Here is a 57,671-nt window from a genome sequence, read left to right on the forward strand (position 1 = left end):
TGCCCACCACCGTGGCCGCCGTCGCAATATTGCGCACCCCCTGCGCACTAGCCAACACCCCAGCATTGCGATCCCCCACCACCGTGGCCGCCGTCGCGACATTGGTATCACCGTCGGCGCTGGCTGCGACTCCGCTGTTGGCATCACCCACGGCGGTGCCGAGGGTGGCGATATTCGTGCTGCCGACAGCGTCAGCTGCCACCGCGTTGTTGTCACCGACGACCGTGGCTAGCGTGGCGATATTGATGTCGCCATTGGAGGTGGCGGCGGCGCCGGTGTTGGCGTTGCCGACGACAGTGGCGAGCGTGGCGTAATTGGCAGTGTCGTTGGAGCTGGCCAGAACTCCGCTGTTGTGGTCGCCGACCACGGTCGCAAGAGTCGCGATATTGGCAGCGCCATTGGCCTCGGCTGTAAGCGCGTTACTGTTGCCAACCGCGGTGCCGAAAGTGGCGATATTGCCAGCGCCGTCGGTCTTGGCCTCGACTGCGGTGTTGTCATTGCCGACTGCGGTGGCGGCCGTGGCGTAATTGGCAGTGCCGTTCGCACTGGCCAGGACGCCGCTGTTGTGGTCGCCTACCACTGTCGCAAGAGTCGATATGTTGCCATCACCGACAGCCTCGGCGGTCAGCGCGTTGTCGTCGCCGACCACGGTCGCGAAGGTGGCGATATTGCCCCGGTCGCTGGCGCTGGCCAGGACCGCACCGTTGTCATTACCGATAGCGGTAGCGAAAGTGACGATGTTGTTGTCTCCCAGGGCTTTAGCGGTTACCCCATTGCTGTCGCCGAAAGCGCTGGCAAATGTGGCGATATTGCCCCCGCCGTTGGCACTGGCTTCGACACCGTTGCTGGCGGTACCGAAGAGGGTGGCGGCGGTGCCGACGGTGGCGATATTGCCCCGGCCGTTGGCGTTGGCTGCGACTGAATTGTCGCCGTTGCCAAAGATAGTGAGAGAGTTGGCCATCGTGGCGATATTGGCATCGCCACTCGCCGTGGCTTGCACCCCATCGTTGCCGTTGCCGAAAACTCCTGCGAGAGTGGCGATGTTGTTGTTCCCAGCGGCGCCGGCTTCCACCTGTTGGTTGGCGCTGCCGACGACGGTGGCGAAGGTGGCGATGTTACCTCCGCCGCTGGCATTGGCTTCCACGCCGTTGTTGGCGTTGCCGACGAAGCTGGCGTTGGTGGCGAACGTGGCGATGTTGCCGGTGCCGACTGCGCTCGCTTGGATCGCGTTGTTGGCGTTGCCGACGAAGCTGGCGTTGGTGGCAAAAGTCGCGATATTGCCGGTGCCGGTGGCGCTGGACGCCACTCCCGTGTTGGCGTTGCCGAAGACGGTGCCAAAGGTTGCGATGTTGCCCTGTCCGTCGGTGCTCGCGGTGATCCCGTCGTTCGCGTTACCGAAAGCCGTTGCAAATGTTGCGATATTACCGGTACCACTGGCGCTGGCTTCCAGGTTTTGGTTGCCGTTGCCGATAATGTTGATGTCGGTGGCAAAGGTTGCGATGTTGAGGTCGCCAGCAGCCTTTGCCTTGACGCCGTCGTTTCCGAGGCTTATCAGGCCGGTCGTGGTGGCGAAGGTAGCGATGTTGGTGTTGCCGACGGCTTCTGCGGTGATGCCGCTGTTGGCGTTGCCCGCGACGGTGGCAAAGGTGGCGATATTGGTATCACCGCTCGCGCTGGCCGTCACCTCATGATTGCCGTTGAATATGGCAGTGCTCAAGGTGGCGATATTGAGATGGCCTGCGGTGTCGGCGGTGACGTCATGGTTGCCGTTGCCGACGGCGCTGGCGAAGGTAGCGATGTTGGTGTCGCCGTTGGCGCTCGCGGCGACCTCGTTCCCGCCGCCGACTGCAGTGCCGAAGGTGGCGATGTTGAGGCGGCCGACGGCATCGGCGCCAGCCCCATAGTTGCCGCTGCCGACCACGGTCGCGAAGGTGGCGATGTTGGTATCGCCATCGGTGCTGGCTGCGACGCCGCTGTTGGCGTTGCCGATTACGTTGCTGAACGTGGCGATGTTGGTGTTGCCGACGGCGTCGGCTGCCACCACGTTGTTGTCGGCGCCGATAGCGTTGGCCATCGTTGCGATGTTGAGGTTGCCATCAGCACCGGCCAACACCCCGCCGTTGTTGTCGCCGAGCACGGTAGCGACGGTGGCGATATTGGTCTGGCCGGCGACACTGGCTTGAACGCCGTTGTTGTTATTTCCCAACACGGTAGCAATGGTTCCGACGTTGGCGTTCGCGACTGCACCACTTCCGTTGGCACCGGCGGTAACCATGCCGTTGTTGCTACCGAGCACAGTGGCGAAGGTGCCGATGTTGGTGTTCGCGACTGCGTCATTTCCATTGGCACCCACGGTAACTGTGCTGTTGTGGTTCCCGACGACGGTGGCAAAGTTGGCGATGTTCGTTCGGGCTACAGAGCCCGTGCCGTTGGCGCCGACTCCAACCGGGCTGTTGTAGTTGCCGAGCACTGTTGCAGCGTTGAAGTACCCGCCGCCGGCGCGGGCTGCGTTGTTGTCCCCGAAAACCCAAGCGCCGTTGCCTATACCGTCAACCGCACCGGCCTGGTTGTTGTTACCCAGAATCCCGGCGAAGTTCACAGTGCCACCGGCGCCGGTGCTATTGCCGCTACCGAGCGTAAGAGCCCCTGTGACCACGCCGACGACATCGGCTACGTTGTCGTTACCGAAAACCCAAGCCCGGTTACCGCCACCGTCAACCACACCAACCTGATTGCCATTACCGACAAGCCCAGCGAAATTCACATAACCACCGGTGCTGGCACTGTTGCCGCTACCCAAAGCCGAAGCCCCAGTAAGCAAACCACCCACCTGCGCCACATTGTCGTTACCGAAAACCCAAGCCCGGTTACCGCCACCGTCAACCACACCAACCTGATTGCCATTACCGACAAGCCCAGCGAAATTCACATAACCACCGGTGCTGGCACTGTTGCCGCTACCCAAAGCCGAAGCCCCAGTAAGCAAACCACCCACCTGCGCCACATTGTCGTTACCGAAAACCCAAGCCCGGTTACCGCCATCAACCACACCAACCTGATTGCCATTACCGACAAGCCCAGCGAAATTCACATAACCACCGGTGCTGGCACTGTTGCCGCTACCAAAGGCCGAAGCCACGGTAAGCAAGCCGCCGGCCTGTGTGGTGCTAGTGTCGCCCACGGCCAACGCTGTGTTGAGAATGCCGCTGCTGCTGGCGCCAGTGGCGCTGCCCAGGGCCCAGGCCCCGTCGAGCAACCCGGCAGCACTGGCAGAACTATTCGGGCCGAGTGCCACCGCCAGCCCACCGAAAGTTGAGTTCGCGTGCGCTGTGCCCAACTGCACAAGTTGCAGACCGCTGAACGACACACTGACATCCAAAGCATTGAGGGATTCAGCCTGGGCGGCCACGTTGACGGCCGCGATCGAACTGCTCGCATTCGCCTGAAGCGTTTGCAGCACTCCTTGCCACGGCACCAGCTGAGCGGCCACTATCGAAACCCCGGCGTGGTAGCCCGACAGAGCTGCCACATCCTGGGCCCACATCTGTTCGTAGTGCGCTTCGGTGGCGGCGATCGCCGGAGCATTCAGACCCAACAGGTTCGACATCGCGAGCATGACGAGCTGATTCCGGTTTGTCGCCACCACCGCCGGATGCACCATCCCCGCTAGCGCATCCTCGAACACCGTCGCCGCTGCACCGGCCTGGACGGACGCACCCTGGGCCCCGGCGGCGGCGGCGTTCAGCCAGCTCGCGTATGGGGCGGCGGCACTCGCCATCGCCGCCGCCGCCCAGCCCTGCCAGGAGTCGCCGACCAACGCCGAGGTCACCGACTCGAATGACGCTGCCGCCGAGGTTAATTCATCGGCCAGCCGCTGCCATGACGCCGCCGCCTGCAGCATCGGCGCTGACCCGGGACCGGCATAAATCTGCGCCGAGTTGATCTCCGGGGGCAAAACCGAAAAGTTCATCGCACTCTTTCCTCTCCGAGCTGGCCCAGTCGACTTCAGAAGTTGCTACCAAAGAAGCCGGCCCAACCGGTACCGATATTGAAGCCCCCGGAGTTGCTGCTGCCGAAATTACCAATACCCGAATTGAATCCGCTGGCAACTTCGTTGATGTTTCCGAAGCCGGAATTATTGTCTCCAGTGTTGAAGAACCCGACATTATAAAAACCCGTGTTCCCGAAGCCGGAGTCGTTGTTGGAACCCGTGTTTCCAATTCCGGAGTGCTGCGTCCCTTGATTCCCGATGCCGGCATTGTTTTGGCCGGGGCCGCCTGCGACACCCGCGTTGCCGTAGCCCGAGTTGTTATCACCGAAGTTGTTGAAGCCAGAGTTGCCGGTGCCGGTATTGCCAAACCCCGAGTTGGCAACTGTCTGAATGATCGAACTGCCGAAACCGGTATTCAGCGTTCCGGAGTTCAAAGCGCCGGTATTGGTATGGCCCGAATTCCACAATCCGGTATTGACGGAGCCTGCGTTGAAGCTCCCGGTGTTCACGTCGCCTGCGTTGAAGCTCCCGAAGTTGCCGTCGCCCGAGTTGTAGTCGCCCGTGCCGCCGGAGCCCGCGTTGAACCATCCGGTGTTATGGCTGCCCGCGTTGAAAGCGCCGGCATTGCCGGTACCAGCGTTAGCGAAGCCGGTGTCGTAGGATCCGGAATTCCAGAAGCCGGTGCTCGTCGCACCCGAGTTACCAAATCCGGTGCTACCCACCCCGGAGTTCCAACCGCCCCAGTTTCCCAACCCCGAGTTCAACCAACCCAGGTTATTGCTGCCAGAGTTGAAAATGCCGGTGTTACCGTTACCCGAATTGAACAAGCCGACGTTCCCGGAGCCGGAGTTCAGGCCGCCGAAGCCAATTTGATTGTCACCGGTGAGACCGATACCGATATTGTTGTTACCCGTATTAGCAAAGCCGATGTTGAAGTTACCGGTGTTTCCGAGGCCGACGTTGAGATTGCCACTGTTCCCGCTGCCCAAATTCCCGCCGCCGTTGTTTCCACTGCCGAAGTTATCGCTGCCGGCATTGCCGAAGCCAAGGTTACCGCTGCCAATATTGCCACTGCCCAAGTTATTGCTGCCGACGTTCCCGTGCCCGAAGTTCGCGTTCCCGTTGTTGCCGCTGCCCAGGTTGTTGTTGCCGGCGTTGCCGCTGCCGAAGTTGAGGCTGCCGGCATTGCCGCTGCCAAGGTTGATGTTGCCGGTGTTGCCGCTGCCAAAATTGACGTTGCCGTTGTTGCCGCTACCCAGGTTGACGTTACCGTTGTTGCCGCTGCCCAGATTCAAATCGCCGGTATTGCCGGAACCGAAGTTTCCATTGCCGGTATTGCCGAAACCGAGGTTGGGCAGCGAGATATTGGTGCCGGCGGCCGCACTCGACGCGGCCGAGATGGCGCGCGCCACCGGCCCTCCTCCGGAGGCCGACATGTCCGGCGCACCCGGCTGGCCCGATGCGGCGGAAATGCCTTGCAGCCCAGCACCCCACGGCGACAGCGCGGCCGCCGCGGCCGACGTGTCAGCGTGATAACTGAGCATCGCGGCCACGTCCTGCGCCCACATCTGCTCGTATTGGGCCTCGGCTGAGGCAATCGCCGGCGCGTTCAAGCCAAACACATTCGATGCCACCAGCTGCACGAACCGATTACGGTTGATCGCCACCATCAGTGGATGCACTGTGGCCGCGCGCGCCGCGTCAAACGCACTGGCCACCGCTCGAGCCTGAGCTGCCGCCCCTGAAGCGTGACCCGCCGCGGCACTCAACCATCGGGCGTAAGGCGCCGCGGCGGCCGCCATCGCCGCTGACGCCGGCCCCCGCCAAGAGCCTTCGACCAACCCCGACGTCACCGACGAAAACGACGACGCCGCACCGGCGAGCTCGCCGGCCAGTCCATCCCAGGCCGAAGCCGCAGCCAGCATCGGTTGCGGACCGGCGCCGGCGAAAATCCGCAACGAATTGATCTCCGGCGGCAACACCGAAAAATTCATCACCCTAGCCCTTCCGCAGCCGACCTGCCCCGACCGACGGGCCCGCGATTACGGGCCAGAGCAACCGTTACACCGGCCCACCCAGTCTGTCAGCGGTTCGGGCGAATTGCTCTAGGCTAGGAGGTCCTCGACCGCATCCCGGTTACGGCTGCCACGCCCGGGTTCCGCCGTCGCGGCAGCGCCCTGGTTGCCGACGGGTTGGCAGCGCGATTCGGCGAATCAGGCGGCCTCGACGACCCGGCGACTTCACACCGGGCCACCCACCGAGCCCGTGCGTATCGTCGAACCCGACCCTGACGAACAACGGGCACCTGACAGCCGCAGCGATGCCTCGGTCGGCGCCGGCGCGCCGGGCGGCGCTGACATGCGTATCGCCGCCCGGCTCACACTGGTACGACACCGATTGGCCGACGCACACGCGGATACGACGACGAATAGGAATTATGCTCATGCCCTCTTCCACCACCGAGGCCATTGCCGAAGTGGCCGACCGGTTGTTCACTGCCATCGAAAACAGCGACCGGGCGGCGGTTGCCCGCATGTGGAGCGACGACATCGCAGTGTGGCGCGCGGGCGCCCATCGCGACGACGACAAGGCCCGCGCACTGCGGGTGATCGATTGGTTCGTCTCGGCAACCACGAAGCGTCGCTATGAGGTTCTGGACCGCCAGATTTTCGAGCACGGGTCGGGTAGGGGCTTCGTCCAACAGCACGTGCTGCATGCGGCCGGCCAGACCGGACAGTCGATCGCGCTGCGGGTTTGTATCGTGATCAAGCTGGACGCCGAAGGTTTGATAAACCGGATCGACGAGTACTTCGACCCGGCCGAACAATTCGCAACCCTTGCTCGGCTGAGGCCCGTTGCGTCGCCGCCGGCTAGAGACTTGCGACCGGCTCCTCCGCTTGCGGGTACACCACAAAGATCCGACAACAACCGGATGGGCTCCACGCCCGATAGACAGTGAGGCAGGACGATGACGACGCTCGAAACGCTACTCAGCGATCCCGATGCCGCCGGGGCATGGAATCTTGTTCCGGATCACTCGGCGGTCACCTTCAAAATCAAGAACATGTGGGGCCTGCTCGCGGTCAAGGGCGAATTCACCAAGTTCACCGGCCGCGGCAACTTGACCGACCAGGGCGCGGTTTCCGGTTATCTCGAGGTCGACGTCGCCTCGCTGCGCACCGGTATCCGCCTGCGCGACAAGCATTTACTCTCGGCCGACTTCTTCGACGTCGAACGCTTCCCAGAAATCCGGGTTGTGGTTACCGCGCTGCACCCGACCAAGGGCAAACACGCCGAACTGCAGGCCAGCTTCACCATCAAAGGCATCACGGACCCGGTAACCCTGCCGGTCACGGTCACCGAGTTCAGCGACGGCTCGGTGCGCATAGCCGGCGAAACCGAGATCGACCGAACTCAGTTCGGCTTGGGCTGGAACAAGTTCGGCATCGTGGCTAAGTCAGCGACCGCAGCGGGCGAGGTCTGTTTCGTGAAAGCGCCGTAGCAGAACGAAGTCCGTTCAGCCACCGCGCATTTGAATTCCCGGCTCTTGCTTGACCCGAGGTCGCAGCTTCCCCTTTTCGGCCTCCGGCCGTAGCGAAGCCGCCTTTTCCTCCGCCTCCGAAGCCTGGTCCTGCTTGTTGGCTGACAGGTGCGACACATCGGCGGTCCGTGACGGCCGTAGCGCCGACTCGGGAATTCCCGAACCCGTCGACTGCGTCACCCGCGCTACCGGTACCGGGGCCGCTTTCGCCGCAATCTCCGGATCCGCGTTCGGCAATACCCCCAGCTGAGGAGCCGCAGCTTCGACTTCGGCCGCCGGAGGAGCCGCTGCTTCCGGTACCCGAGTTGGTGCGCCATTTCCAGCGCTTCCCGCACCAACGCCAATGCCGGCGGACCCGGTCTGATTGCTGCCGGTGACCGGGACCGGGATCGGAACGCCCATCATCCCGGGAGCGGCGACGCCGCCGTTTGCGCTGGTAGCACCGCCACTCAGGAGACTTGCAGTGCCGACATTGCCGCTGCCGGCAATCCCCTGACCTACGTTGCTATACATCGGGCCGGCCTGCGATAACCCGGCGCTGGGGCCGCCGTTGACGACGTTGTTCGTCTCCCCACCGACCGGGCCGCCGCTCGCGTCGCCGGCGTTACCGCCGCCGGCGACGTTCGCAGCCTCCCCGTTGCCGCCGACATTGGTAGTACCCGCGGCTCCACTGCCTGCGCTTGTGCCCGCGGCGCCGGCGCTGCCCATACCCGGAAGGCCCTTCAGGATGCTCTGCCACGGCAGCAACCGTGAGGCGAGCGCCGCGGCGCCGGAGTAGTAGCCCGACATCGCAGACACATCCGCAGCCCACATCTCCTCGTAAATGCTCTCCGCGAACGCTATCGCCGGCGCATTCTGGCCGAACAAATTCGACATCACCAACTGCACGAATGCGTCGCGATTGGCAGCCACGGCCGCCGGAAGCACCGTCGCTGCCTGGGCTGCCTCGAACATGCTGGCCATGGCACTGGCTTGCCCCGCGGCTCCGGCGGACTGCGCCGCGGCCGCACTCAGCCAGGCCGCGTACGGAGCTGCGGCAGCCGCCATCGCCGCCGCCGCCGGACCCTGCCAAGCCTGACCCGCCAAGGACGACGTCACCGAGGCGAAGGATTGGGCCGCGGCCCCTAACTCGTCGGCAAGTCCCGCCCACGCGGTCGCTGCCTGCAACATGGGCGCTGAACCCGCGCCAATGAACATTCGTAAAGAGTTGATCTCCGGCGGCAGCACCCAAAAGCTCACTGCACCAGTCCTCCAGAATCGCCTGCCGGGTTCCCACCCGATCTGCACACAGCGTAACGACAAATAGCCGCCGATTCGCCGCTTAGCCCCGCATTCATCATTTTCGCTCCCACGCCCGACTTCACGGGCGCTCCCCCACTGCGCCAGACGCTACCCCGAACCGGGACCAGTTGGTATCAACCAGCGCGCACCAGGCCGACGGCCGCTCGTCAGGAGCAATGCCGGCGGGTTCACCACAGCGGACAGGACGGTGAAACCGCCCGTCTTGCGGCGCCGTGACACCCGGTATTGACAACTATGGTTGACAGAAGCTCTAATTTACGTGCGATACGGCATTTGTGCGATTCGTGCCGGGGATGCGCACTCCCGCTGTATCTGACAATCGGTGCGCTAACTTAAGGATGGACTTCCGCCGGTTTCTGGTGTGCGATATGGTATGCGCGACATTGGCCGTCGGCATTTTCTTCTACTCAGCTATCTCGGCGCCGGAGGGATCAGCGGGTTGATTCGTCAGTCGGAGTTGGGCGGGGACTGTGATTTTGCCGGTGGCGGCGACCGGAGCCGGATCGTATTACCGCTTCTGGAAGCGCCGGCGCCGGCAATCGAGCCCGCACCGGCCTGGATTACAAGGAAGTCGCAATGAGTCGGCGGCCCGGTGAGACCACCCTGTTTCTGCGCGAATTCTGGAAAAAGTTCGAGACGACCGGATCAATCGCACCGAGTACCCGCTACCTGGCCCGGGGCATCACCCGCCACCTCCGCCGCCGGGGGCCGGCACCCATTCGCGTTTTGGACTGCGGACCAGGCACAGGCGTGTTCACCGAGCAAATCGTCGACCACCTGCGGCCAGGTGACACATTGGACGTGGTGGAGATCAATGGTTGCTTTGTCCGCGTGTTGCAGAAACGTTTTGCCACTGAACCACGCTGGCAGGCGATCAGCGATTTCGTGAATATCTACGAGCTGCCGTTCCAGAATTTCGTTGCGCCGGCGCCATACGATTTCATCGTTTCAAGCCTGCCGCACAGCAACTTTCTCCCAGCCGTCGTAGCGGAGATCCTCCACTCCTACACCCGGCTGCTCAGGCCGGGAGGCGTACTCAGCTACTTCGAATACCTGTACCTGAGGCAAATCCGCAGCAGCCTGGCACGCGGGTCCCGGCGCGATCGCATCCGAAGTGTCGAGCAGCTCATGCTGTCGCACATGAGCAAGCACCAGGTCACACACGAAAGCATTCTCATGAACGTTCCGCCGGCCCGGGTACACCATCTGACCGCGCCGGCCGACGACGCCCGCAAAATCGGGTATTTGCTGGATCGCGCCCGGTCGGCGTAGGACCTCGGTGTCCGGGCACCGCCGCGCCGGCGACCACGACGGTGCACCGATCACCCGAGCCTGCCGCGTCAGGATCGTCGCGACGCCCGCCGTGAGAAAGACGGCGGACTGGCACCAGTACCATTTTCACCGTGCCCGACTCCAGCGACGCCCTGCGGATCCTCGTCTATAGCAACAATGTCCAGACCCGCCAACAGGTGATGCGTGCGCTGGGCAAACGGCTGCATCCTGATCTGCCGGAATTGACTTATGTCGAAACAGCGACGGCTCCGATGGTGATACAGCGCATGGACGAAGGCGGCATCGACTTGGCCATCCTCGACGGCGAAGCGACACCCGCCGGCGGCATGGGAATCGCCAAGCAGCTCAAAGACGAACTCTCGACGTGCCCGCCGATTCTGGTGCTCACTGGGCGGCCGGATGACTCCTGGCTGGCCAGCTGGTCACGGGCCGAGGCCGCGGTACCGCATCCGATCGACCCGATCGTGCTCGGCCGCACGGCGCTCGGCCTGTTGCGTGCACCCGCGCTCTGACCGCCGCGCGCACCAACCCAATCGCCCACAAGGCTTCCCGGCCACCCCGACTTCGACCCGACGCGCGAGGCACCCCAACGCCTCTGTAGCCGCGGATCTGCAGGTGCCCGCGAGGTTGACCCCGGGCATGGGCCCTCGCCGTAGCGCGACTATGTTGAAGGTCACTGCGACGGTCCACAAGCCCGGCCCGTCACAGCAGCCCGGTCACCGCCCGGCCGCCATGTTGGCGGCCCGTACGACGGATCAGGGAGCGACGTGAACGTCTACATACCCATCCTGGTGCTGGCGGCGCTTGCCGCCGCCTTCGCCGTGTTCTCGGTTGTGATCGCGAGCCTGGCCGGCCCGTCGCGCTTCAACCGGTCGAAGCTCGCCGCCTACGAATGCGGGATTGAACCGACAGACAGCTCGGTGAGCGGCCCGCGCGCGACGGCCGGGCAGCGGTTCCCGATCAAGTACTACCTGACCGCAATGTTGTTCATCGTCTTCGACATCGAGATCGTGTTCCTGTATCCGTGGGCGGTCAGTTTCGACGCGCTGGGCACCTTCGCGCTGGTCGAGATGCTGATATTCATGCTCACGGTGTTCGTTGCCTACGCCTACGTGTGGCGCCGCGGGGGCCTGACGTGGGATTGAGGGCTGAGATGGGTTTGAGATGGGTTTGAGATGGGATTGAGGTAGGGCGTGGGACTGGAAGAACAGCTACCAGGCGGGATCCTGCTGTCGACAGTCGAGAAGGTGGCGGGCTACGTCCGCAAAAACTCGCTGTGGCCGGCGACGTTCGGCTTGGCGTGCTGCGCGATAGAAATGATGGCGACCGCCGGACCGAGGTTCGATCTGGCCCGCTTCGGGATGGAGCGATTCTCGGCGACGCCGCGGCAAGCGGATCTGATGATCGTGGCGGGGCGGGTCAGCCAGAAGATGGCGCCGGTGCTGCGCCAGATCTACGACCAGATGGCCGAGCCGAAATGGGTTCTAGCCATGGGGGTCTGCGCGTCGTCCGGCGGGATGTTCAACAACTACGCGATCGTCCAGGGTGTGGACCACGTTGTTCCCGTCGACATCTACCTGCCGGGGTGTCCGCCGCGTCCCGAGATGCTCCTGCACGCAATCCTCAAGCTGCACGAGAAGATTCAGGAAATGCCGTTGGGTGTCAACCGGGAACGTGCCATCGCCGAGGCCGAGGAGGCGGCGCTGCTGGCCAGGCCCACCATCGAGATGCGTGGACTGCTGCGATGAGCTCCCCAGACCAAGACCCGCGGGAAGCTGCCGCTACCGCAGACGACGAGGTGATCGACGTTCGCCGCGGGATGTTCGGCGTCAGCGGCACCGGTGACACGTCCGGATACGGGCGGCTGGTGCGTCAGGTCACGTTGCCGGGCAGCAGCCCTCGGCCGTATGGCGGCTATTTCGACGACATCGCCGACCGCCTGGCCGAAGCACTGCAGCGCGAGGGTGTCGAATTCGAGGACGCCATAGAGAAAGTCGTGGTGTACCCGCCGGGCAAGGGGGCCGAACTGACCCTGCACGTCCGCCGCGAACGGCTGCCACAAGTCGCCCAACGCCTGCGCGACGAGCCGGAATTGCGGTTCGAAATGTGCCTGGGCGTCAATGGAGTGCACTACCCGCACGAGACCGGCCGGGAACTGCACGCCGTCTACCCCCTGCAGTCGATCACCCACAACCGTCGTCTCCGGCTGGAAGTGTCTGTGCCCGATAGTGATCCGCATATCCCGTCGCTGTATTCGGTCTATCCGACCAACGACTGGCATGAGCGCGAGACGTATGACTTCTTCGGGATCATCTTCGCCGGGCATCCGTCACTGACCCGCATCGAGATGCCCGACGACTGGCACGGACATCCGCAGCGCAAGGACTACCCACTCGGTGGCATCCCGGTCGAATACAAGGGCGCGCAGATACCCCCGCCCGACGAACGTAGGGGCTACAACTAAATGATCGAAAAAGACCAAAAATGAGCGAAACCGAAACAATCCTGGTCGCCGGCGGCCAGGACTGGCAGGACATCGTCGACGCCGCCCGCAATGCGGACCCCGGCGAACGCATCGTCGTCAACATGGGACCCCAGCACCCGTCCACCCACGGGGTGTTGCGGCTGATCCTCGAGATCGAGGGCGAAACGATCATCGAGACCCGCTGCGGAATCGGCTATCTGCACACCGGTATCGAGAAAAACCTCGAATACCGGTACTGGACGCAGGGCGTCACCTTCGTGACCCGAATGGATTACCTGTCACCGTTTTTCAACGAAACGGCGTACTGCCTGGGTGTGGAGAAGCTGCTCGGTATCACCGAGCAGATACCGGAGCGGGTCAACGTCATCCGGGTGCTGCTGATGGAGCTCAACCGCATCTCGTCGCACCTGGTCGCATTGGCGACCGGCGGCATGGAACTGGGCGCGATGACCGCCATGTTCATCGGCTTTCGCGCGCGCGAAATCATCCTCAACGTGTTCGAGTCAATCACCGGATTGCGGATGAACCACGCCTACATCCGCCCCGGCGGCCTGGCGCAGGATCTGCCGCCCAACGCGGCCAGCGACATCGCGGAAGCCCTCAAGCAGTTGCGGCAGCCACTGCGTGAGTTGGGTGATCTGCTCAACGAAAACGCCATCTGGAAAGCCCGCACCCAGGGCATCGGATATCTCGACCTCGCCGGATGCATGGCGCTGGGCATCACCGGCCCGATCCTGCGTTCCACCGGATTACCGCACGACCTACGCAAGAGCGAACCTTACTGTGGGTACGAAAACTACGAATTCGACGTGATCACCGATGACGCGTGTGATGCCTACGGGCGCTACATGATTCGGGTCAAAGAGATGTGGGAGTCGGTGAAGATCGTCGAGCAGTGCCTGGACAAGCTGCGGCCGGGCCCCACCATGATCGCGGACCGCAAGATCGCCTGGCCCGCCGACCTGAAGGTCGGCCCGGACGGGATGGGCAACTCGGAAGAGCACATCGCCAAGATCATGGGCAGCTCGATGGAGGCGCTGATCCACCACTTCAAGTTGGTGACCGAGGGCATTCGGGTGCCGCCGGGCCAGGTTTACGTGGCGGTGGAATCGCCGCGCGGTGAGCTCGGCGTGCACATGGTCAGCGACGGCGGTACCCGCCCCTACCGGGTGCACTACCGGGATCCGTCGTTCACCAACCTGCAGGCGGTCGCAGCGATGTGTGAGGGCGGGATGGTCGCCGACCTGATCACCGCCGTCGCCAGCATCGACCCGGTGATGGGCGGGGTGGATCGATGACCGGACCGCAGGGGCAGCCGGTGTTCCTCCGGCTTGGTCCGCCGCCCGAAGAGCCCAACCAATTCGTCGTCGAAGGTGCGCCACAGTCGTATCCACCCGAGGTGCAAGCGCGGCTGGAGGTCGACGCCAAAGAGATCATCGGCCGCTACCCCAACAAGCGTTCCGCGCTGCTGCCGCTGCTGCACCTGGTGCAAGGTGAGGACTCCTACCTGACACCGGCGGGCCTGGAGTTCTGCGCAAATCAGTTGGGGCTGACCGGGGCCGAGGTCTCGGCGGTGGCCAGCTTCTACACCATGTACCGGCGCGGCCCCACCGGCGACTACCTGGTGGGCGTGTGCACCAACACGCTGTGCGCCGTCATGGGCGGCGACGCCATCTTCGAGGACCTCAAAGACCATCTCGGCATCGGCAACGACGAGACCACCGCCGACGGGTCGATCACCCTGCAACACATCGAATGCAACGCCGCCTGCGACTACGCCCCGGTGGTCATGGTCAATTGGGAATTTTTCGACAACCAGACACCGGAGTCGGCACGCGAGCTCGTCGACTCGCTGCGTTCCGGCACACCGAAGGCGCCTACCCGGGGCGCTCCGCTGTGCGCCTTCCGCGAGACGTCGCGCATCCTGGCAGGCTTGCCCGACCCGCGTCCGGATCAGGGCCAGGGCGGTGCCGGCGCCGCCACGCTGGCCGGCCTGCGGGTGGCGAAGGAGAACGACATGCAGGCGCCACCCGGGCCCGAAACCGCCCCGGAAGGCCAGTGATGACCTCGCAGGCAACCCCGTTGACCCCGGTGATCAGCCGCTACTGGGACGACCCCGAATCATGGGCCATGGCGACGTATCAGCGTCATGACGGCTACCAGGCGATGAAGAAGGCCCTGGCCATGGACCCCGACGACGTGATCGCGACCGTCAAGGACTCCGGGTTGCGCGGGCGCGGCGGTGCCGGCTTCGCCACCGGGACGAAATGGTCGTTCATCCCCCAAGGAGACAAGGGTCCGGCCGCCAAGCCGCACTACCTGGTGGTCAACGCCGACGAGTCCGAACCCGGCACGTGCAAGGACATTCCGTTGATGCTGGCGACACCGCATGTGCTCGTCGAAGGCATCATCATCGCCGCGTACGCGATCCGGGCCCACCACGCCTTCATCTATGTGCGCGGCGAAGTGCTGCCGGTGCTGCGCCGGCTGCAGAACGCGGTGGCCGAGGCGTACGCCGCCGGTTACCTGGGCCGCAACATCGCCGGGTCGGGTTTCGACCTGGAGCTGGTGGTGCACGCCGGCGCGGGCGCTTACATCTGCGGCGAGGAGACTGCGCTGCTCGATTCGCTGGAAGGCCGCCGCGGCCAGCCGCGGCTCCGGCCGCCCTTTCCCGCCGTTGCGGGGCTCTACGGCTGCCCGACGGTGATCAACAACGTCGAGACCATCGCCAGCGTCCCGGCGATCATCCTCAACGGCGTCGACTGGTTCCGGTCGATGGGCAGCGAGAAATCGCCTGGCTTCACGCTGTATTCGTTGTCCGGGCACGTCACCCGTCCCGGGCAGTACGAGGCGCCACTGGGTATCACGTTGCGCGAGTTGCTCGATTACGCCGGCGGGGTGCGTGCCGGACACCGGCTGAAATTCTGGACGCCGGGCGGGTCCTCCACACCGTTACTCACCGACGAGCACCTCGACGTGCCATTGGATTACGAGGGTGTGGGCGCTGTCGGATCGATGCTGGGCACCAAGGCGCTGGAGATCTTCGACGAGACCACCTGCGTGGTGCGTGCGGTGCGGCGCTGGACCGAGTTCTACAAACACGAATCATGTGGGAAATGCACACCGTGCCGCGAAGGGACGTTCTGGCTGGATAAGATCTACGAGCGGCTGGAAACCGGACGGGGCACCCACGAGGACATCGACAAACTGCTCGACATCTCGGACTCGATTTTGGGAAAGGCGTTCTGCGCGTTGGGCGATGGCGCCGCAAGCCCGGTGATGTCATCCATCAAGTACTTCCGCGACGAGTACGTCGCGCATGTCGAAGGCGGCGGATGCCCGTTCGACCCCAGGGAATCCATGCTCATGGCGAACGGAGACAAGGCGTGACCCAAACGGCCGACACCGAAAACCGGGTGGCCCAGCCGGAGATGGTGACGCTGACCATCGACGGAAACGAAATAAGCGTCCCCAAAGGAACTTTGGTGATCCGCGCGGCCGAGCTGATGGGCATCCAGATCCCGCGGTTCTGCGACCACCCGCTGCTCGACCCGGTCGGAGCGTGCCGCCAATGTCTGGTCGAGGTCGAGGGACAACGCAAGCCGCTGGCGTCGTGCACCACGGTCTGCACCGACGACATGGTGGTCCGCACCCAGCTCACCTCGGAAGCCGCCGACAAAGCCCAGCATGGCGTCATGGAGCTGCTGCTGATCAACCATCCGCTGGACTGCCCGATGTGCGACAAGGGCGGCGAATGTCCGCTGCAGAACCAAGCCATGTCCAACGGCCGGCCCGACTCCCGCTTCACCGACGTCAAACGTACGTTCGCCAAGCCGATCAATATCTCCGCACAGGTATTGCTGGACCGGGAGCGCTGCATCCTGTGCGCGCGCTGCACCCGGTTCTCCGAACAGATCGCCGGCGATCCGTTCATCGACATGCAGGAGCGCGGCGCGTTGCAGCAGGTCGGCATCTATACAGGCGAACCGTTCGACTCCTATTTCTCGGGCAACACGGTGCAGATCTGCCCGGTCGGCGCGCTGACCGGGACTGCCTACCGATTCCGGGCGCGTCCGTTCGACTTGGTCTCCAGCCCCAGCGTCTGTGAACACTGCGCGTCGGGCTGTGCCCAACGCACCGACCACCGCCGCGGCAAGGTGCTGCGCCGCCTCGCCGGCGACGACCCGGAAGTCAACGAGGAGTGGAACTGCGACAAGGGCCGGTGGGCCTTCACCTACGCGACCCAGCCGGACGTCCTCACCACTCCCCTGATCCGGAATGCCGACGGCGAGCTGGTGCCCGCGTCGTGGTCGCACGCCATGGTGGCCGCGGCCCAAGGACTCGAAGCGGCCCGCGGTCGCACCGGTGTGCTGGTCGGCGGCCGAGTCACCTGGGAAGACGCCTACGCCTACGCCAAGTTCGCACGAATTGTGTTGGACACCAACGACGTCGACTTCAGGGCCCGGCCGCACTCGGCCGAGGAGGCCGACTTCCTGGCGGCCCGCGTCGCGGGCAGAGTCCGAATGTCCGCCTCCTCATCGGGCCGCGAAACGGCCCGCATTGTCGGCGGAGGCGAATTCACCGTCAGCTACGCCGACCTGGAATCGGCGCCGGTGGTGCTGCTCGTCGGGTTCGAACCCGAAGACGAGTCCCCGATCGTCTTCTTGCGGTTACGCAAGGCAGCCCGCAAACACAAGGTTCCGGTGTACGCGATCGCCCCATTCGCCACCCGCGGTCTGCAGAAAATGTCCGGCACGCTGATCAAAACCGTTCCCGGCGAGGAGCCCGCGGCCCTGGATGGGCTGGCCACCGGTGAAGCGGGCGATCTGCTGGCCACACCGGGCGCGGTCATCATGGTTGGGGAACGCTTGGCCACGGTGGCCGGTGGATTGTCCGCCGTGACACGGCTGGCCGACTCCACCGGAGCTCGGCTGGCCTGGGTGCCGCGCCGCGCCGGGGAACGGGGCGCGCTGGAAGCCGGCGCGCTGCCGGGACTGCTGCCCGGTGGCCGTCCGCTGGCCGACGAGACCGCCCGATCGCAGGTCCGAGACGCCTGGCATGTGGCCGAATTGCCTTCGGCCCCAGGGCGTGACGCCGACGGGATGCTGGCCGCCGCAGCCGACGGCACGCTGGGCGCGTTGCTGGTCGGTGGTGTCGAACCCGGCGACTTCGCCGATCCGGACGCGGTGCTTGCCGCACTGGACTCCGCCGGGTTCGTGGTCAGTTTGGAATTGCGGTGCAGCGCCGTCACCGAGCGCGCCGACGTGGTGTTCCCGGTGGCCCCGACGGCGCAGAAGGCCGGCGCCTTCGTCAACTGGGAGGGCCGCTACCGCGGGTTCAAACCCGCGCTGCAGGGCACCATTGCGCAAGCCGGCCAGTCGGATCACCGGGTGCTCGACACGCTGGCCGACGAGATGGGCGTCTATCTGGGCGTGTCCGACGTCGAGGCGGCCCGCGCCGAGCTTGCCGCGCTGGGCACCTGGGACGGCAAACACGCCGCCGGCCCGCATGTTGCCGCGCCCGGGCCCGCCCAACCGAGCACTGGCGAGGCGGTGCTGACCGGTTGGCGGATGCTGTTGGACGCGGGCCGGCTGCAGGACGGCGAACCGCATCTGGCCGGCACGGCGCGCCCGCCGGCGGTGCGGCTGTCGGCCGACACCGCAGCCGAGATCGGCGCCGCCGACGGCGACGATGTCACCGTCAGCACGTCGCGTGGATCGATCACCGTGCCGCTGTGCGTCACCGACATGCCTGATCGGGTGGTGTGGCTTCCGCTGAACTCTTCCGGTTCGGCGGTATACCGGCAGCTGGGCGGGAGTCTGGGCAGCGTCGTGCGAATTGGAGTGAGCGAATGACCCGCGCCGGCGACGACCCAGAACGAAGTGATGTGGAGGAGCGGTGCCGATGACCATCTTCGGGCACGACGTCTGGTGGCTGGTCGTCGCCAAGGCGATCGCCATCTTCGCCTTCCTCATGCTGACGGTGCTGGTGGCGATCCTGGCCGAGCGCAAGCTGCTGGGCCGGATGCAACTGCGCCCCGGCCCCAACCGGGTCGGGCCGCACGGCGCGTTGCAAAGTCTTGCCGACGGAATCAAACTGGCGCTCAAGGAAAGCATCACTCCCGGCGGCATCGACAAGTTCGTTTATTTTCTGGCCCCGATCATCTCGGTGATTCCCGCGTTCACGGCATTTGCGTTCATCCCGTTCGGCCCCGAAGTGTCGGTGTTCGGCCACCGGACGCCGCTGCAACTGACCGATCTGCCGGTCGCGGTGCTGTTCATCCTGGCCATGTCGGCGGTCGGGGTATACGGGATCGTGCTCGGCGGTTGGGCGTCGGGGTCCACCTATCCGCTACTCGGCGGGGTGCGCTCGACCGCGCAGGTGATCTCCTACGAGGTCGCGATGGGGTTGTCGTTCGCGACCGTGTTCCTCTACGCCGGCACCATGTCGACATCACAGATCATCGCCGCACAAGACCGGGTCTGGTACGTCTTCTTGTTGCTGCCGTCGTTCGTGATCTACCTCATCTCCATGGTGGGCGAGACCAACCGGGCGCCGTTCGACCTGCCCGAAGCAGAGGGTGAGCTAGTCGCCGGTTTCCACACCGAGTACTCGTCGCTGAAGTTCGCGATGTTCATGCTCGCCGAATACGTCAACATGACAACGGTTTCCGCGCTGGCCGCGACGATGTTCCTGGGCGGCTGGCATGCTCCCTGGCCGCTGAACATGTGGGCCGGAGCCAACACCGGCTGGTGGCCGCTGCTGTGGTTCACCGCCAAGGTGTGGGGCTTCTTATTCATCTATTTCTGGCTGCGGGCCACGTTGCCGCGGCTTCGCTACGACCAATTCATGGCGCTGGGCTGGAAATTGCTGATTCCCGTCTCGCTGCTGTGGACCATGGTCGCCGCCGTCATCCGCGCGCTGCGCAACCAGGGATACCAGTATTGGACGGCGACGTTGGTGGTCAGCAGCCTCGTCGTCACCACGGGCCTGGTGATGTCGCTACGAAGCCCGGGCTCTCGGCTGAAGCGCCGCCGGCAGCGCGCCGAAAGCGTGGCCGAGCGCGGCGCCGCCGAGCCGGTATTCCCGACACCGCCGCTGCCCATGAAACCACTGGCCCAGCCAGTTGGTGCGAGCAAGGAGAACACGCGTGGCTAAGTCTGATCGTCCGACTTCTCCTCGGGCCGGCTCCGGCCCGCATCGTCGTCGGACCCGGTTCATGGACGCCGTAGCCGGATTCGGCGTGACCCTCGGCTCGATGTTCAAAAAGACCGTCACCGAGGAGTATCCGGAAAAGCCCGGTCCGGTGGCACCGCGTTACCACGGCCGCCATCAACTCAACCGGTACCCCGACGGCTTGGAGAAATGCATCGGCTGCGAGTTGTGCGCCTGGGCGTGCCCGGCCGACGCGATCTACGTCGAGGGTGCCGACAACACCGAAGAGGCTCGGTATTCCCCCGGCGAGCGTTACGGCCGGGTCTACCAGATCAACTACCTGCGGTGCATCGGTTGCGGTCTGTGCATCGAGGCGTGCCCCACCCGGGCGCTGACCATGACCAACGACTACGAGATGGCCGACGACAACCGCGCCGACCTGATTTACGAGAAGGACCGGCTGCTGGCTCCGCTGCTGCCCGAGATGACCGCGCCACCGCACCCCAGGGCTGCGGGCGCCACCGACAAAGACTACTACCTGGGCAACGTGACCCCACAGGGCTTACGTGAGCCGCAGCAGGCCGGAGATTCCCGGTGACCGCATTACTGGCCGCTAATTTGGCGCAGGACACCATCGTTCGGACCTCCACCGGTGAAGCGGTGACGTTCTGGATCCTGGGCGCGCTGGCGCTGATCGGCGCGCTCGGGGTGGTGCTGGCCGCCAACGCGGTGTACTCGGCGATGTTCTTGGCGATGACGATGATCATCCTGGCGGTGTTCTACATGGTCCAGGACGCGCTGTTTCTGGGCGTCGTTCAAGTCGTGGTCTACACCGGCGCGGTGATGATGCTGTTCTTGTTCGTGCTGATGCTGATCGGCGTGGACTCCGCGGAATCGCTGAAGGAGACCCTGCGCGGACAGCGGGTCGCCGCGGTGGCCACCGGGATCGGGTTCGGCATCCTGCTGGTCGGCGGCATCGGCAACGTGGCGGCCGGCGGCTTCGCCGGACTGACCGCCGCCAACGCCAACGGCAACGTCGAAGGCTTGGCGGCGCTGATCTTCTTTCGCTACCTCTGGGCTTTCGAGCTGACCAGCGCGCTGTTGATCACCGCCGCCATCGGGGCGATGGTGCTCGCCCACCGAGAGCGCTTCGAACGTCGCAAGACCCAGCGAGAACTCTCGCAGGAGCGCTTCCGGCCCGGCGGGCACCCCACCCCGCTGCCCAACCCGGGCGTCTACGCCCGCCGCAACGCGGTCGATGCGGCAGCGCTGCTGCCCGACGGCACGTACTCGGAGCTGTCGGTCTCCCCGATATTGCGCGGCCGCGGCGCGGACGGCACCGCGACCCCCTCCGCCGACACGGTCAAAGGAGGTACGTCGTGAACCCGGCCAATTACCTTTACCTTTCGGCGCTGCTGTTCACCATCGGCGCCTCCGGTGTGCTGCTGCGACGCAACGCGATTGTCATGTTCATGTGCGTCGAGCTGATGCTCAACGCGGTCAATCTGGCGTTCGTCACGTTCGCGCGGATGCACGGCCATCTCGACGGACAGATGATCGCGTTCTTCACCATGGTAGTGGCCGCCTGTGAAGTCGTCGTCGGCCTGGCCATCATCATGACAATTTTCCGGGCCCGCAAATCGGCGTCGGTCGACGACGCGAACCTACTCAAAGGCTGAGAACGCCAAGATGATTCATTACACCTGGCTCCTGGTGGCCCTGCCGCTGGCGGGTGCCGCGATCTTGCTGTTCGGCGGCAGACGAACCGACGCGTGGGGTCATTGGCTGGGCTGTGCGGCGGCCGTCGCGTCGTTCGGTGTGGGCGCGACGTTGCTTGCCGACATGCTCAGCCGCGGCGAGGGCGACCGCGTTATTCGCCAGACGGTGTACACCTGGATCCCGGTGGGCGGCCTCCAGGTCGACTTCGGGCTGCAGCTCGACCAGTTGTCGATGTGCTTCGTGCTGCTGATCACCGGCGTCGGATCGCTGATCCACATCTACTCGGTCGCCTACATGGCCGATGACCCGGACCGCCGCCGATTTTTCGGCTACCTCAACCTGTTTCTGGCCTCGATGCTGCTGCTGGTGGTCGCCGACAACTATGCGCTGCTCTATGTCGGCTGGGAAGGCGTGGGCCTGGCTTCCTACCTGCTGATCGGTTTCTGGTACCACAAACCGTCGGCGGCCACGGCGGCCAAGAAGGCGTTCGTGATGAACCGGGTCGGTGACGCCGGACTGGCGCTGGGCATGTTCGTCATGTTCGCCACGTTCGGGACGCTGTCCTACGCCGGAGTGTTCGCCGGTGCGCCCGCCGCGGGTCGCGGTGCGCTGACCGCGATCGGGTTGCTGCTGCTGTTGGGCGCGTGCGCCAAATCCGCCCAGGTTCCGCTGCAGGCCTGGCTGGGCGACGCGATGGAGGGCCCCACCCCGGTGTCCGCGCTGATCCACGCGGCCACCATGGTGACCGCCGGCGTGTATCTGATCGTGCGGTCCAACCCGCTGTACAACCTGTCGCCGGAGGCTCAGCTGGCAGTGGTCGTCGTCGGCGCCGTCACCTTGCTGTTCGGCGCGTTCATCGGCTGCGCCAAGGACGACATCAAACGTGCACTGGCCGCATCGACGATGAGCCAGATCGGGTACATGGTGCTGGCCGCCGGTCTGGGCCCGGCAGGCTATGCCTTCGCGATCATGCACCTGCTCACCCACGGCTTCTTCAAGGCCGGCCTGTTCCTCGGGTCCGGCGCGGTGATCCACGCGATGAACGAAGAGCAGGACATGCGCCGCTACGGCGGACTGCGGGCGACGCTGCCGATCACGTTCGTCACCTTCGGACTGGCCTACCTGGCGATCATCGGCGTGCCGCCGTTCGCGGGCTTTTTCTCCAAGGACGCGATCATCGAAGCGGCGCTGAATGTCGGCGGAGCCCGGGGCTATGTGTTGGGCGGCGCGGCGCTGGTCGGTGCCGGCGTCACCGCGTTCTACATGACGCGGGTGATGCTGATGACCTTCTTCGGCAAAAAGCGTTGGGCGCCAGGGTCGCATCCGCACGAGGCGCCGGGGCTGATGACCTGGCCGATGATCCTGCTGGCCGTCGGCTCGGTGTTCTCCGGGGGACTGTTCGCGGTGGGCGGCACCCTGCGCAACTGGCTCGAGCCCGTCGTCGGCGTACCCGAAGAAGCCACCCACGCCATCCCGGCCTGGGTCAGCACCACGGTGACGCTCGCCGTCGTCGCCGCCGGAATCGCGGTGGCCTACCGGATGTATGCCACCGCACCGATCCCGCGGGTGGCCCCCACCCAGGTGTCGGTGCTGACGACGGCCGCGCGCGCCGACCTCTACGGCGACGCCTTCAACGAGGAGGTGTTCATGCGTCCCAGCGCCCGACTGACCGACACGCTGGTCGAAGTCGACAATTCGGGGGTGGACGGGTCGGTCAACGCGCTGGCCGCGCTGGTGAGCCGGACGTCGAACCGGTTGCGGCGCATGCAAACCGGCTTCGCCCGCAACTACGCGCTGTCGATGCTGGCCGGCGCGGTCCTGGTGGCCGCGGTACTCCTGGCGGTGAACCTGTGGTGAGCAACTTTGCCTGGCTGAGCACGCTGTGGCTGGTGCCGCTGGCCGGTTCGGTGCTGATCATCCTGCTGCCCCCCGGACTGCGCCAACTGGCCAAGTGGACGGGGCTGATCGTCAGCGTCGCGACGCTGGCGGTCTCGGTCGTGATCGCGACCGGCTTCAGGCCCGGCTCCCAAACTGGCACAGAGCCATACCAGTTCGTCGAAAAGCATTCCTGGATACCGGCTTTCGGTGCCGGCTATACCCTCGGGGTGGACGGCATCGCGGTGGTGCTGGTGCTGCTGACCACGGTGCTGATTCCGCTGCTGCTGGTGGCCGGCTGGAACGATGGAGGGGAACGCACCCGCGGGGTGCACGCGTATGTCGCCTTGACGCTGGCCATCGAGTCGATGGTGCTGATCTCGCTCGTTGCACTCGACGTGCTGCTGTTCTACGTGTTCTTCGAAGCCATGCTGATCCCGATGTACTTCCTCATCGGCGGCTTCGGACAGGGTCCGGGGCGCTCCCGCGCCGCGGTGAAGTTCTTGCTGTACAACCTGTTCGGCGGGCTGATCATGCTGGCGGCGGTGATCGGGCTATACGTGGTGACCGCGCAACACGGTCCGGGCACCTTCGACTTCCGCGAGATCGTGTCCGGTGTCGCCTCGGGCCGCTACGGCGTGGACCCGGCGGTGTTCAAGGCGCTGTTCCTGGGTTTCATGTTCGCGTTCGCCGTCAAGGCCCCGCTGTGGCCCTTCCACCGCTGGCTGCCCGACGCCGCGGTCGAGTCCACTCCCGCGACCGCGGTGCTGATGATGGCGGTGATGGACAAGGTCGGCACCTTCGGCATGCTGCGTTACTGCCTGCAGCTCTTTCCCGATGCCTCAACCTATTTCCGTCCGCTGATCGTGACGCTGGCCATCATCGGCGTGGTCTACGGCGCGGTGGTGGCGATCGGTCAGACCGACATCATGCGGCTGATCGCCTACACCTCGATCTCGCACTTCGGGTTCATCATCGCGGGCATTTTCGCGATGACCACCCAGGGCCAGAGCGGCTCGACGCTGTACATGCTCAACCACGGCCTGTCCACGGCGGCGGTGTTCCTGATCGCCGGCTTCCTCATTTCCCGCCACGGCAGCCGGTCGATCGCCGACTACGGCGGTGTGCAGAAGGTGGCCCCGATCCTGGCCGGCACCTTCATGGTTTCGGCCATGGCCACCTTGTCGCTGCCCGGCCTGGCCCCGTTCGTCAGCGAATTCCTGGTGCTGCTGGGCACTTACAACCGCTACTGGCTGGCCGCGGCGTTCGGTGTCACGGCCCTGGTCCTGTCGGCCATCTACATGCTGTGGCTTTACCAGCGGGTGATGACCGGGCCGGTGGCCAAGGGCAACGAACGGATCGGTGATCTGGTGGGCCGCGAAATGACTGTGGTGGCACCGCTGATCGCGTTGCTGCTCGTGCTCGGGGTCTACCCCAAACCGATGCTCGACCTCATCAACCCCGCGGTCGAGAACACCATGACCACTATCGGCCAGCATGATCCCGCGCCTCATGTCACACATCCGGTTTCGGGCGCCGGCGCCCCGCGGACAGCCGAAGGACCGCACCAATGACCTTGCCCAGCCCCAGTATTGAGTACTTCCTGCTCTGCCCGATGCTGATCGTCTTCGGCGTCGCCGTCGTCGGAGTGCTGGCCGAAGCGTTCCTGCCTCGCCGCATGCGATACGGCGCCCAGGTGACGCTCACCGTCGGCGGATTGATCGCCGCATTCGTGACGGTCATCATGGTGGCCAGGTCGATTCCGGCGTCCGGTCGACCCGCGGTGCTCGGTTCGGTGGCGGTGGATCGACCGACGCTGTTTCTGCAGGGCACCGTGCTGCTGGTCGCGGTGATGGCGGTCATCTTCATCGCCGAACGCAGCGCGCACCGGGTTGCCGCACCGAACAGGGTGGCGGTCGCGGCGGGCACCGGCGGGCTGGATTCCTTTACGCCGCAGGCTTCCGCGGTGCCCGGCAGCGACGCCGAACGGGAGGCCGAGCGGGCTGGGGCCGCCCAAACCGAGATCTTCCCGCTGCTGACCCTGTCGGTCGGCGGCATGATGGTCTTTCCCGCGTCCAACGACCTGTTGACGATGTTCGTCGCGCTGGAAGTGTTGTCGCTGCCGCTCTACTTGATGTGCGGGCTCGGTCGTCACCGCCGCCTGCTGTCGCAGGAAGCGGCGTTGAAGTACTTTCTGCTGGGCGCCTTCTCGTCGGCGTTCTTCCTCTACGGCGTGGCGCTGCTCTACGGCGCGACCGGCACCCTGACCCTGTCCGGTATCCGGGATTCGCTGGCAGCACAAAGCGATACGTCGATGGCCTTGGTCGGCGTCGGGTTGCTGTCGGTCGGCCTGCTGTTCAAGGTCGGCGCCGTCCCCTTCCACTCCTGGATTCCCGATGTGTACCAGGGCGCGCCCACCCCGATCACCGGATTCATGGCCGCCGCCACCAAGGTGGCGGCGTTCGGTGCGCTGCTGCGCGTGGTCTATGTCGCGCTGCCGCCGCTGCACGACCAGTGGCGGCCGGTGCTGTGGGCGATTTCGATCCTGACCATGGCGGTAGGCACCGTCACCGCGGTGAACCAGACCGACGTCAAACGGATGCTGGCCTATTCGTCGGTCGCACATGTCGGGTTCATCCTCACCGGTGTCATCGCCGACAACCAAGCGGGTCTGTCGGCGACGTTGTTCTATCTGGTCGCCTACAGCTTTTCCACGGTGGGCGCGTTCGCCATCGTGGGCCTGATCCGCAATGCCAAGGGAGTCGAGGACGCCGACCTGTCGCACTGGGCCGGGCTGGGGCAGCGTTCACCCATTGTGGGCGTGATGCTTTCGATGTTTTTGCTGGCGTTCGCCGGCATCCCGCTGACCAGTGGGTTCGTCAGTAAGTTCGCGGTGTTCCGGGCCGCGGCCCAGGGTGGGGCGGTGCCATTGGTGATCATCGGTGTGATCGCCAGCGGGGTGGCCGCCTACTTTTACGTGCGCGTCATCGTGTTGATGTTCTTCACCGAGGGATCCGACGACACACCGCAGGTGGTGGCGCCCGGAGTGCTGAGCAAGGCCGCTATCGCGGTATGCGCCGTGGTCACTGTGGTTTTGGGGATCATCCCGCAGCCGGTGCTCGACCTGGCCGATCACGCCGCGCAATTGCTGCGCTGAGGTAGCCGGCGGGACTGTTTCTGAATCGACTTCAGACCTTCATGGTCGGAGTGAGGGCAGCCTGCAGGATCCGGACGTCGCGGGTTGCGATCGTGAGGTTGCGCCTCAGTGCTTGTGCGACGACGACGCGGTCGAAGGGATCCCTGTGCTCCCAGGGCAGTCGCGCCGCCAAGATGCCATCTTGTGAATCAATGGCCAGCTCAGAAGCACTCATGTCCGCAATGACCTCACTCCAGGTCGATAGCAGTGCGTCACCGTCGAGTCGACCAAGGCGTGTCTTGATGCCGATCTCCCACGCCGAACCGGCGGTCACCCACAGGTTGGTGTCCGAGCGCGACAAAACACTCAGCGCGTCGGCGTCTAGCCTCGCTGGCCAGCCAAAGGAACGTGTGAGTGTCAAGCAATACGTTCATGACGCGTTGTCTTCCCAAGCGGCAAGCTCCGACTCAGGTAGCGGATCGTCAAAGTCCTCGGGTACCACCAGATTCGGAAACTGACCGAACCGCCGCGGCACGGGCTGGATAGGGACAAGCATGGCGACAGGTCGACCGTAATTGGTGATGGTGATCGAGGCGCCGGTGCGCTCAACTTCGGCTAATAGGGCATTGAGCCGATTCTTTGCTTCGGTGCTCGTCACTGTCTGCATGTCAGCCATACTAACGATGTAGGGCTTTCTGGCTGGCTACGCTAGATCGGGTAGCTGACAGCGCCCGGCGTGGCGTCTAGTGGAAGAACCCCGACTGACTGTCACCGGTGTTGAAGCCGCCGGAGCTCAGCGTGCCCGAGTTCTGGACGCCCGAGTTGTCGTTACCCGAGTTGCCGACGCCGGCATTGTCACTGCCGGAGTTGGCGATGCCCGTGTTGGCGATGCCCGTGTTGAAGAAGCCCGCCAGCCCGCCCCCGCCCGAGTTTTGGACGCCCGACACGTAGGCGCCCCCGGTCGTGTTCTGGAAGCCGGAGGTATCGGTGCCCGAGTTGTAGAAGCCCGACATGTTGGTACCCGTGTTGCCGAAGCCCGACACCGAACCGGGCTGGTCGATCGAGCTGCCGAAGCCCGTGTTTACGCTGCCCGCATTGAACAGCCCGGTGTTGAGGTCTCCCGAGTTGAACCACCCTGTGTTCTCGTTGCCCGAGTTGAACCAGCCGGTATTGACGCCGTCCCCGGCAAAGCTGTTGAAGCTGCCGGTGCTTCGCGTGCCCGAGTTTCCGAAGCCCATGTTGTCAAGGCCCGAGTTGCCGACCCCCACGTTGAAGCGTCCGGCATTCCCAATTCCGAAGTTGCTGTCGCTCCCGTTTCCGAAGCCCGTGTCCCTGCTGCCGGCGTTCCAGAAACCGGTGTCGACGCTGCCGGAGTTCGCGAAACCGTAGTTAGCGTTGCCCGAATTGAAGAAGCCGACGTTGTTGTCTCCGGAGTTGAAGAACCCGATGTTGTTGTTGCCCGAGTTTCCGAAGCCGATGTTGTTGGTGCCCGCGTTCAACCCGCCGATGCCGACCATGTTGTCGCCGGTGAGCCCGAACCCGATGTTGTTGTTGCCGTGGTTGCCGAAACCGAAATTGTTGTTGCCCAGGTTGCCGAAACCCAGGTTGTGCGAGCCATGGTTTCCACTGCCCACGTTGGAGCTACCGAAGTTCCCCCCGCCGAAGTTGTAGCTGCCCCGGTTTCCGCTGCCCATATTGCCGTTGCCGAAATTCCCGAAGCCGACGTTAGCGCTGTTGAGGTTTCCGAAGCCGAGGTTGAGATCGCCGAAGTTGCCGTTGCCGAAGTTGGCGGTGCCCAGGTTGCCGCTACCCAGGTTGAAGAAGCCGCGGTTTCCGCTGCCCAGGTTGGCGTTGCCGAAGTTTCCGCTACCGAAGTTGAAGTCACCGGTATTCCCGCTGCCGAAATTGAAGTCGCCGGTGTTTCCGCTGCCCGGGTTGAAGTCGCCGATGTTGCCCATGCCAAGGTTCCAGGCGCCGGTGTTCCCGAAGCCGGTGTTGATGCCCGGAATGCTGATCGCCGGCACGGACAGGTGAGGCAAAGCGGGAATCGCAACCGTCGGCAAGATCCCGTGCAAGAAGCCCGACTGGTTGTCGCCGGTGTTGAAGAACCCCGAGCTGAACATGCCCGCGTTGGCGATTCCCGAGACCAGCTCACCGGAGTGGGCCAGGCCAAAGTCGTTGGTGCCCTTGTTGAACAAGCCCGAGTTGAGCGTGCCCGAGTTGAACCAGCCCGCATCGCCGTCGCCCGAGTTGCCGATCCCCGAGTTCAAGCCGAGGCCCGTGTTCGTGTTCTGCAAGCCGGAGGTGGCGGGGCCGGTGTTATTGAACCCCGAGACATCGGTGCCCGTGTTCCCGAAGCCCGAGACCGAACCCGGCTGGTCGATTGAGCTGCCCAGGCCCGTGTTGACGCTGCCGGCGTTGAACAGGCCCGTGTTGGTGGCGCCCGAGTTGAAGAAGCCAGTGTTGTTCGGGCTCGAGTTGAAGGAGCCGGTGTTTCCGCCCGGTGCGGGGAATGCGCCGCCGCCGGAGTTGAAATCGCCGGTGTTGAAATCACCCGAGTTGAAGAAGCCCATGTTGTCCGAGCCCGCGTTGCCGACGCCCATGTTCTTGAAACCCGCGTTGCCGAAGCCGAAATCGAGGTTGCCCCCGTTCCCGGCGCCGGTGTTCCAGTTGCCCGAGTTCCAGAAGCCCGTGTTGATGTTGCCAGAGTTTGCGAAGCCGAAATTACCGCTGCCCGAGTTGAAGAAGCCTACGTTGTTGTCGCCGGAGTTGAAGAACCCGATGTTGTTGTTACCGGAGTTCCCGAAGCCGACGTTGTTGATGCCCGAGTTCAGCCCGCCGATGCCGATCTGGTTGTCGCCGGTGAGCCCGAAGCCGATGTTGTTGTTGCCATGGTTCCCGAAGCCGAGGTTCTTGCTACCGAAGTTGCCGAAGCCGATGTTGTTGGCGCCGTGGTTCCCGGAGCCCACGTTCAAGGGGCCGAAGTTTCCGCTGCCGAAGTTGTCGCTGGAGTGGTTTCCGCCGCCGAAGTTTGCACTGCCCCAATTTCCGAAGCCGATGTTTCTGTTGCCGTCGACGGGTCCGGTGTTACCGCTGCCGAAGTTGAGATCGCCGCGATTGCCGTTGCCGAGGTTGAGGCTGCCGAAGTTTCCGTTGCCCAGGTTGAAGAAACCTCTGTTTCCGCTGCCCAGGTTTCCGTTGGCAACGTTTCCGCTGCCGAGGTTGGCGTTGCCGTAATTTCCGCTGCCGAAGTTGAGGTCACCGTGGTTGCCGCTGCCCAGGTTGACATTGCCGATGTTTCCGATGCCCAGGTTCCACGCACCGGTGTTGCCGAAGCCGGTATTGATCGCCGGCAGAATCGACGCCGCGGCGACCCCCGCCGGGCTGGCGGCTACCGCCGAGCCGACCGCGGCGGCGGCCGCCCCAACCGGGCTGGCCGACACCGCGCCGGCCAGTTGGCCCGCCAAACCTTGCAGCGCGCCCTGCAAGGGCGCCAACTGCCCGGCGATCACCGACACCCCGCTGTGATAGCCGGCCATGGTGGCCACCGCTGAGGCCCACATTCCCTCGTACTGAGCCTCGGCAGCCGCAATCGCCGGCGCGTTCTGCCCGAACAGATTCGACAGCACCAACTGCACGAACTGATTGCGGTTGGCAGCCACCACCACCGGCCGAACCATCGCGGTCCGCGCGGCCTCGAACACACTGGCCACCGCGTTGGCTTGGGCAGCCGCCCCCGCGGCACGCTCAGCCGCCGCGGTCAGCCACCCCGCATACGGAGCCGCCGCCGCGGCCATCGCCTGCGCCGCCGGACCCTGCCACGCCTGACCCGCCAGCCCGAACGTCACCGACGAAAACGACGACGCGGCAGACCCCAACTCAGCAGACAACCCGTCCCAGGCCGTCGCGGCTTGCAACATCGGTGCCGAACCGGCACCGGAAAACATTCGCAGCGAATTGATCTCCGGAGGCAACACTGTAAAGTTCATCGCATCCGTCCCTTCGAAGCCCGGTCGTGACCGGCCGATCGGCGAAAACCGAGCATCGCGCGAACGTGTTTGGGTTCAACAGGGCCTTCCTACCCTAGTCATGAGGCCGAAAGTTCAGAGGCTAATGCGGTGCCGTCGCGGACATGTGGACGTCGCGGTACTTGGTCTCTGCCACCGCGCTGGATAGCCCACGGCGAGCCGGTGCCTTGGGTGCGCACGGCACCAAGAGAGCCGAATGTGCGCCGGCCGCAGAAACGCTTGTTGCGTTGCGCTACAGCGGGTTCGCTGTTTGGGCGCAGCACCACGGCATCTTTAGCCGAGCAGCCGACGAACCGGATACCTGTTCCGTTAGGGCTGACCGAAAATACCCGCCTGGTTGTCACCCTGGTTGAACAGGCCCGCGCTACCGTCACCGGAGTTCCCGATACCAGAGCTGCCAACGCCCGAGTGATAGAGGCCCGAGCTGAGGCCAAACATGGCCGTGTTCCCGACGCCGAAAACGAAGCTGCCCGAGTTGGCGATCCCGGTGTTGTTATTGCCCGAGTTGAACAATCCGGTCTGGCCGTCGCCGGTGTTCTGGAAGCCCGAGCTGGTGTCACCGCTGTTCTGGAAACCGGAGCTGTCATTGCCGCTGTTGAAGAAACCGGAGACATTGCTACCGGTGTTACCGAAGCCCGACCACGTCGCACCGGCGGGGGTAAGCGCGCTACCGACGCTGGTGTTCAGGCTGCCCGAGTTGAAGAGGCCGGTGTTGACATCACCCGCGTTGCCGAAGCCGGTGTTCAGGCTGCCCGAGTTGAAGAAGCCGGTGTTCAGGCCTTGACCTGGGAACGCTGAGCCGCCGGCATTGAACCCGCCGGTGTTGTCCTGGCCCGCGTTACCAAGACCCAGGTTGGAATCGCCCGCGTTGCCGAAGCCCATGTTGTTGAAGCCGCCGTTGGCGATCCCGAAGTTCCGGTCGCCCCCGTTGCCGAAGCCGGTGTTGGTGCTGCCGGCGTTCCAGAAGCCCGAGTTGATATCGCCCGAGTTGGCGAAGCCGAAGTTGCCGGTCCCCGAGTTGAAGAAGCCGAAGTTACCGTCACCGGAGTTGAAGAAGCCGATGTTGTTGTTGCCCGAGTTGCCGAAGCCCATGTTGTTGGTGCCGGTGTTGAACGCACCGAAGCCGACCTGGTTGTCGCCGGTGAGGCCGAAGCCGATGTTGTTGTTGCCCGAGTTGCCGAAACCGAAGTTGTTGTCGCCGATGTTCGCGAAGCCGATATTGGACGAACCGATGTTGGCGCTGCCGATGTTGAAGGCACCGCGGTTCGCATCCCCGAAGTTGTTTCCCTTACTGAAATCGAACGGGTTAAACGTGTTGCCGCTGCCCAGGTTGCCGTCACCGAAGAGATTCCCGAAGCCGAAGTTCCCGTTACCGAAGAAGTTTCCGCTGCCGAAGTTGAGGTTGCCCCGGTTGCCCCAGCCGAAGTTGGTGTTGCCCACGTTTCCGCTGCCCAGGTTGGCGAAACCGAAGTTGCCGCTACCCGAGTTGAGGTTGCCGATGTTTCCGCCGCCTGTGTTCAGGCTGCCGAAGTTCCCGTTGCCCAGGTTGAACGAGCCCCGGTTGCCGCCACCGACGTTCCAGTCGCCGATGTTTCCCAGACCCGTGTTGGACAACACAATCCCAAACGGTGCCGCGGCCGGTGACGCGGCCGCCGCACCGACGGCCGACGCCGCCGCCTGACCCAGGCCCGGCAACCCGGACAACGCCTGTTGCCACGACTGCAACGCCGATGCTGCCGTCGCCGCCCCACCGTGATACCCGACCATCGCGGACACATCCGCGGCCCACATCTCCTCGTAGATGCCCTCAGCGGCGGCGATCAACGGCGCGTTCTGACCAAACACATTGGACAGGACCAGCTTCACGAAAGCGTTCCGGTTCGCGGCCACCTCGAGCGGATGAACCATGGCCGACCGCGCTGCCTCGAACGCACTCGCCACCGCCTTAGCAGACGCCGATGCTCCCACCGCCCGTGCTGCGGCCGCCTCCAAGAATCCCGCGTATGGTGCCGCCGCGGCGGCCATGGCCGCTGCGGCGGCACCCTGCCACGCCTGGCCAGTCAGCCCCGAGGTCACCGACGTGAATGACTGCGCCGCCGTGCCCAACTCCTCAGCCAACCCGTCCCAGGCCGTCGCCGCCTGCAGCATCGGTGCAGACCCCGCGCCGGTGAACATGCGCAGCGAATTGATCTCTGGGGGCAAGACAAAGAAGTTCATCAGCTAGTCCTTTCGTCCGGTCGTCACACCGCATTCCTCCCCGGGCCACGCAACAGACCCCTGAGCTTCGGGCGACCGTGCACGGCATTACACCGGTATTGCAAACTTTAGGAAAATCGCGGCATCAATGTGGGAGTTCCGTCAAATTCGTTGACATTCGCACAGCTACCTCGACCAGGCCCACTTCAGCCCATGAACGGGCGGGTGACCAACACGTAGATCGCCACCACGGCCACCGGTGCCACCAATGGCAACCACGGCACCTGCAGCGGGAAGGACGTCGCGACCAATCCGGCAAACGCGAATCCGGCGGCGGACACGATCGTCGGCAAACTGCCCATCACAAGGCCCGTGCCGACCGCGTGCCGAAACACCAGGTAGGCGGCTGCGCACAGCCCCGACAGCGCGGCAAGCCCCTGCGAAGGGTCCGACATCACCAGCACCGCCACCGACAGCAGCACCGCAATCGTTGCCGCGGGCCGAAACGCGATGCCCGCTGCCACGGCAAGAGCGCCCGCAGCCCCGGCGGCAACGGCCGGCCCGTGCGACCCGACGACGGCGGCGCCCACCATCAGCAGACCGAACAACGAGGACCCGACGCGGCTGACCTGGCCGACCTGACCGGCAGAAACGCCCATGTCAGCGCCGTCCCGCCAGCTGTCCGCGCCCCCGACGACGGCGATCCGGCAAGGTGCTCATCGACTGCTCCAACGGACGATCCCCCTGCCAGGACAGCACGTCGACACCGACGGTGGCCATGTCGCGGTACATCGCGGAGCGCTGCAGCGCCCACAGCCGTACCACCAGCGGGTCCTGCTCACCCTCGAACGGAGAGCCGTCGAGAACGTCGACGGCAACCACCACATGGCCGCGTTTACGCAAGTCGATGAGTGCCAGCGCGAATTCGGTGTCGAGCAAGGTGGAGAACGCGATGACGATCGCCCCGGCCGGGACGGCTGCACGCGGCGCCAGTGTCCCGGTAGTCCTTTCGAACCCGTCGCCGGTGCCCAACACGGTATCGAGCACTCGATAGAACTGGCGCTGGCCGATGTCGGCGCCCAGCCACCGGGGGCGGTTGCCGCCGAGCGCGACGATCCCGGCGCGGTCACCGTTGCGCAGCGCGGTCTGTACCACCTGCGCAGCGCCACGCGCGATGCGCTCGGTGGCCACGGTCGCCGGGCCCGGCGGCTGCCGATAGGTGTCGATGAGCACGATCACGTCGGCGGCGCGGTCGGTCAACCGCTGCGTCACGTGCAATCGGCCGCGCCGCGCGCTGACCGGCCAGTTGACGGCGCGCAGCTGGTCGCCCGGCACGTAGGGGCGAATGTCCGCGTATTCCACGCCCGGGCCGATGTGCCGGGTGAGGTGGGCACCCAGGCGGTCGAGCAACTCGGTCTGCGGAATCGCCGTGGGCTGCGGCGGTGTCAGCGGAAAGACCACGACTTCGGCTGCGTCGACGGTTCCCGTCCCGGTCAGCAAACCGCCGCGCGCGACCACGTCGACCCGGGCCCGGATGGGATAGCGCCCCCATCGCGGCGCCGACGCGGCAACAATTCTGGCTGGGCGGCAATCCGATTGGAGAACATCGAGCTGCATACCGGTAGGCGCCCAGACCGTGACTTCAACCGGCTCCGAACCCGATGGAGCGGTGGAATCCGTTGTGGCCCAGACCTTGACGTGCGCCTGCTCATTCTCGAAGCAGCGCTGCGAATCCGGCTCGCCGTGCACCTGGACGGCCGGGACCGGTCGCTGCCAGTAGATCGAGCACAGCACGCCGAGCAGCGGCGCCGCGAACGCGATTAGCTGCCAGCGACCGCCGATGACGGCAGCCGCCAGCGCCGCTGCCGCACCGGTAGCGATCGCCAGCGTCAACGGTGAGGCGCGCCAGCGCAACTCGACTTCACGCGTCTGGATCATTCGTTCCACTGGTTCGCGGAACAGGCAAGCGCCGCAACAGTTCTCCTACGACGTCGGCGCCCTGTACCTTTCGCACCCACATCTCCGGACGCAACGTGATCCGGTGCGCGATCGACGCGGTCGCCAGCGCCTTGACGTCTTCGGGGATCACATAGTCGCGTCCGAGCAGCAGCGCGCGGGCACGCGCGAGTTGCACCAGGTCGAGTTCGGCTCGCGGACTGGCGCCGACGGCGACCTGGGGATGATGCCGCGTCGCGGTGGCCAGCGACACCACGTAGTGCAAGACGTCCTGGTGGACGGTCACCTGCTCGACCGATTCCCGCATCGCCAGCAGGTCGTGCAGGTCGACGACCTGGCTCACCGTCGGTTCGGCCGATCCCCGGTCCAAGCGGCGGCGCAGCATCGCGGTCTCGTCCTGCTCGGAGAGGTAGCGCAGCTCCAGCCGAATCGCGAAGCGATCCAGCTGCGCCTCGGGCAGCGGGTAGGTGCCCTCGTACTCGATCGGGTTGTCGGTGGCCAGCACGATGAACGGCGTGGGCAGCTTGTGCGTCTTGCCGTCGATGCTGACCTGGCCCTCGGCCATCGCCTCGAGCAACGCCGCCTGGGTTTTCGGCGGCGTGCGATTGATCTCGTCGGCCATCAGCAGGTTGGTGAAAATCGGACCGGGGCGAAACTCGAAGCGTCCCGACTGCATGTCGTAGATTGTCGAGCCGAGCAGGTCGGCCGGCAGCAGATCGGGGGTGAACTGCACTCGCTTGAATTCCAGTCCCAGCGCGGCGGCGAAGGACCGTGCGATCAGCGTCTTGCCCAGCCCGGGCAGGTCCTCGATGAGCACGTGGCCGCGGGCCAGGACGGCGGTGAGGATCAGCGTGAGCGCGGCGCGCTTGCCCACCACGACGCGTTCGATTTCATCGAGCACCGCCTCGCAGCGGGCCGTCGTCGTCGCGACCGGCATATTCATGATCGGGTCATGATCGAGTCACATTCGTCCTACCAGCGTCATACCAGCTCGAATTTTTCCAGTATCGCTTCGAGCGCCGCGCGGCCGGGACCGGGCTGATGCGCACCGGAGGGCGCGACGTTGTTCGGGTTGACCCATTCCCACAACTCGGCGCCGAACAGCATCTGGCCCGTGGCATGAAACGCCGCCGGGTCTTTGGCCAGCCGTTGACCGGTCGCGATTTCAAATCGGCGCGCCAGCATCGGACGCAAGTGCCGGTCCCAGTCCGCCCGGGTGGATTCCGACCACCGGATCGTGGTCTCGGTGCTCGACAGCCAGCGGCGCAATCCGTCGCCGAGATCGTCGTGCTCGGGCTCGGCGGCCGGTGATGATCCGTGGCCGAGGACACGGCGGACATTGAGCAACACCAGGCCCACCGCCACACCCGAGGCTGTGAGCATGAACCGGCGATCCGGCACGATCAACCCCAGCAGCTCGATTCCGACGATGAGGCAAACACCCAGGATGACAAGCTTTTTCACAGGGCAGCTCGCGGGGTGCGGGACGCCAGTTCGTCGAGCACCAGCCGAAGGACCCGCACGGCGAGGTCGCGGTGCCCCTCGTTCATCACGTGCGGGCTGAACCGCGCCTCGGCGAACAGGTTGACCAGCTGTCCGGCGTTGTCAGCGCGCAGGACACCGTGCGCGACGGCGCGGGCCAGCACCTCGGTGGGGGTGTCGAAGTGCTGGGGAACGGCGCCGGGAACGTTGGCGAGCTCCCGCTCCATGGCCGCGTAGCAGGCAATGATCGCCTGCCGTGGCTCGCGATCGAGATCGGTCATCTCGGCCAATCCCAGTTCGGCCGCCCGAACCAGCAAATCCGGCCCCTGCGCCGGCCCCGGGAACTCGACGTCGTCGGCGGGCACGCTCGCCGGGGGTGCGGCGCGCCACCGCCGCCGCGCCATGATGGCTGCCCCTGCGACGATCATGATCAACAGCGGAACCGTGTACGCGAGCAGGATTTCCAGGGTGTGTCCGGGATTGTCCGGCGGGTGCTGCCTCGGTGGCGCCGCGGGGCGGGGCGCCGGCGGTGGCGCGCTCTGATCCGCCGAGGGCAGCGAGGAAGCCACTTCCTGCGGCACGACCAGGCGGGCCAGCAGCGTCGCGACCAGCAGCCAGGCCACGATCACGCCCAGCCCGATGAGCAGCACCCGCCAACTGGGCCGTCCCTTGCCGCCGCCGAGCATCTCGGACAGGTTCCCCGCACTGGGCGCCTCCGCGCGTGGATCACGCAATCGCGCGATCATCGCGAACGCCATCAGCGCGACACTCGCGCTCAGGGCGACGATCACGAACGTCAGCGCCACCCGGCCGCTACCCGGCTCCGAGTGGGAGCCACCGTCGGCAGCCGGCAGATAGCCACGCAGGGCCGCGGCGACCAGGATCAACAGCAGGATCAGGGCGACAACGCGTCCTGTCGGCTTGTCGATACCGGGCATCTGGCACACCTGCCTGCCGCCGCTGCGGCCTGGGATTTCTTCATACTGGCATGTCAAAGACCCCTGTCGCCACCAGCGGCCGAAGTTACTGCTCCCGCTGGAACGGCCGGAAGCTGCCGTCGAGAACCTCGCGGTGGCCGACGGTGCGCCCGGTGACCACGGCCGCATCGACGAGTGCCAATTCCACTGCCGCCCTGGCGAATTCGTCCGCCGGGGCGGTGTCGGCGAATTCCCGGGCGTAGTAGGCCAACCCCGGGGTGAGGATGGGTTTCGACGGCGCCAGCGCGTTGACCGCGATGTTGTGGCCGGCCAGATCGAAGGCCGCGCACTGGGTGAGATGCTCGAGCGCCGCCTTGGCTCCGCCGTATCCGGGCAGGACCCCGCCAATGCGATCCGGATAGGGCCCGTCGCCGGGTAACCGGGAGGCCACCGAGGTGATGTTGACGACCCAGCCGCCGCCCGCAGCGATCATGTCGGGACAGGCGAGTTGCATCAACTCGTAGGCAGCGAACACCGAAATCTCGAAGTGCCGGCGATAGGCGGCCAACGGGATACTGAGGAATCCGGGCCAGCCGCGTTTGCCGTCGGTCGGCCTGGCGGGCTTGGCGTGCGGTTGCGCGCCCGGCACCGGCGGGCGGCCGGGCGCGGTGAACGCCGCATTGTTGACCAGGATCGTGATCGGCCCCAACGCATCTCGCGCTTGGGTTACCAGCCGTGCGACGTCGTCGCGCTCGGTCAGGTCGGCCCGCACCGCGATCGCGCGTCCGCCGGCCGCCTCGATATCGGCCACGGTTTCACCGATGGTCCCGGGCAGCCGGTCGTCCCACACCTGCTCGGTGCGCCCGGCAACGGCCACCGCCGCGCCCTCGGCCGCCAACGCCAACGCGATGGCACGGCCCAATCCGCGGCTGGCGCCGGTGACGACCGCGCCGCGCCCGGCCAGCCGCCGCGTCACCGGGTCACCCCGTGCACCAGGATCGCGGCGGTCTGATCCACCCACGTGTCGTCGAGCTTTTCGTCCGGGCGCAGCAGCATCCGCAGCATCGTGGCTCCCCCGATCAGTTCGATCAACCGGTCCGGGTCGACGTCGGGATGGGCCTCACCGCGGTCGACAGCCGCCCGCAACCGCGCCCGCACGGCGACGAACAGGTCGGTGAAGCGTGACATCACCCGGGCGTTGAGTTCGGCATCGGCGGTCATATCGGCCACCAGACCGGGCAACGCGGCCCGTACCACCGGGGTGGTGAACACGTCGCGAGTGGCGGCGAGCATCATCGCGATGTCGGCGGCGATATCGCCGGCCGGAGCTTCCAATGCCGTGGGGGCCGCCGGGAATGCCGCCTCGTGGACCAGCTCGGCCTTACTCGACCAGCGCCGGTACAACGCCGATTTCGTGGTCCCGGCACGTTCGGCGACTGCGGCCAGGCTCAGGTTCGAATAGCCGATCTGCACAAGCAGTTCCGCGGTGGCCGCCAAGATCGCCGAATCGATGCGCGGGTCGCGGGGCCGCCCGGCGCCCGGGGCCTTGTCAAGGGAGGACGGGTCTGCTTTCATAACGCTACCTACCGTATCGTAATTACCGCGGGAAGGAAGACCTGTGGCCAACGAACCGGCGATCGGGGACATCGACCGCCTGCAGCGCTCGAGTCGGGACGTCACCACCCTGCCGGCGGTGATGTCGCGATGGCTGTCGACGGTGTTGCCCGGCGGCGCCGCACCCGAGGTGAACGTGGAAAGCGGCGTGGACTCCACCGGCATGTCGTCGGAAACCATCATCGTCACCGCGCGCTGGCATCAGGACGGCCAACCCATCGAGCAGAAACTGGTGGTCCGGGTGGCGCCCGCCGCCACCGATGTGCCGGTGTTCCCCAGCTATCGACTCGACCACCAATTCGAGGTGATCCGGCGAGTCGGCGAGCTGACCGATGTCCCGGTCCCCAACGTGCGCTGGATCGAACCCACCGGGGACGTGCTCGGAACTCCGTTCTTCCTCATGGATTACGTCGACGGCGTGGTGCCGCCCGACGTCATGCCCTACACCTTCGGCAACAACTGGTTCGCCGATGCCTCGGCCGAACGTCAGCGTGAACTGCAGGACGCCACGGTCGCGGTGCTGGCCACGCTGCATTCGATTCCCGACGCCGAGAGCACATTTGGATTTCTGGCCAAGGACTTTGCCGGTGATAGCGCGCTGCGCCGGCATTTCAACTGGGTCCGCGCCTGGTACGACTTCGCGGTACCCGACATCGGCCGATCTCCGTTGCTGGAGCGGACGTTCGACTGGCTCGACGACAACTGGCCGCACGAAGCGGCCGCGCGCCGACCGGTGCTGCTGTGGGGGGACGCCCGGGTGGGCAACGTCATGTACCGCGACTTTCGGCCGGTGGCGGTGCTGGACTGGGAAATGGTCACGCTGGGCCCTCGCGAACTCGACGTCGCGTGGATGATCTATGCGCACCTGGTCTTTCAAGGGCTGGCCGCCCTGGCGACGCTGCCGGGGCTGCCCGACGTGATGCGCGAAGACGACGTCCGGGCCACTTATGAGCGGCTTACCGGCGCGGAACTTGGCGACCTGCACTGGTTTTACGTGTATTCGGGTGTCATGTGGGCATGCGTGTTCATGCGGACCGGCGCGCGCCGCATTCACTTCGGCGAGATCGACCGACCTGACGACGTCGAATCGCTGTTCTACCACGCCGTTTTGATGAAGCGACTGATCGGAGAGGACGACTGATGCTTGGGCCGCTCGACGAATATCCGGTACACCAACTTCCCCAGCCGATCGCCTGGCCGGGTTCCTCCGACCGCAACTTCTATGACCGCTCCTACTTCAACGCCCACGACCGCACCGGAAACATCTTTGTGATCAGCGGTATCGGCTACTACCCCAACCTGGGCGTAAAGGACGCATTCCTGCTCATCCGGCGCGGGGACACCCAAACGGCGCTACATCTTTCCGACGCTATCGACCAGAACCGGCTGCGCCAGCGCGTCAACGGCTATCGCATCGAGGTCATCGAGCCGCTGCGCAAGCTGCGCCTGATCCTCGACGAAACCGAAGGCATCGCAGCCGATCTCACCTGGCAGGGGTTGTTCGACGTCGTCCGGGAACAGCCGCACATACTGCGGTCCGGCAACCGGGTGACGCTGAATGCGCAACGGTTCGCCCAGCTGGGCAGCTGGAGCGGCCGGATAGCGATCGACGGCGAAGAGATCGCGGTGGACTCCGCCGCCTGGATCGGCAGCCGCGACCGGTCCTGGGGCATCCGGCCGATCGGTGAGCCGGAGCCGGCCGGCCGGCCCGCCGATCCGCCGTTCGAGGGCATGTGGTGGCTGTACCTGCCGATGGCGTTCGACGATTTCGCGGTCGTGCTGATCATTCAGGAGGAGCCGAACGGATTCCGCTCGCTCAACGACTGCACCCGGGTGTGGCGCGACGGCCGTGTCGATCAGCTGGGCTGGCCGCGGGTGACAATCCACTACCGCTCCGGCACCCGGATCCCCACCGGGGCGACCATCGACGCGACGGCATCCGACGGCACCCCGGTGCACTTCGACGTGGAGTCCAAGCTGCCGGTGCCCATCCACGTCGGCGGCGGCTACGGCGGTGATTCCGACTGGCTGCACGGCATGTGGAAGGGCGAGAAATTCGTCGAGCGGCTGACCTACGACATGACCGATCCGGCGATCATCGCGCGGTCCGGCTTCGGCGTCATCGACCATGTCGGCCGCGCGATGTGCCGCGACGGCGACGCCGAACCGGTGGAGGGCTGGGGTCTGTACGAGCACGGCGCGCTGGGACGCCACGACCCGTCGGGATTCGCCGACTGGCTGACCGTTGCACCGTAAGCGCGCCGTGAACGGGGCGCCGGCCACCGCACCTCGACGTCAATGCCCCGAGCTACGGTCAACTGCCCCAAGGACGGTGCCGACGTCGTTGGGGCCGCAACGGTAGTCAGTCAGGCCGGGTCACATCAGTCACTTGAGTCACCCCGCGTCGGGGTGTTGGTCGTGCTCGCCTTACTCGGAAATTCATGGTGACCACCAATGCTGCTGGCCAACGATGTCCTCTTGGTCCTCTTGCGCAGCCTTGGATGCCTGGCTCTGTTTTCGACGTTTTCCGGTACGCCGATACCGCACCTTCGCTCAGAACCATCGGCGGTCATGCCGCCGTATCGAGCGTGCAGTGACGGCTTTGACTGTGTATGCAGGGCGGGAATATCCATGATCGGCCCGCCCTGAGCGCACACTCGGCACCACCAGCGCACACTCGGCGCCACCAGCCGCCGACCCATCCGCACCAGCCCACGATTTCCCATCTCCCCACACCCGGGCGCAGCCCCACGACCGCCTGGAAGCGACAAATCTATTGGGCGCCTCGGTTGTCGCGTGAAGCTGGGCAAACCATGTGGCCGGCTCGGCCAACGACCCATCGATAAAAATGTCAGCGCCGCAGCCCACGACGCCGCTGAGCCGCGACAATGAGAGCCGTCGTCCCGCAGAGATCCGCAGAAATCCGCCAAGGTCCACGAGGTGATCCACGAAAACAGGTGACGGTCGTACGTCACCAAAGTTCAACCGTCCGTTGCCAGATTCCGGCTTCGATGATCGCGGGCAGGCCGGCGATAACAATTATTCCGACGGATCCGCTGAAATGCGGTTGACTGGAGGACGTGACAAACCCACGCTGGATTGTCGACGTGGTCATAGTGGGAGCCGGCTTCGCCGGACTGGTGGCAGCCCGCGACCTGGCCGGTCAGGGTCATGACGTGCTGGTCTTCGAAGGCCGCGACCGTGTCGGCGGCCGCTCCCTCACCGGCAACGTCGCCGGATTACCGGCGGATATGGGCGGCACATTCGTCGGACCTACTCAAAACCAGGTCCTGGCCCTGGCCGACGAGCTGCGAGTTCCGACCATCCCGACCTACCACGACGGCAAGAACGTGATCCACTGGCGAGGCGCGGTACGCCCGTACAGCGGCACGATCCCGAGGCTTTCGCTGGCCGGACTGCTCGACATCGCACGGTTGCGCTGGCAATTCGAGCGGCTGGCCCGCGGCGTGCCGATATCGGCGCCATGGGATGCGCCACGAGCGCGCGAACTCGATGGCGTGTCACTGCGTCAGTGGTTGCGCGCGGTGCGCGCCACCGCGTCGTCGCACGACCTGATGGCCATCATGGCCCGGGTGACCTGGGGTTGCGAACCCGAAGACGTGTCCATGCTGCACGCCACGCGCTATGTGCGCGCGGCTGGTGGCCTGGACCGGCTCCTCGACGTCGAAAACGGCGCCCAGCAGGATCGGTTCGCGGGCGGCACCCAGCAGATCGCCGACCTGGCGGCGGCTGAGCTGGGAAACCGGGTGGTGCTGGACGCCCCGGTGCGTCGCATCGACCGGCACGGCGCCGGTGTGACCGTCACGTCGGATCAAGGACAGGCCGAAGCCGGGTTCGTCATCGTGGCGATCCCGCCCGCGCACCGTACGGCCATCGAGTTCAATCCCCCGCTGCCGCCGGAATACCTGGAACTGGCCCGGCATTGGCCGCAGGGCCGGTTGAGCAAGGCCTACGCCGCGTATTCGAAGCCGTTCTGGCGAGCCAACGGATTCTCCGGCCAGGCCTTGTCGGACAACGGCCCGGTGTTCATCACGTTCGATGTCAGCCCACATGACGACGGGCCAGGCATCCTCATGGGTTTCGTCGATGCTCGCACATTCGACTCGCTGCCCACCGAGCAGCGCCGCCGCGACACGCTGCGGTGCTTCGCCTCGCTGTTCGGCGATCAAGCGCTCAAGCCGCTCGACTACGCCGATTACCGTTGGGGCAGCGAGCAATTCGCGCCGGGCGGTCCCACCGCGGCGGTGCCGCCCGGTTCCTGGACCAAATACGGGCGGTTGCTGCGCGAACCGGTTGGGCCGATCCACTGGGCCGGCACGGAAACCGCGGATGAATGGACCGGTTATTTGGAGGGCGCCGTCAGGTCCGGTCGGCGTGCGGCCACCGAAGTCTCCGCACTGCTATGAGCTGATCCGGTGGACCGCGGAATGCCGCGTGACCGATTCGGCCAGGCTACGCAAATGGCGGTTCACCTCGTGGTGCTGTTCCAGCATCGAGCAGTGGCCGCCGGGCAACTCGACGAGGTCGAAGACATTGGGTGCGGCACTGGCGATCTTGCGTGACTGACTCATCGGCGTCAGCCGGTCGCGCTTGCTGCCGATCACCAGGGTCGGCACCGTCAAACCTTCGAGGTTGATATGCCGAGGCCCCAGTTCCTGCACGAGCATCCGCGCACAGCCGCCGCGCCCTGCCGCTGAGGTCTGCGCGAAAAGCTCGTAGACCAGCCGAGCAGTGCTCGGGTGGGCATCTGCCCCGACGGCCATCATTGCGACCATGAACTGGGTCGGTATCCGGACCGCGCCGGGTATCCGAAATCCCCCGAACGCCTTGATCAAGCCGCGGCCGGCCAGCACTCGTGCCGCCGACAACTCCCGTGGCACCGACAGCAACTTCACCTTGCTGAGCAGGTCGCCGGTGGTCGTGTTGATCAAGGCGACCGCGTCGGCGCGCCGGGGTACCTTGTGGCGATAGCGTTCCGACCAGGCCGAGATGGTGATCCCGCCCATCGAATGTCCGGCGATCAACGCCCGCTCGTGCGGGGCCAGCGTCGCGTCCAACACCGAATCCAGGTCGGAGGCAAGGTGTTTGAGGGTGTAGCTGCCGCGACGAGGAATGCCACTGTGCCCGTGTCCGCGGTGGTCGAAAGCGATCACCCGATAGTCGTTGGCCAGGTCGGCGATCTGATATGCCCACACCCGGATGGAGCAGACGAAGCCATGCGTCAAAACGATCGGATAGCCGTCCGGCGGCCCGAACACCTGGGTGTGCAGCGGAGTCCCGTCGGCCGCGCGAACGGTCAAACTGCGACTGGGCGGCAACGCATCGGGCAACTCGTTCGGCACATTGCCGCGGGTGGACTTCATCGCCGCTCCCCCTTCGAACGCGGCTTCGTCGCCGCCCTCCGGATGGCGCCGAGTTTACCTGACGGTAATGTGGGACCGGTCACATTTGCGCGAATACGATCTGGTAACGACGCTGAGCAGCCGACATTTCGGGAATTGGGCGGGTGTGAGACCCTGACGGCGTGTCCCAGATGTCCCGCCGGAGGTTTCTGGCGGCAACGGCGGGTTTGACCTGCGCCGTCGGTACCGGCGCGACGGTCGGGTGCGCCAAGACAGCGCCTCCGGACAACAAGGCGGTCCTGGTCATCGGCGCCGGCATGGCGGGTTTGGCGGCCGCGCGCAGTCTTGCCGACGCGGGTTGGCCGGTACGGGTGATCGAAGCCCGCAATCGGATTGGCGGCCGGGTGAATACCACCCGCGACTGGGGTGCGCCGCTGGAAATGGGCGCGTCGTGGATTCACGGCACGACGAACAATCCGCTGGTGGAGTTGGCGCGCAACGTACAGGCGCAACTCGCGCCGACCGACTACAACCAGGCGGCGAAACTGGTGATCGATCCTCGCCTACAGCCGATCGACTACCACGAGGCGACCTGGCGCGCGCTCGTGGCCCAGGCACGTGACGAGGTCGACGGCGGGAGTCTGGGTGCCGCCGTCAACGCCCAGGCGGAGCGCGACGAGTTGTCCGATGGCGAGCGCGCCCAATTGGCCTACTACGTCAACACCGAAATCGAAGACGAGTGCGCCGCGGATGCAGACCAGCTCTCCGCCACGACGTTCGACCGGGGCACCTATACCGGCGGGCCACAGGTGGTCATCACCAGCGGATACGATGCCGTGCCACGCTCGCTCGCCGACGGGCTGCCCGTCGTCCTCAATACCGCGGTCACATCGGTGGTGCGACAAGGTAATTCGGTGATCGTGCGAGCCGGTGACCGGTCCTTCGAAGGACCCGCCGCCATCCTCACCGTTCCGCTCGGCGTGCTGCAAGCCGGGGCGATAACCTTCGATCCGCCGCTTCCAGACGGACACGCACACTCCTTGCGGGCGTTGGGATTTGGCGTACTGTCCAAGAGTTACTTCCGCTTCGCGCAGCGGACCTGGGACCTGGAAAACGCGTTCTACCAATTTCTGGGCGCCGACGGCGGGATGTGGGCGCAGTGGCTGACGTTGCCGGCCGCCGCCGGGCCGATCGTGTTGGCTTTCAACGCCGGTCACCGCGGCCGGTACGTGGAGTCGGCGGCACCCGGTGAGTTGATGGCCGGCGCGCTGCCCATCGCCCGGCAGTTGTTCGGCAACGACATCGCGCTCGTCGACGTCAAATCGTCGAACTGGACCCTCGATCCCTATGCCCTCGGCTCGTACTCGTTCCATGCGCCGGGTTCCGGTCTCGACGATCGCCGCCGGCTGCAGGAACCGATCGACGACCGGCTCTACCTCGCCGGCGAAGCCGTCGGCGAGGACAATCCCGCCACCGTGCACGGCGCCCTGCTCAGTGGCCGACACGCCGCGGCCGAATTGATGCACCGCCTGCAATGACGTTGCCGGCGTGGCCGGTCAATAGTCTTCCAGCGCGGCCACGTTGCGCCAGCTCGGCCATGTCGTCTCCCAGATCCGATGGATTCGACCGTTGCGGTACGCGGCGATGAGCACAACCTCTATCCGGGTCGGCTGCTCGCCGGGGCGAGACGTGGTAATCCATAACCGTCCCGCCACCTTGTCGGGGGCCGCGACCCACGCCTGCTCGTCGTACTCGACCGTGTAGCTGATGTCGGTGGCATAGACATTGCGGTGACTGTCGCGGAATTCGGCGAAACTCTGACTCAGTCCGTCGGAGTACATCAAGAAGTCGGGGTCGTAGTAGCGCTCGAAGAGATCAGCGTTCTTGGCCACGACCACACGGTCGAACATCTCGCGAAGCAGCGCCACCGACACCGGCCGATGGTAGCCGAGTTCGGAAGTGCTACGACTGCGGCCCGCCCGACTCACGCGGGCAGCTCTTGCGCGCCGCGATCAAGGTTGTGGAATTGCGCGCAGGGCTCTTTTGCCCCCAGCATGAAGGGCAGTGCCTTCGCCCCGAACCCCAGCTTCGCCGAGAGCCGGCCGAAGAAGCCGCGTTCCGCCACCACGGGCCGCACCTCGGACGTGGCCAGATCGATATAGTAGGTCGAGGTTTGGCCGATGCCCTCGAAATCGTGGGTCAACGCAATCGCGAGCATGCGCATCGACTCATCGAGGCATCCTGCCACCACGTCGGTCATCAGCACGTACTCCGACACCGGCACCAGGTTCTTCAGCATCCGGTGCACCAGGATGACGTCGACGCCGGCGAGTTCGACCCGGCGCTTGACCTTCTGCTCGGCGACGTCGCCCTCGTGAGTGACGAACTTGAGCCACAAGTTGTCGAGTTGCGAGCAGCTCTGACAGTCGCAGGCGATATCCTTCTTCAGCCTTTCCCGCCGCGCCAGGAAGGCTTGCCGCATCGTCGCTATCCGTTCGCACACAATGACTTTGGCGTTGCCACCGGGCGCCCAGAAGAATGCGGCATCGCCCTCCAGCTTGGCCAGCTTGAGACCTTTTCCGGCGTCGATGACCGCTTCGAGCAGCTCGGCCACCGTCTGCTGCGCGTGCACCAGGTGCAGGCGGTTCCAACTCATGTAGTGCGTGTATCCGCCGATGTCGGCAATGAGTAGCACGGCACGCCTAACGGCCATGAAACCGGCATTTTAGTAGGTTTGATCCGATCCAGTCGATTCTGGCCCGCGCGAGGACCGTTGGCGCCGCACTGGACCGTGCCCCCGGGCCGCGGTCAGGAGGCCTTGGTGTACCTGCGGACCAATTCACCGTCGCCGAAGGTGCTCACGTAGTCCAGGCCGGCGTCGTCGCGGCCGAAAAACGTCCATTGCTTCGGGCTTCTATTCGGCTCACTGATCAGCTTGACCTTGAAGGGAACGTGAGTCGGGCGCACGGTGCCGATGACGTCACCGATCCGGATCTCCGACGGATGAATTTGCGGTGCGTCCCGCCAGTTCTGTATGGCCATGTGATACATCCTTTCTTACGAGCGTCGGCGCGACGCAGCTATAGCGCAGTCCCGCACCGAGCATGATGCGGGGCGCGGTGGTGGGTTGCCCAAGAGTCCGAGGGTCAACGAAACCGCCGGTTGGTCACGGTCGGACCGCACGTCGAAAAGTATTGCCGCTGAGCGGCGTTGCGCGGTTGGCGAGGTACCCATCAAGCCGTCACGAATGCATATCGGCCGGAGCGGCGTGCGCGGCCGCATCGTCCTGCACACGTCCGCATTGTGCGCTTTCGGCACGAGCAGCACGCAGGATGTCGCCGCAGGTCTGGAATTCCTGGGTGTCCCGCTCCTCACCCATGGCGGGCAGGCCCGCACATCTGCGCAACACCATCTTGGCCAGAGCCGCTGACGTGCGGCACGGTACCACCAGCAGATTCGCCGAGGCCCGGCTGCCGGTGATCGTCATCAGTCGCTGGCGTGCGACAACCCGGCCGCGCTCACCCCTGTCACCTGCCCCGGGACGGTTCAGCGCGTCGAGATCAGGCGAGCTTTCCAGCGAGGACCAGTTGACGGTGATGGCGGTGATCTTGCCCAACCGCGTGCGCAGCGCATCAACCAGCTCGGGAAGCTCGCGTGCTATCGAGGCCGTGTGCGGCCACCACGCCCCGTCAAGCGGCGCACCCAGCTCAATCGCCAAGGCAACCCGCACCGGGCTGGCCAGGCGCCGCCCGCCCACTGCTCCGTTCATGGCGTTGACATTGCCCCGACGGAAACCCGCGTTATATGGCCGTGGCCCAGCGACATCGTCACTGCAACCGCTCGACCCGTGCGCAACTCGCGATGATCCATCGACGACCCCTTCACTTCGGCCAGACCCGGCACACACGTGTGGGGATCGACAAACGAAGCCAGTCACAGACCGTTGGTTGCGATGTGGTCGCGAACCCGAGATCAGAGCTGGCTACGAAAGAAAACCTCACTATGGACACTACACCCACCGCGGCGGTAACCGCACCGGGTTGAGTGATCAGGTGACGACCCGGTCGTTGTGGCTTTCGGGCCCGCCGCACCGGCCTGCGACGCAACGGTCGTCGTGACCGGGCGTTGCGGTGGTCCGACGTATGCGCTGTCCATCGGGTGGCAGGTACCGGGCAGTTTCGTCAACTGCGACAGCAGGGATCGGTCGAGCCCGCGGGCAGCGCGTTCCTGTTGGGTGAATTCCGTCAGCTGCTGACCGGTGGGCAATTCACCATGCCACAGCAGGTAAGCGACCTGCTCAAAGCTGCAGTGCGCGGCGAGGTCCTGGACCGGGTAACCGCGGTAGGTCAGCGAATTGGTCTCCGGAACCACCTCGGAGATGGAGGTGGTGTCCACCACCACCCCGGCCAGACCCTTGAAGATGCGGGGCTTGTCTTCGATGGCACTCATCGGGTGACTCCTTTCCAGTCGTCCGTTGTGGTAGCGGCGGGATTGCTGCGACGCGAAGCACTAATGCAGACAACGGCATTCGGCGGGCCGCTCAGCGGCCACGGACAGGGTGGCCAAGCTACCGGTTGGTCAGAAAATCCCCGGCGGAATCGCCGGTGCCTGGTCCAGATTCGCTATCGGGTTGAGCGCGCCGAGACGGCCCGGCTGCAGCTCCGGCAGACCTTGCACCGCCGACAGGAACCGCCGCTGCTCGGCGCCGTCGATCACGCCGCCGGCCAGCGCGGTGAACTTGGCCACGTACTGCGGGCGGGCAAACGGCTTGGCGCCCAACGGGTGAGCATCGGACAACGGCCAGCTCGTCGACGATCACCTCACCGCTGTTGAGCAGGAACACCAGCACCACGGTGATCAACACGATGAACGTGAGCACCACCGGCAGCCGGGTCGCTATGGCATGCACGCTGTCGCGATTGCTTTGTGCCACACCGGCCAGCTGCACCGGCCTGCCTGCCGGTGTCGGAACCGCGTGCAGCCGGTCAAGCTGAACCGCCGAGGCGGCCGGGTACAGCGGCGCGGTACTGCCGACCGTCACGAAGGCACTGCGGTCCTTGATTCCGCTGGGCGCTGCGGGCGGACCGGCCAGCCTGCCATGGACGAACGTGCCGCCCGGCGATGTCACCGAGGACACGTCTGGCACCCGCGACAGCGCGGCGGCGTAAGCATCCAGGCCGGCCGGACTCAGACCGGTCGCCTCCGGGAGCAGCACGCTGATGTCGGGAATCGCGTTGCCCCGCAAAGTCATTGCGTAGCTGGTCGCCGACCTGCCGGGCCGAAGCCGAGGCGGGCAGTATCCGGTCGTCGGCAAAGCCCCACCGCGCCCGGTGAAATGGTGAGCCGAGCAGCAGCAGCAGCAGCAGTGCGGTGACGGCGAGACCGACCGGCACCGCGTGCCGCATCACGGATTTCGTCCATCGATACCACGACCATTGCTGAAACGATGTCGGTCGGCGTGGCACCCCCAGAGGATCCGGCGCAGCACCGGGCGCACGTCCAACGAGTCGAGGCGGCCATCCAGCAGCACGATCGCCGCCGGCGTCACGACGATCGCCGCCGCCGCAAACGCGACCACGGCGACCCCCGCGTAGCCGAACGATTTCAGGAAATACTGCGGGAACAGCACCAGGGTCGCCATCGACAGCGCGACCGTCATCGCCGAGAACACCACCGTTCGGCCCGCCGTGGTCATCGCGCGAATCAGCGTCCCCAGCGATGTGGTGCACCGTGATCACCAGCACGTGCTCTCGATCGGCGATCCTGAAAAGCCTTGCCCGCAACGGGATTAGTTAGACAAGTCGAACGGGTGACGCGCCGAATCCGGGATGGCTTCATCCAGCCGGGAGGCCGGCCATTCGGCGGCATCGATGACCTGCCAACCGAAGTCGGCCCTTTCGGCGGAAAGGACCAGCTGCTGCGGTATCCCGTCGACCGCCGAAAACACCGTGCGTAGGCTTTCGTGGCGGGCCACCACATCGGCCACCGCCGCATTCAGCGCGTCGGTATCAAGCGGCCCGCGCAGCCGCAATGCCACTGCCCTGTTGTAGACCGGCGAGGGTCCCTGCAACTGGTGGATGAACCACAACCGGCGTTGCGCAAACGACAGCGGCACCGCCGCAGGTCGCTCAACTGCCCGCAGCGGCCGCAGCCGTCCCGAGTCGCCAACGCGAGATGCCAACTGGGCCACCGTCGGCTCGTTGAAAAGAGTGCCCACCTTGAGATCGGTGCCCAGAGCCGCATTGACCGCGGCGATGGCCCGCATCGCCGACAGCGAATCGCCGCCGAGGTCGAAAAACGACTCATCCACCCCGACGTGCTCCACACCGAGCACGCAGGCGTAGATGCCGGTCAGCACCTGCTCGATCGCGAGGTAGCGATCGCCGTCCTGGCGTTCCGGAGCCGGCAGGGCGGGCGGCGTCGAGTTCGCCATCGAGTGTCACGGGCAACGGCTCCACCACCACCACGGCAGCCGGCACCAGGTAGGACGGCAACCGCTCTGCCAATGCCGCCCGCGCTGCGGCGGGATCGACCACTCCGGTGACCGACTCGGTGACATAACCCACCAGACGCCGGTCGCCGGGACGGTCCTCGCGGGTGATCACCACCGCCTGATTCACCCCGGCCAGCTCGGCTAGCGCCGCCTGGACCTCACCGAACTCGATGCCGTCCGGGCGGATCTTGGCCTGCCCATCGGCATACCCCACATACCGCAGCCGCCGATCCCGCTTCATCCGGACTCCACCGGGATGGCTTAGGAATCGGAAGTCGGCCTCTGCGCTAGCCTCTCGCGCAGACTCTTCGGCCTGATATCGGTCCAGTTCTGTTCGACATAGTCCAGGCACTCGGCCCGGGTGGCCTCACCGTGAACGACCCGCCAACCGGCCGGAATATCGGCGAACACCGGCCACAGGCTGTGTTGCTCCTCGTCGTTGACCAGGACGAAGAAGCTACCGTTGTCGTCGTCGAACGGATTGACACTCACTCGTTCTCCTCACGGCCCAGTAGAGACAGGTCAAAGCCAAACCGGCGCGGAACCGTTCTTGTGGTAGAGCGGTGTGTCGAGATCACCGATCGGCGACGTCAATTTAGCACCGATACCATTCAATTCGGCGGTTAAATTTAATTGACTCCCGTTACCTGTGCGGGCGTCGACGGTCGCCGCCGGGATATAGCCGGCGGTAACGGGTCAACCGCCCAGCGGCTGCGACAGCGCCACGGGCCGGTCGGCGATGGTCACGTCACGTCCCGCGCCGGCCGCCATGGTGGCGGCCTCACCGCGCGCCAAGGCGACCGTCGCGATGATCACCACCACCGCCGAGGCCACCAGCAACAGCCACTCCGGGCCGTCGGCCTCCAACGTCTCACCGAGCACGGTGACCCCCAGCACCGAGGCCACCACCGGTTTGGCCACCGTCAGCGTCGGCAATGAAGCGGTCAGGGCGCCGGCGCGAAACGCCGATTGCTGGAAGATCATCCCGCCCAGCGCGGCCAGCACCCAGCCGTACAACTCGGGTGTGCGCACCAGGTTGTCGGTACCGTGTTCGAGCACGTCAACGATGCCCTTGGTGAGCACCGCGAACAGCGCCAACGAGGAACCCGACACCACCGCCAGCAGCACCGCCGCAGCGGGACGATCCGCCAAGATCCGGGCGCCCAGCACACACAATCCCAAGGCCGGGCCCAGCACCGCGGCCACCGCGATCCAGGCTTGCACCGAGCCCCGGGAGTGGCCGGCGGTGGGATCCCCAGCCGTGATGAGTGTCGCCAACGCCGCAGCCAGCAACACCGCCGACAGCCACTCCCGCCGGGTTATCCGATGATGGGCCAACCGTGCATAGAGGGGCAGCGCGAACAGCAGCACCGTCACCTGCAGCGCCGTCACCAACATCACTGAGCCCTTGTCGAGGGCCGCGGCGAGCAGACAGTAACTGGCGATGTCGCCCAGACCGCCCAGCCACCAGCGGGTGTCGCGCAACAACATGCCGAACAGCGCCAGGTAGCCGACGGGTTGGTCGGTGATCTCCTGGGCGGACCGCTGGCGGATCACACTGCCGATCGCGGCCGCCAGCGCGGCGCACAACGCGAGAAACCCGGCGATATCCGTATTCGACATGGGGCGACCTCCTCGCCGACATCCGGCCCGCGGCCGCACGTATACCCACTATTCACGTTTCGTTGGCATCGAGTCGACCGTGCACCGAGTTCTCAGCCGTCCCGGCGCCGAAACCGCCTCGCCGGCTTGCACACTCGCACACCGTCGCCTCAAAGCGGGAACTTGGCGCCGGTCAGCCGTTCGGACAGCTCCCAGAGTGCGACGGCGGTGGCGGCGCGCCTGGCCGACCAGTTGCGCCAGGTCGGCTGGGTGCGGCCATATAGGCCGAATCGCGGGCCGACGAACGTGTTGCCGGCAAGATCCTGCGACACCGCATACAACGTCTGGCGGGCACCGAAGTCGGCGTCGGTAGACACCATCCGGTCGACGGCCAAGACCGCCGCGTCCACCACTTTGCGGCCGGAGTTGCCCTGCAGGTTCGTGTGCGACCACCCCGGATGGGCGGCCAGCGCGCGCAGCGAGGAGCCGACGGCATCCAGACGCCGCTGCAGCTCGCTGGTGAACAGCAGGTTGGCCAGCTTCGACTGGCCGTAGGCCAGCCACGCCGAATACGGCCGCGACTGCCAGTTCAGGTCCCTGAGGCTGATGTAGCCGATGTTGTGCAGCAGCGAGGACACCGTCACCACCCGGTCGGTGAGCTTGGGCAGCAGCAGGTTGGCCAGCGCGAAATGACCGAGGTGATTGGTGGCCATGTGGCCCTCGAATCCGTCGGCGGTCAGCATGTATTGGGCGGCCATGATGCCGGCGTTGTTGACCAGGACATCGACTTTGCCGATGCCGTCGGCGAAGTCCCGCACCGAGGACAGGTCCTGCAGGTCGAGCCGACGCACCTCGACGCGACAGGCGCCGGGGTCGGCCATCTGCAGGGCGGCGGCCTCGCCTTTCTCGGTGTTGCGTACCGCCAGGATGACATGGGCACCGACCCGGGCCAGCTCGCGGGCGGTCACCGCACCCAGGCCGCTGTTGGCGCCGGTGACGATGACGGTGCGTCCGGCGAACGACGGCAGCTCGGCCGCGGTCCACTCCGACATGGCAGATACGGAAGTAAGGGGCCGCATCAGCCGGCCGCCGGTGAGCTTTTCGCGACATTTCCCATGACCGCCGCGGCGCGCGGCGGCACCCCGCCACACCTATCAGGCATCCGTTGTCCACCCCGTCAGTGCCTAGTTTCTCGGTTCTTCGCGTTGGTGAAACGTCACGCGTTCGACCCCGATGACATGGTAAAGCGCGCCACCTTGACGTCGTCCCCAACGGTGGTTCGTCACGCCCACGCCGAAAGCCCAGCGTTTGGCAGGTTCCTACTCGGCGGCGACGACGGCAGGATTCAAAACCCGTGAACCTGGGTATCGTGCGGAATGATCCACGTCATCGCACGTGGGGTTCCTTCGCCGAGGAGTATCCAATTGGGACGCGATGTATCCGCCTCGCCAGCCCTGCCCCGCAACGGCCGCGGGTCGGCCAGACGTGCGCCGGGCGGGTGACCGCGGATGTACCTGGGCGTCATCGTCAACCCGAAAGCGCGCAAGAACCTCACGGCGCCGGGTGATCGCGCCGCCGAGCTGCGCGACACCGTCGGCCGGTGGGGCGAGGTGCACGAAACCGCGTCCGTCGACGAACTCCGCACGACCGTGCAGCAGCTTTATCCCCGCGTTACCCACCTCGTGGGCGACGGCGGCGACGGCGCCCTGCACTGGTTGATCAATGAAACCCGGCAGTGCGTGGCCGATCCGAAACGCTGGCCGGCATTCGTGCCCACCAACGGCGGCAGCGTCAACGCCGTCGCGCGCAAGGCGGGGGTGCGCGGACGGGCCCATGCGATCGTCGGTGCTCTGGCGGCGGCCGCCGAGTCGAATCAGCCGCCGCCCGAGGTCTGCCTCGACACTTTGCAACTCGACGGCGAGACCGCCGACGGCGCGCCATTCCATCGCCTTTGCTTCGGGCTGGCCGCCGGAGGTGTCGGCAACCGGTTCTACGACAAGTACTACGCCAACCCCGATCATGGCCGCGCGGCCGTCGCCCGGGTGATCGCCCGCACGTTCGGCGACTACCTGACCTCCAAGGTCGCCCCAGGCCGCATGAACAGACCCAACTGGGCGGCTCACCTGTTCGCACCGACCCGCGCCCGCGTGGTCATCGACGGCGAGGAGGTCCCGACGCGAACCCACCGGCTGCTGCACGCCGGCGCGATCGACCTGCGTATCGGCGGTCCGTTCCGGCTCTTCCCGAAGGCTGCCGTACCCGGAGCGCTGCATTTCCAGGCCGGGGACACTAGGCCCTCCAGGATCGTCGCGCAACTTCCCGCAGGGCTCACCTACGGCAGCATCCGCGGTGATCGGGTGCGCGATGTCAACGGCGAAGAAATGGTCATCGAGGCCGAGGACGAGCCGTTGTCGCCGATCATCGACGGCGAGCGTTTCGTCGGCATCGTCAGGATTGTGGCGAGCGCTGGACCACGCATCCGGGTCGCCCAGGTAGGGCCTGCGCGTCGCCTGCCTCGTTGGTGATGTCAGCGCCGGGAACGGATGGTGCGGATGATCTGCGCCGACAGTTTGGGGTCGCTCAATAGTTGGTCGACGAGGGCGACCAGGACCTCTTGTCCGGTGACGCGAGCGACGCCGAGGCGGTCCGCGGCTTCTCGCTGCCAGATGTCGAGGGCTCGATGCTGGGCCGGCGAGAGGTCGACCGTTCGCCGGGTGCGCGCGGCGCGTGTCCGGCCGATGGTGACGGGTTCGGTCGGCGCCGCCGCGACCGACGAAGCGAATGGTGCGTCTGCGGTGTATGCCCGGAAACGTTCGGCGTCGGCGCTGCTCATCGTGGTGCCCCCTCGGCAAGCCATGTCAGTATGTCAGTACATCCGTTGCAGTATATCCGTAGATGAGGAGTTGCTGCACTATCGCGGCGGAAGCGGGCTGTGGCCGGGCCTGGCGGGGATCCGTATGCCCGCGGGGTTCCGCAACTGGTCGCGCTGATCGGGCCGGGGGCCCTGGGAGATCGCCGGTGACCGAGTTGCTGCAGACGGCTGCCGGAGGCGGCGTGCACAGGGGTCCGGGGCAGCCGCGGGCGCGGCCCGGCGGCGGGCGGCTGACGTACGCGGGTGTCGTCGACTCGGTCCGGCTCCATCGGAAGAGGGCTAGCCCTGGGCTAGCCGTGGGCTAGCCCATAACTGCCGGCGCGCTCGTCGGCACCGGCCGACGACAGGAATGCCCAACACGCGACGCCCGTCCGCCATCGAACGGCGCATTTTCGCAGGTAGCATGGACAGCCGTTGCTGTAATGGCCGATAACAACAGAATATCGAGCACTTATACGACCGGCTTTCCGATTGTCAATTAACCCTAGATGGCATCGGTAACACCGGTTGTGTGCGGTTTTGGTCAGCACACTCTTTGATCCCGTTCATGAAATACGGCCATACGAATTTCCGTATGTCAGTATGTACGTGTCCAAATTGCTTTACCTGCTTAAATCCTGTTGCTCATGGTACTGAGATACTGATGGGCGTAAGTACGTAAATCGCTTCTGGTGCTGTGTTACGTGCTCGTCCGGCGAAAAATCAAGCCTCACCCCAGCATCGGTTTTTTGCAACATTGCCGATTAACCAGAACACGGTTGTAAAATTAGTGTAAACCGGCATAAAAGGTATTGAAATCCTTTGCTTGTCATCGGTCCGAAGCGTTACGCTTGGCATTACCAATTGGTGAATGACGTGGTTCCGTCGACCCGGTCGAAGAACGGCTCGGAAGGGGGAATGGCTCCTACCATGGCTCCTACAATGGATACGCTGATCGACTACCTGCGGATGTGGGAAGCGCGCAAACCGGACCAGACGCTCTACCGGTTCGTGGATGCCGAAGGCCGCGAACTCGAGCACTACACCTACCACAGCTTCGCCGAACGGACCCGCGAGCTGGCCGCCTACTTGTTTGCAGAGGCCGGGCTGCGACCGGGCGACCGGGCACTGCTGGTCTACCCACCGGGCCTGGAGATGGTGGCGGCATTCTTCGCCTGCGCTCGTATCGGAGTGATCGCCGTACCGGTCAGCCCGCCTTTGCCCATGGCATTCGAAGCGGGCCTGGCCAAGCTCAGCTTCATCGCACGGGACTGCCAGGCCAAGGCGGTGCTGTCGACCAAGCAGTTCGAGTACGACTACCGCCTGCTGCTCGGGCACCGACAAGGCGGGCTGCCGTGGCCCGGCGCCGCGCGGCCTCCGGAGCTGCCGTGGTTCGCAACAGACGGCACCTGGGAGTTCGGTGGCGCCCCCGTGGCGGACACGCCCAGTCCGGTGCTCTTCCTGCAGTACACCTCCGGCTCCACCAGCGATCCCAAGGGTGTGATCGTCAGCCACGCCAACGTCATCGCCAACGGCTCGGCGTTCGCCGGCGGCGAAGTGGCCGTCAGCTGGCTCCCACAGCACCACGACATGGGCCTGATCTCCGCTTACCTGTTCATATTGTTGCTCGGTGGGACCACGCATGCGATGTCGCCGGCCGATTTCCTGCAACGGCCGTCGGCCTGGCTGCGGCTGATCAGCCAGGTGCGCGCCACCCACAGCCCGGCGCCGAACTTCGCGCTGGAGTACTGCCTGCGTGAGGACAAGCTGCCCACCGACGAGTTGACCGGGATCGACCTGAGCAGCCTGGACAGCCTGCTCGTCGGTGCAGAGCCGTTGCGCGCCAACACATTTGCTCGTTTCCGACAGCGCTTCGCTCGCTACGGTCTGCGGCCCGACGCGCTGGCCGGCGCTTACGGCTTGGCCGAAAACACCCTGATTGTGTCCATCCGGGGGCGCCAGACGCTGGCTTTGAACAAACGAGCGCTGGGGCAGAATCTTGCCCGGGTCGAAAAGGCACTGCCGGACAACAACAACCAGGCCCACGTGGTGAGCTGCGGCAAGCCGGTTGCCGGAAACGTGGTCCGCATCGTCGACCCCGGGTCGAGGCAGGCCCTGGGCGAGGGCCGAATCGGCGAGGTTTGGCTGGACGGACCGTCCAAGGGCGCCGGCTACTGGCACCGCCCCGAGTTCACCGCGGAGACCTTCGCAGCCCGTATCACCGGCGATGCGGAGCGCACCTATCTGCGGACCGGCGATCTCGGTTTCCTCTACGAGGGCGAGTTGTTCGTCTGCGGCCGCAGCAAGGACCTGATCATTGTCCGCGGCGTCAACTGCTACCCATCCGACGTCGAGGCCGTAGTGGAGCGGTCGGCCGCGCAGGTTCGCAACGGCTGCGTCGCCGCCTTCTCGTTCGAGCACGAGGAACAGGAAGCGCTGGTGGTGGTCGCCGAGGTGCGTGACCAGCACTCCCTCCCGGACCCGAAGGCGCTGGCGCGGTCGATCCGGCGCCACTGCCACGTCGACCCGCACACCATCGTGTTCTCACCGCCGCGCAGCATTCCCAAGACCACCTCGGGCAAGATCAGGCGCGCGCAGACGCGACGACTGTGGCTCGACGGCAAACTGCCCGTACTGGCCAGCCACACCCGCCGGATCCACGAGGAGCCGGG

General features: G+C 65.5%; 47 protein-coding genes and 4 pseudogenes (1 of these 51 cut by a window edge). 24 read left to right on the top strand and 27 right to left on the bottom strand.

Features of this window, described 5'->3' with window-relative positions; all coding sequences use genetic code 11:
* Positions 1-3,970, bottom strand: a 3,970-nt coding sequence (locus CDN38_RS30465) for a PPE domain-containing protein (protein WP_244307463.1), incomplete at its 3' end; no start/stop codon positions are given.
* Between the two features lie 35 nt (positions 3,971-4,005).
* Positions 4,006-5,985 carry a PPE family protein gene (locus tag CDN38_RS06730; protein ID WP_099318868.1) on the bottom strand — a complete coding sequence of 660 codons (1,980 nt, stop codon included), beginning with the start codon at positions 5,983-5,985 and terminating at the stop codon, positions 4,006-4,008.
* Positions 5,986-6,434: 449 nt separating this feature from the next.
* Between CDN38_RS06730 and CDN38_RS06735 the strand changes: the two are divergent.
* Positions 6,435-6,812 (top strand): annotated as a pseudogene (locus CDN38_RS06735) (nuclear transport factor 2 family protein); the annotation flags it as partial.
* Positions 6,813-6,959: 147 nt separating this feature from the next.
* Complete coding sequence (locus CDN38_RS06740) at positions 6,960-7,493, top strand: YceI family protein (protein WP_075511164.1); 534 nt, start codon at positions 6,960-6,962, stop codon at positions 7,491-7,493.
* A 15-nt stretch (positions 7,494-7,508) separates the two neighbouring features.
* Here CDN38_RS06740 and CDN38_RS06745 read toward each other — a convergent pair whose 3' ends face one another.
* Positions 7,509-8,771 (bottom strand): PPE family protein, encoded by a 1,263-nt coding sequence (locus CDN38_RS06745; protein ID WP_075511163.1) that lies wholly within the window; start codon positions 8,769-8,771, stop codon positions 7,509-7,511.
* Positions 8,772-9,410: 639 nt separating this feature from the next.
* Between CDN38_RS06745 and CDN38_RS06750 the strand changes: the two genes are divergently transcribed.
* From CDN38_RS06750 to nuoN, 16 genes are all read left to right on the top strand, one after another.
* Positions 9,411-10,106: a class I SAM-dependent methyltransferase gene (locus tag CDN38_RS06750; protein ID WP_075511162.1), complete on the top strand. Its 696-nt coding sequence runs from the start codon at positions 9,411-9,413 to the stop codon at positions 10,104-10,106.
* A 131-nt stretch (positions 10,107-10,237) separates the two neighbouring features.
* Complete coding sequence (locus CDN38_RS06755) at positions 10,238-10,639, top strand: Rv3143 family two-component system response regulator (RefSeq protein ID WP_075511161.1); 402 nt, start codon at positions 10,238-10,240, stop codon at positions 10,637-10,639.
* A gap of 255 nt (positions 10,640-10,894) precedes the next feature.
* The gene (locus CDN38_RS06760) at positions 10,895-11,272 is read left to right on the top strand and encodes an NADH-quinone oxidoreductase subunit A (RefSeq protein WP_075511160.1); all 378 of its coding nucleotides are present in this window, start codon (positions 10,895-10,897) and stop codon (positions 11,270-11,272) included.
* Between the two features lie 48 nt (positions 11,273-11,320).
* The gene (locus CDN38_RS06765) at positions 11,321-11,875 is read left to right on the top strand and encodes a NuoB/complex I 20 kDa subunit family protein (protein ID WP_023371908.1); all 555 of its coding nucleotides are present in this window, start codon (positions 11,321-11,323) and stop codon (positions 11,873-11,875) included.
* Positions 11,872-12,591, top strand: a complete 720-nt coding sequence (locus CDN38_RS06770; RefSeq protein ID WP_075511159.1) for an NADH-quinone oxidoreductase subunit C — start codon at positions 11,872-11,874, stop codon at positions 12,589-12,591. The genes CDN38_RS06765 and CDN38_RS06770 overlap by 4 nt, the downstream gene beginning before the upstream one ends.
* A 20-nt stretch (positions 12,592-12,611) precedes the next feature.
* Complete coding sequence (nuoD, locus tag CDN38_RS06775) at positions 12,612-13,910, top strand: NADH dehydrogenase (quinone) subunit D (protein WP_075511158.1); 1,299 nt, start codon at positions 12,612-12,614, stop codon at positions 13,908-13,910.
* A complete protein-coding gene (gene nuoE / locus CDN38_RS06780; protein ID WP_075511157.1) occupies positions 13,907-14,674 on the top strand; it encodes an NADH-quinone oxidoreductase subunit NuoE in 768 nt (255 codons plus the stop codon). The genes nuoD and nuoE overlap by 4 nt, the downstream gene beginning before the upstream one ends.
* Positions 14,674-16,002 (top strand): NADH-quinone oxidoreductase subunit NuoF, encoded by a 1,329-nt coding sequence (gene nuoF, locus CDN38_RS06785; protein ID WP_075511156.1) that lies wholly within the window; start codon positions 14,674-14,676, stop codon positions 16,000-16,002. The genes nuoE and nuoF overlap by 1 nt, the downstream gene beginning before the upstream one ends.
* Positions 15,999-18,467, top strand: coding sequence for an NADH-quinone oxidoreductase subunit G (locus CDN38_RS06790; protein WP_075511155.1), 2,469 nt, complete (start codon positions 15,999-16,001; stop codon positions 18,465-18,467). The genes nuoF and CDN38_RS06790 overlap by 4 nt, the downstream gene beginning before the upstream one ends.
* A 49-nt stretch (positions 18,468-18,516) precedes the next feature.
* Positions 18,517-19,770, top strand: a complete 1,254-nt coding sequence (gene nuoH, locus CDN38_RS06795) for an NADH-quinone oxidoreductase subunit NuoH (RefSeq protein ID WP_075511199.1) — start codon at positions 18,517-18,519, stop codon at positions 19,768-19,770.
* The gene (gene nuoI / locus CDN38_RS06800) at positions 19,763-20,365 is read left to right on the top strand and encodes an NADH-quinone oxidoreductase subunit NuoI (protein ID WP_267888283.1); all 603 of its coding nucleotides are present in this window, start codon (positions 19,763-19,765) and stop codon (positions 20,363-20,365) included. Before nuoH ends, nuoI begins: the two co-directional genes overlap by 8 nt.
* An 8-nt stretch (positions 20,366-20,373) precedes the next feature.
* On the top strand, positions 20,374-21,150 hold the full coding sequence (locus CDN38_RS06805; RefSeq protein WP_099319343.1) for an NADH-quinone oxidoreductase subunit J: 777 nt from the start codon (positions 20,374-20,376) through the stop codon (positions 21,148-21,150).
* Positions 21,147-21,446, top strand: a complete 300-nt coding sequence (gene nuoK, locus CDN38_RS06810; protein WP_007168303.1) for an NADH-quinone oxidoreductase subunit NuoK — start codon at positions 21,147-21,149, stop codon at positions 21,444-21,446. The genes CDN38_RS06805 and nuoK overlap by 4 nt, the downstream gene beginning before the upstream one ends.
* A gap of 10 nt (positions 21,447-21,456) precedes the next feature.
* Complete coding sequence (gene nuoL, locus CDN38_RS06815; RefSeq protein WP_075511152.1) at positions 21,457-23,343, top strand: NADH-quinone oxidoreductase subunit L; 1,887 nt, start codon at positions 21,457-21,459, stop codon at positions 23,341-23,343.
* Complete coding sequence (locus CDN38_RS06820; RefSeq protein WP_099319344.1) at positions 23,340-24,935, top strand: NADH-quinone oxidoreductase subunit M; 1,596 nt, start codon at positions 23,340-23,342, stop codon at positions 24,933-24,935. Before nuoL ends, CDN38_RS06820 begins: the two co-directional genes overlap by 4 nt.
* Complete coding sequence (nuoN, locus tag CDN38_RS06825; protein WP_075511150.1) at positions 24,932-26,518, top strand: NADH-quinone oxidoreductase subunit NuoN; 1,587 nt, start codon at positions 24,932-24,934, stop codon at positions 26,516-26,518. Before CDN38_RS06820 ends, nuoN begins: the two co-directional genes overlap by 4 nt.
* A 31-nt stretch (positions 26,519-26,549) precedes the next feature.
* Here the strand turns inward: nuoN and CDN38_RS06830 are convergent, their stop codons facing one another.
* From CDN38_RS06830 to CDN38_RS06880, 11 genes are all read right to left on the bottom strand, one after another.
* Positions 26,550-26,831, bottom strand: coding sequence for a type II toxin-antitoxin system VapC family toxin (locus tag CDN38_RS06830; RefSeq protein ID WP_306316086.1), 282 nt, complete (start codon positions 26,829-26,831; stop codon positions 26,550-26,552).
* Between the two features lie 96 nt (positions 26,832-26,927).
* Positions 26,928-27,164, bottom strand: coding sequence for a type II toxin-antitoxin system Phd/YefM family antitoxin (locus CDN38_RS06835; RefSeq protein WP_075512361.1), 237 nt, complete (start codon positions 27,162-27,164; stop codon positions 26,928-26,930).
* Between the two features lie 76 nt (positions 27,165-27,240).
* A complete protein-coding gene (locus CDN38_RS06840) occupies positions 27,241-30,486 on the bottom strand; it encodes a PPE family protein (RefSeq protein ID WP_075512359.1) in 3,246 nt (1,081 codons plus the stop codon).
* A gap of 348 nt (positions 30,487-30,834) precedes the next feature.
* A complete protein-coding gene (locus tag CDN38_RS06845; RefSeq protein ID WP_075512358.1) occupies positions 30,835-32,742 on the bottom strand; it encodes a PPE family protein in 1,908 nt (635 codons plus the stop codon).
* Positions 32,743-32,927: 185 nt separating this feature from the next.
* Complete coding sequence (locus CDN38_RS06850) at positions 32,928-33,380, bottom strand: hypothetical protein (protein WP_075512357.1); 453 nt, start codon at positions 33,378-33,380, stop codon at positions 32,928-32,930.
* 1 nt (position 33,381) lies between these two features.
* Positions 33,382-34,659, bottom strand: a complete 1,278-nt coding sequence (locus CDN38_RS06855) for a DUF58 domain-containing protein (protein ID WP_075512356.1) — start codon at positions 34,657-34,659, stop codon at positions 33,382-33,384.
* Entirely contained in the window at positions 34,643-35,620 is a 978-nt protein-coding gene (locus tag CDN38_RS06860) for an AAA family ATPase (protein ID WP_036419692.1), read from the bottom strand. Before CDN38_RS06860 ends, CDN38_RS06855 begins: the two co-directional genes overlap by 17 nt.
* A gap of 38 nt (positions 35,621-35,658) precedes the next feature.
* Positions 35,659-36,141 (bottom strand): hypothetical protein, encoded by a 483-nt coding sequence (locus tag CDN38_RS06865; RefSeq protein WP_075512355.1) that lies wholly within the window; start codon positions 36,139-36,141, stop codon positions 35,659-35,661.
* Positions 36,138-37,097, bottom strand: a complete 960-nt coding sequence (locus CDN38_RS06870) for a DUF4129 domain-containing protein (RefSeq protein WP_075512354.1) — start codon at positions 37,095-37,097, stop codon at positions 36,138-36,140. The genes CDN38_RS06865 and CDN38_RS06870 overlap by 4 nt, the downstream gene beginning before the upstream one ends.
* Positions 37,098-37,182: 85 nt before the next feature.
* Entirely contained in the window at positions 37,183-38,052 is an 870-nt protein-coding gene (locus CDN38_RS06875; protein ID WP_075512353.1) for an SDR family NAD(P)-dependent oxidoreductase, read from the bottom strand.
* Positions 38,049-38,651 carry a TetR/AcrR family transcriptional regulator gene (locus CDN38_RS06880; protein ID WP_075512352.1) on the bottom strand — a complete coding sequence of 201 codons (603 nt, stop codon included), beginning with the start codon at positions 38,649-38,651 and terminating at the stop codon, positions 38,049-38,051. The genes CDN38_RS06875 and CDN38_RS06880 overlap by 4 nt, the downstream gene beginning before the upstream one ends.
* Positions 38,652-38,694: 43 nt before the next feature.
* On the opposite strand from CDN38_RS06880, the gene CDN38_RS06885 reads away from it, so the two are divergent.
* From CDN38_RS06885 to CDN38_RS06895, 3 genes are all read left to right on the top strand, one after another.
* Positions 38,695-39,831 carry a phosphotransferase family protein gene (locus CDN38_RS06885; RefSeq protein ID WP_075512351.1) on the top strand — a complete coding sequence of 379 codons (1,137 nt, stop codon included), beginning with the start codon at positions 38,695-38,697 and terminating at the stop codon, positions 39,829-39,831.
* Positions 39,831-40,946: an Rv3169 family protein gene (locus CDN38_RS06890; RefSeq protein WP_075512350.1), complete on the top strand. Its 1,116-nt coding sequence runs from the start codon at positions 39,831-39,833 to the stop codon at positions 40,944-40,946. The genes CDN38_RS06885 and CDN38_RS06890 overlap by 1 nt, the downstream gene beginning before the upstream one ends.
* A gap of 824 nt (positions 40,947-41,770) precedes the next feature.
* The gene (locus CDN38_RS06895; protein WP_075512349.1) at positions 41,771-43,117 is read left to right on the top strand and encodes a flavin monoamine oxidase family protein; all 1,347 of its coding nucleotides are present in this window, start codon (positions 41,771-41,773) and stop codon (positions 43,115-43,117) included.
* Here CDN38_RS06895 and CDN38_RS06900 read toward each other — a convergent pair.
* The gene (locus CDN38_RS06900; protein ID WP_075512348.1) at positions 43,112-44,074 is read right to left on the bottom strand and encodes an alpha/beta fold hydrolase; all 963 of its coding nucleotides are present in this window, start codon (positions 44,072-44,074) and stop codon (positions 43,112-43,114) included. The two genes, CDN38_RS06895 and CDN38_RS06900, sit on opposite strands and share 6 nt — an antisense overlap.
* A 161-nt stretch (positions 44,075-44,235) precedes the next feature.
* Here CDN38_RS06900 and CDN38_RS06905 point away from each other — a divergent pair, with 161 nt between their 5' ends.
* The gene (locus CDN38_RS06905; protein WP_075512347.1) at positions 44,236-45,591 is read left to right on the top strand and encodes a flavin monoamine oxidase family protein; all 1,356 of its coding nucleotides are present in this window, start codon (positions 44,236-44,238) and stop codon (positions 45,589-45,591) included.
* Positions 45,592-45,609: 18 nt separating this feature from the next.
* On the opposite strand, the gene CDN38_RS06910 is transcribed toward CDN38_RS06905, so the two are convergent.
* From CDN38_RS06910 to CDN38_RS06955, 11 genes and pseudogenes are all read right to left on the bottom strand, one after another.
* Positions 45,610-45,987: a nuclear transport factor 2 family protein gene (locus CDN38_RS06910; RefSeq protein WP_075512346.1), complete on the bottom strand. Its 378-nt coding sequence runs from the start codon at positions 45,985-45,987 to the stop codon at positions 45,610-45,612.
* Between the two features lie 50 nt (positions 45,988-46,037).
* Positions 46,038-46,766 (bottom strand): DUF2652 domain-containing protein, encoded by a 729-nt coding sequence (locus CDN38_RS06915; RefSeq protein WP_075512345.1) that lies wholly within the window; start codon positions 46,764-46,766, stop codon positions 46,038-46,040.
* Between the two features lie 95 nt (positions 46,767-46,861).
* A complete protein-coding gene (locus tag CDN38_RS06920) occupies positions 46,862-47,095 on the bottom strand; it encodes a hypothetical protein (RefSeq protein WP_075512360.1) in 234 nt (77 codons plus the stop codon).
* Between the two features lie 199 nt (positions 47,096-47,294).
* A complete protein-coding gene (locus CDN38_RS06925; RefSeq protein WP_075512344.1) occupies positions 47,295-47,822 on the bottom strand; it encodes a DUF5994 family protein in 528 nt (175 codons plus the stop codon).
* Positions 47,823-48,094: 272 nt separating this feature from the next.
* Positions 48,095-48,502 (bottom strand): annotated as a pseudogene (locus tag CDN38_RS06930) (citrate/2-methylcitrate synthase); the annotation flags it as partial.
* A gap of 129 nt (positions 48,503-48,631) precedes the next feature.
* Positions 48,632-48,896, bottom strand: a pseudogene (locus tag CDN38_RS06935) (MmgE/PrpD family protein); the annotation flags it as partial.
* 561 nt (positions 48,897-49,457) lie between these two features.
* Positions 49,458-49,748 carry an MMPL family transporter gene (locus tag CDN38_RS32885; protein WP_075512341.1) on the bottom strand — a complete coding sequence of 97 codons (291 nt, stop codon included), beginning with the start codon at positions 49,746-49,748 and terminating at the stop codon, positions 49,458-49,460.
* A 13-nt stretch (positions 49,749-49,761) separates the two neighbouring features.
* Positions 49,762-50,793 (bottom strand): annotated as a pseudogene (locus tag CDN38_RS30475) (condensation domain-containing protein); the annotation flags it as partial.
* A gap of 14 nt (positions 50,794-50,807) precedes the next feature.
* Positions 50,808-51,038, bottom strand: a complete 231-nt coding sequence (locus CDN38_RS06945; RefSeq protein WP_075512338.1) for an MbtH family protein — start codon at positions 51,036-51,038, stop codon at positions 50,808-50,810.
* A gap of 204 nt (positions 51,039-51,242) precedes the next feature.
* Complete coding sequence (locus CDN38_RS06950; protein ID WP_075512337.1) at positions 51,243-52,169, bottom strand: DMT family transporter; 927 nt, start codon at positions 52,167-52,169, stop codon at positions 51,243-51,245.
* A 149-nt stretch (positions 52,170-52,318) separates the two neighbouring features.
* Positions 52,319-53,200 (bottom strand): oxidoreductase, encoded by an 882-nt coding sequence (locus CDN38_RS06955; protein ID WP_075512336.1) that lies wholly within the window; start codon positions 53,198-53,200, stop codon positions 52,319-52,321.
* A gap of 456 nt (positions 53,201-53,656) precedes the next feature.
* Here CDN38_RS06955 and CDN38_RS06960 point away from each other — a divergent pair, with 456 nt between their 5' ends.
* The gene (locus tag CDN38_RS06960; RefSeq protein ID WP_075512335.1) at positions 53,657-54,673 is read left to right on the top strand and encodes a diacylglycerol kinase family protein; all 1,017 of its coding nucleotides are present in this window, start codon (positions 53,657-53,659) and stop codon (positions 54,671-54,673) included.
* 2 nt (positions 54,674-54,675) lie between these two features.
* Here CDN38_RS06960 and CDN38_RS06965 read toward each other — a convergent pair whose 3' ends face one another.
* Complete coding sequence (locus tag CDN38_RS06965) at positions 54,676-54,981, bottom strand: hypothetical protein (protein ID WP_075512334.1); 306 nt, start codon at positions 54,979-54,981, stop codon at positions 54,676-54,678.
* Positions 54,982-55,941: 960 nt separating this feature from the next.
* On the opposite strand from CDN38_RS06965, the gene CDN38_RS06970 reads away from it, so the two are divergent.
* Positions 55,942-57,671 carry the 5' portion of a thioester reductase domain-containing protein gene (locus CDN38_RS06970; RefSeq protein WP_075512333.1) on the top strand. It continues 1,510 nt past the right edge of the window, so the window shows 1,730 of its 3,240 coding nt (coding positions 1-1,730); its start codon is at positions 55,942-55,944; its stop codon lies beyond the right edge, outside the window.

Source organism: Mycobacterium ostraviense (assembly GCF_002705925.1).
Lineage (GTDB): Bacteria > Actinomycetota > Actinomycetes > Mycobacteriales > Mycobacteriaceae > Mycobacterium > Mycobacterium ostraviense.

Coding starts and splice junctions, on each gene's coding strand:
- CDN38_RS06730 (WP_099318868.1), bottom strand. CDS start 5,985: ATGAATTTTTCGGTGTTGCCGCCGGAGATCAATTCGTTGCGGATTTTC.
- CDN38_RS06740 (WP_075511164.1), top strand. CDS start 6,960: ATGACGACGCTCGAAACGCTACTCAGCGATCCCGATGCCGCCGGGGCA.
- CDN38_RS06750 (WP_075511162.1), top strand. CDS start 9,411: ATGAGTCGGCGGCCCGGTGAGACCACCCTGTTTCTGCGCGAATTCTGG.
- CDN38_RS06770 (WP_075511159.1), top strand. CDS start 11,872: ATGAGCTCCCCAGACCAAGACCCGCGGGAAGCTGCCGCTACCGCAGAC.
- nuoD (WP_075511158.1), top strand. CDS start 12,612: ATGAGCGAAACCGAAACAATCCTGGTCGCCGGCGGCCAGGACTGGCAG.
- nuoE (WP_075511157.1), top strand. CDS start 13,907: ATGACCGGACCGCAGGGGCAGCCGGTGTTCCTCCGGCTTGGTCCGCCG.
- nuoF (WP_075511156.1), top strand. CDS start 14,674: ATGACCTCGCAGGCAACCCCGTTGACCCCGGTGATCAGCCGCTACTGG.
- nuoH (WP_075511199.1), top strand. CDS start 18,517: ATGACCATCTTCGGGCACGACGTCTGGTGGCTGGTCGTCGCCAAGGCG.
- nuoL (WP_075511152.1), top strand. CDS start 21,457: ATGATTCATTACACCTGGCTCCTGGTGGCCCTGCCGCTGGCGGGTGCC.
- nuoN (WP_075511150.1), top strand. CDS start 24,932: ATGACCTTGCCCAGCCCCAGTATTGAGTACTTCCTGCTCTGCCCGATG.
- CDN38_RS06835 (WP_075512361.1), bottom strand. CDS start 27,164: ATGCAGACAGTGACGAGCACCGAAGCAAAGAATCGGCTCAATGCCCTA.
- CDN38_RS06840 (WP_075512359.1), bottom strand. CDS start 30,486: ATGAACTTTACAGTGTTGCCTCCGGAGATCAATTCGCTGCGAATGTTT.
- CDN38_RS06845 (WP_075512358.1), bottom strand. CDS start 32,742: ATGAACTTCTTTGTCTTGCCCCCAGAGATCAATTCGCTGCGCATGTTC.
- CDN38_RS06850 (WP_075512357.1), bottom strand. CDS start 33,380: ATGGGCGTTTCTGCCGGTCAGGTCGGCCAGGTCAGCCGCGTCGGGTCC.
- CDN38_RS06855 (WP_075512356.1), bottom strand. CDS start 34,659: ATGATCCAGACGCGTGAAGTCGAGTTGCGCTGGCGCGCCTCACCGTTG.
- CDN38_RS06860 (WP_036419692.1), bottom strand. CDS start 35,620: ATGAATATGCCGGTCGCGACGACGACGGCCCGCTGCGAGGCGGTGCTC.
- CDN38_RS06870 (WP_075512354.1), bottom strand. CDS start 37,097: ATGCCCGGTATCGACAAGCCGACAGGACGCGTTGTCGCCCTGATCCTG.
- CDN38_RS06880 (WP_075512352.1), bottom strand. CDS start 38,651: ATGAAAGCAGACCCGTCCTCCCTTGACAAGGCCCCGGGCGCCGGGCGG.
- CDN38_RS06890 (WP_075512350.1), top strand. CDS start 39,831: ATGCTTGGGCCGCTCGACGAATATCCGGTACACCAACTTCCCCAGCCG.
- CDN38_RS06900 (WP_075512348.1), bottom strand. CDS start 44,074: ATGAAGTCCACCCGCGGCAATGTGCCGAACGAGTTGCCCGATGCGTTG.
- CDN38_RS06915 (WP_075512345.1), bottom strand. CDS start 46,766: ATGGCCGTTAGGCGTGCCGTGCTACTCATTGCCGACATCGGCGGATAC.
- CDN38_RS06920 (WP_075512360.1), bottom strand. CDS start 47,095: ATGGCCATACAGAACTGGCGGGACGCACCGCAAATTCATCCGTCGGAG.
- CDN38_RS06925 (WP_075512344.1), bottom strand. CDS start 47,822: ATGAACGGAGCAGTGGGCGGGCGGCGCCTGGCCAGCCCGGTGCGGGTT.
- CDN38_RS32885 (WP_075512341.1), bottom strand. CDS start 49,748: ATGACCACGGCGGGCCGAACGGTGGTGTTCTCGGCGATGACGGTCGCG.
- CDN38_RS06950 (WP_075512337.1), bottom strand. CDS start 52,169: ATGTCGAATACGGATATCGCCGGGTTTCTCGCGTTGTGCGCCGCGCTG.
- CDN38_RS06955 (WP_075512336.1), bottom strand. CDS start 53,200: ATGTCGGAGTGGACCGCGGCCGAGCTGCCGTCGTTCGCCGGACGCACC.
- CDN38_RS06960 (WP_075512335.1), top strand. CDS start 53,657: ATGTACCTGGGCGTCATCGTCAACCCGAAAGCGCGCAAGAACCTCACG.
- CDN38_RS06965 (WP_075512334.1), bottom strand. CDS start 54,981: ATGAGCAGCGCCGACGCCGAACGTTTCCGGGCATACACCGCAGACGCA.